Origin of the sequence: Cupriavidus sp. 2KB_3 (genome assembly GCF_052115685.1) — a bacterium.
Lineage (GTDB): Bacteria > Pseudomonadota > Gammaproteobacteria > Burkholderiales > Burkholderiaceae > Cupriavidus > Cupriavidus campinensis.
On sequence record NZ_JBFRHD010000013.1, the window covers coordinates 114,145 to 171,138 of the forward strand.

Annotated in this window: 47 protein-coding genes and 2 pseudogenes (1 of these 49 only partly in view); 21 read left to right on the top strand and 28 right to left on the bottom strand. The window is 67.8% G+C overall.

Going from position 1 to position 56,994, the window contains the following annotated elements; genetic code table 11:
* The first annotated feature begins 175 nt into the window (after positions 1-175).
* The 3 genes from AB4120_RS15690 to AB4120_RS15700 all read left to right on the top strand — a co-directional run bounded on the left by AB4120_RS15690 (position 176) and on the right by AB4120_RS15700 (position 5,464).
* Positions 176-868, top strand: a complete 693-nt coding sequence (locus tag AB4120_RS15690; RefSeq protein WP_149138446.1) for a GntR family transcriptional regulator — start codon at positions 176-178, stop codon at positions 866-868.
* A 98-nt stretch (positions 869-966) separates the two neighbouring features.
* Positions 967-4,011 carry an FAD-binding and (Fe-S)-binding domain-containing protein gene (locus AB4120_RS15695; RefSeq protein WP_149138447.1) on the top strand — a complete coding sequence of 1,015 codons (3,045 nt, stop codon included), beginning with the start codon at positions 967-969 and terminating at the stop codon, positions 4,009-4,011.
* 202 nt (positions 4,012-4,213) lie between these two features.
* The gene (locus tag AB4120_RS15700) at positions 4,214-5,464 is read left to right on the top strand and encodes a right-handed parallel beta-helix repeat-containing protein (RefSeq protein ID WP_149138448.1); all 1,251 of its coding nucleotides are present in this window, start codon (positions 4,214-4,216) and stop codon (positions 5,462-5,464) included.
* 26 nt (positions 5,465-5,490) lie between these two features.
* Here AB4120_RS15700 and rfbA read toward each other — a convergent pair whose 3' ends face one another.
* The 10 genes and pseudogenes from rfbA to AB4120_RS15750 all read right to left on the bottom strand — a co-directional run bounded on the left by rfbA (position 5,491) and on the right by AB4120_RS15750 (position 18,242).
* Positions 5,491-6,378, bottom strand: a complete 888-nt coding sequence (gene rfbA / locus AB4120_RS15705) for a glucose-1-phosphate thymidylyltransferase RfbA (protein WP_149138449.1) — start codon at positions 6,376-6,378, stop codon at positions 5,491-5,493.
* A gap of 51 nt (positions 6,379-6,429) precedes the next feature.
* A complete protein-coding gene (locus AB4120_RS15710; protein ID WP_149138450.1) occupies positions 6,430-7,725 on the bottom strand; it encodes an oligosaccharide flippase family protein in 1,296 nt (431 codons plus the stop codon).
* 13 nt (positions 7,726-7,738) lie between these two features.
* A complete protein-coding gene (locus AB4120_RS15715) occupies positions 7,739-9,013 on the bottom strand; it encodes an oligosaccharide repeat unit polymerase (protein ID WP_149138451.1) in 1,275 nt (424 codons plus the stop codon).
* A gap of 6 nt (positions 9,014-9,019) precedes the next feature.
* A complete protein-coding gene (locus AB4120_RS15720) occupies positions 9,020-10,327 on the bottom strand; it encodes a glycosyltransferase family 4 protein (RefSeq protein WP_441642557.1) in 1,308 nt (435 codons plus the stop codon).
* Positions 10,309-11,082: a glycosyltransferase family 4 protein gene (locus tag AB4120_RS15725; protein ID WP_316248537.1), complete on the bottom strand. Its 774-nt coding sequence runs from the start codon at positions 11,080-11,082 to the stop codon at positions 10,309-10,311. The genes AB4120_RS15720 and AB4120_RS15725 overlap by 19 nt, the downstream gene beginning before the upstream one ends.
* A 372-nt stretch (positions 11,083-11,454) precedes the next feature.
* A pseudogene (locus AB4120_RS15730) lies at positions 11,455-12,462 on the bottom strand (glycosyltransferase family A protein); the annotation flags it as partial.
* 34 nt (positions 12,463-12,496) lie between these two features.
* Positions 12,497-13,507 carry a glycosyltransferase gene (locus tag AB4120_RS15735; protein ID WP_149138452.1) on the bottom strand — a complete coding sequence of 337 codons (1,011 nt, stop codon included), beginning with the start codon at positions 13,505-13,507 and terminating at the stop codon, positions 12,497-12,499.
* Positions 13,504-15,777, bottom strand: a complete 2,274-nt coding sequence (locus tag AB4120_RS15740; RefSeq protein ID WP_149138453.1) for a GNVR domain-containing protein — start codon at positions 15,775-15,777, stop codon at positions 13,504-13,506. Before AB4120_RS15740 ends, AB4120_RS15735 begins: the two co-directional genes overlap by 4 nt.
* A 54-nt stretch (positions 15,778-15,831) precedes the next feature.
* Positions 15,832-16,425: pseudogene (locus AB4120_RS15745) on the bottom strand (sugar transferase); the annotation flags it as partial.
* 308 nt (positions 16,426-16,733) lie between these two features.
* Complete coding sequence (locus tag AB4120_RS15750; protein WP_149138455.1) at positions 16,734-18,242, bottom strand: mannose-1-phosphate guanylyltransferase/mannose-6-phosphate isomerase; 1,509 nt, start codon at positions 18,240-18,242, stop codon at positions 16,734-16,736.
* A gap of 533 nt (positions 18,243-18,775) precedes the next feature.
* Between AB4120_RS15750 and AB4120_RS15755 the strand changes: the two genes are divergently transcribed.
* The 8 genes from AB4120_RS15755 (at position 18,776) to AB4120_RS15790 (ending at position 24,840) form a co-directional block, all read left to right on the top strand.
* Positions 18,776-19,840: a GlxA family transcriptional regulator gene (locus AB4120_RS15755; RefSeq protein WP_187645204.1), complete on the top strand. Its 1,065-nt coding sequence runs from the start codon at positions 18,776-18,778 to the stop codon at positions 19,838-19,840.
* Between the two features lie 21 nt (positions 19,841-19,861).
* Complete coding sequence (locus AB4120_RS15760) at positions 19,862-20,662, top strand: 2OG-Fe(II) oxygenase (protein WP_149138457.1); 801 nt, start codon at positions 19,862-19,864, stop codon at positions 20,660-20,662.
* Positions 20,663-20,706: 44 nt separating this feature from the next.
* Complete coding sequence (gene rfbB / locus AB4120_RS15765; RefSeq protein ID WP_149138458.1) at positions 20,707-21,774, top strand: dTDP-glucose 4,6-dehydratase; 1,068 nt, start codon at positions 20,707-20,709, stop codon at positions 21,772-21,774.
* Positions 21,761-22,699, top strand: a complete 939-nt coding sequence (gene rfbD, locus AB4120_RS15770; protein WP_441642558.1) for a dTDP-4-dehydrorhamnose reductase — start codon at positions 21,761-21,763, stop codon at positions 22,697-22,699. Before rfbB ends, rfbD begins: the two co-directional genes overlap by 14 nt.
* A gap of 62 nt (positions 22,700-22,761) precedes the next feature.
* Positions 22,762-23,313, top strand: coding sequence for a dTDP-4-dehydrorhamnose 3,5-epimerase (gene rfbC, locus AB4120_RS15775; protein ID WP_149138460.1), 552 nt, complete (start codon positions 22,762-22,764; stop codon positions 23,311-23,313).
* 87 nt (positions 23,314-23,400) lie between these two features.
* A complete protein-coding gene (locus AB4120_RS15780; protein WP_149138461.1) occupies positions 23,401-23,889 on the top strand; it encodes a VOC family protein in 489 nt (162 codons plus the stop codon).
* A gap of 42 nt (positions 23,890-23,931) precedes the next feature.
* Complete coding sequence (locus AB4120_RS15785) at positions 23,932-24,393, top strand: helix-turn-helix transcriptional regulator (protein WP_149138462.1); 462 nt, start codon at positions 23,932-23,934, stop codon at positions 24,391-24,393.
* Positions 24,394-24,429: 36 nt separating this feature from the next.
* Positions 24,430-24,840 carry a VOC family protein gene (locus tag AB4120_RS15790; RefSeq protein WP_149138463.1) on the top strand — a complete coding sequence of 137 codons (411 nt, stop codon included), beginning with the start codon at positions 24,430-24,432 and terminating at the stop codon, positions 24,838-24,840.
* A 45-nt stretch (positions 24,841-24,885) separates the two neighbouring features.
* Here the strand turns inward: AB4120_RS15790 and AB4120_RS15795 are convergent, their stop codons facing one another.
* Together AB4120_RS15795 and AB4120_RS15800 are read right to left on the bottom strand one after the other, a co-directional pair.
* Positions 24,886-25,338: a DUF2501 domain-containing protein gene (locus AB4120_RS15795; protein ID WP_441642559.1), complete on the bottom strand. Its 453-nt coding sequence runs from the start codon at positions 25,336-25,338 to the stop codon at positions 24,886-24,888.
* A 108-nt stretch (positions 25,339-25,446) separates the two neighbouring features.
* Positions 25,447-26,364 (bottom strand): LysR family transcriptional regulator, encoded by a 918-nt coding sequence (locus tag AB4120_RS15800; protein WP_149138465.1) that lies wholly within the window; start codon positions 26,362-26,364, stop codon positions 25,447-25,449.
* Between the two features lie 151 nt (positions 26,365-26,515).
* On the opposite strand from AB4120_RS15800, the gene AB4120_RS15805 reads away from it, so the two are divergent.
* Positions 26,516-27,805 (top strand): MFS transporter, encoded by a 1,290-nt coding sequence (locus AB4120_RS15805; RefSeq protein ID WP_149138466.1) that lies wholly within the window; start codon positions 26,516-26,518, stop codon positions 27,803-27,805.
* Positions 27,806-27,826: 21 nt separating this feature from the next.
* Positions 27,827-28,576 (top strand): creatininase family protein, encoded by a 750-nt coding sequence (locus tag AB4120_RS15810; RefSeq protein ID WP_144197571.1) that lies wholly within the window; start codon positions 27,827-27,829, stop codon positions 28,574-28,576.
* 51 nt (positions 28,577-28,627) lie between these two features.
* On the opposite strand, the gene AB4120_RS15815 is transcribed toward AB4120_RS15810, so the two are convergent.
* The 6 genes from AB4120_RS15815 to AB4120_RS15840 all read right to left on the bottom strand — a co-directional run bounded on the left by AB4120_RS15815 (position 28,628) and on the right by AB4120_RS15840 (position 35,956).
* Entirely contained in the window at positions 28,628-31,108 is a 2,481-nt protein-coding gene (locus AB4120_RS15815; protein WP_441642560.1) for a penicillin acylase family protein, read from the bottom strand.
* 105 nt (positions 31,109-31,213) lie between these two features.
* Positions 31,214-32,809 (bottom strand): flavodoxin domain-containing protein, encoded by a 1,596-nt coding sequence (locus AB4120_RS15820; protein ID WP_149138467.1) that lies wholly within the window; start codon positions 32,807-32,809, stop codon positions 31,214-31,216.
* Positions 32,806-33,834 (bottom strand): FAD:protein FMN transferase, encoded by a 1,029-nt coding sequence (locus AB4120_RS15825; protein ID WP_149138468.1) that lies wholly within the window; start codon positions 33,832-33,834, stop codon positions 32,806-32,808. The genes AB4120_RS15820 and AB4120_RS15825 overlap by 4 nt, the downstream gene beginning before the upstream one ends.
* A 9-nt stretch (positions 33,835-33,843) precedes the next feature.
* Complete coding sequence (locus AB4120_RS15830) at positions 33,844-34,677, bottom strand: DUF4198 domain-containing protein (RefSeq protein ID WP_149138469.1); 834 nt, start codon at positions 34,675-34,677, stop codon at positions 33,844-33,846.
* Between the two features lie 69 nt (positions 34,678-34,746).
* A complete protein-coding gene (locus AB4120_RS15835) occupies positions 34,747-35,268 on the bottom strand; it encodes a DUF2271 domain-containing protein (protein WP_149138470.1) in 522 nt (173 codons plus the stop codon).
* 34 nt (positions 35,269-35,302) lie between these two features.
* Positions 35,303-35,956: a PepSY-associated TM helix domain-containing protein gene (locus AB4120_RS15840; protein WP_149138471.1), complete on the bottom strand. Its 654-nt coding sequence runs from the start codon at positions 35,954-35,956 to the stop codon at positions 35,303-35,305.
* Positions 35,957-36,265: 309 nt separating this feature from the next.
* Here AB4120_RS15840 and AB4120_RS15845 point away from each other — a divergent pair, with 309 nt between their 5' ends.
* Positions 36,266-37,825 carry a methyl-accepting chemotaxis protein gene (locus tag AB4120_RS15845; RefSeq protein ID WP_441642561.1) on the top strand — a complete coding sequence of 520 codons (1,560 nt, stop codon included), beginning with the start codon at positions 36,266-36,268 and terminating at the stop codon, positions 37,823-37,825.
* 61 nt (positions 37,826-37,886) lie between these two features.
* Here AB4120_RS15845 and AB4120_RS15850 read toward each other — a convergent pair whose 3' ends face one another.
* From AB4120_RS15850 to AB4120_RS15860, 3 genes are read right to left on the bottom strand one after another with little or no spacing between them, the layout of a single operon-like run.
* Positions 37,887-38,885 carry a tripartite tricarboxylate transporter substrate-binding protein gene (locus tag AB4120_RS15850; protein WP_149138472.1) on the bottom strand — a complete coding sequence of 333 codons (999 nt, stop codon included), beginning with the start codon at positions 38,883-38,885 and terminating at the stop codon, positions 37,887-37,889.
* Between the two features lie 49 nt (positions 38,886-38,934).
* On the bottom strand, positions 38,935-40,110 hold the full coding sequence (locus tag AB4120_RS15855; protein ID WP_149138473.1) for an acyl-CoA dehydrogenase family protein: 1,176 nt from the start codon (positions 40,108-40,110) through the stop codon (positions 38,935-38,937).
* Positions 40,111-40,119: 9 nt separating this feature from the next.
* Positions 40,120-41,673: an AMP-binding protein gene (locus tag AB4120_RS15860; RefSeq protein ID WP_149138474.1), complete on the bottom strand. Its 1,554-nt coding sequence runs from the start codon at positions 41,671-41,673 to the stop codon at positions 40,120-40,122.
* A gap of 106 nt (positions 41,674-41,779) precedes the next feature.
* Here AB4120_RS15860 and AB4120_RS15865 point away from each other — a divergent pair, with 106 nt between their 5' ends.
* Positions 41,780-42,670: a LysR family transcriptional regulator gene (locus AB4120_RS15865; protein ID WP_441642562.1), complete on the top strand. Its 891-nt coding sequence runs from the start codon at positions 41,780-41,782 to the stop codon at positions 42,668-42,670.
* A 41-nt stretch (positions 42,671-42,711) separates the two neighbouring features.
* Here AB4120_RS15865 and argC read toward each other — a convergent pair whose 3' ends face one another.
* On the bottom strand, positions 42,712-43,641 hold the full coding sequence (gene argC / locus AB4120_RS15870) for an N-acetyl-gamma-glutamyl-phosphate reductase (protein ID WP_441642563.1): 930 nt from the start codon (positions 43,639-43,641) through the stop codon (positions 42,712-42,714).
* Positions 43,642-43,776: 135 nt separating this feature from the next.
* On the opposite strand from argC, the gene AB4120_RS15875 reads away from it, so the two are divergent.
* On the top strand, positions 43,777-44,661 hold the full coding sequence (locus AB4120_RS15875) for a LysR family transcriptional regulator (protein WP_149138477.1): 885 nt from the start codon (positions 43,777-43,779) through the stop codon (positions 44,659-44,661).
* A gap of 96 nt (positions 44,662-44,757) precedes the next feature.
* Here AB4120_RS15875 and AB4120_RS15880 read toward each other — a convergent pair whose 3' ends face one another.
* Complete coding sequence (locus AB4120_RS15880) at positions 44,758-45,021, bottom strand: NADPH-dependent FMN reductase (RefSeq protein ID WP_262389706.1); 264 nt, start codon at positions 45,019-45,021, stop codon at positions 44,758-44,760.
* 266 nt (positions 45,022-45,287) lie between these two features.
* Here AB4120_RS15880 and AB4120_RS15885 point away from each other — a divergent pair, with 266 nt between their 5' ends.
* A complete protein-coding gene (locus tag AB4120_RS15885) occupies positions 45,288-46,067 on the top strand; it encodes a helix-turn-helix transcriptional regulator (protein WP_441642564.1) in 780 nt (259 codons plus the stop codon).
* A gap of 19 nt (positions 46,068-46,086) precedes the next feature.
* On the opposite strand, the gene AB4120_RS15890 is transcribed toward AB4120_RS15885, so the two are convergent.
* The 3 genes from AB4120_RS15890 to AB4120_RS15900 are packed head-to-tail and all read right to left on the bottom strand — an operon-like array spanning position 46,087 to position 48,411.
* On the bottom strand, positions 46,087-46,572 hold the full coding sequence (locus tag AB4120_RS15890) for a RidA family protein (RefSeq protein WP_149138480.1): 486 nt from the start codon (positions 46,570-46,572) through the stop codon (positions 46,087-46,089).
* Positions 46,569-47,435, bottom strand: coding sequence for a PhzF family phenazine biosynthesis protein (locus AB4120_RS15895; protein WP_149138481.1), 867 nt, complete (start codon positions 47,433-47,435; stop codon positions 46,569-46,571). The genes AB4120_RS15890 and AB4120_RS15895 overlap by 4 nt, the downstream gene beginning before the upstream one ends.
* Complete coding sequence (locus AB4120_RS15900; protein WP_441642565.1) at positions 47,428-48,411, bottom strand: Bug family tripartite tricarboxylate transporter substrate binding protein; 984 nt, start codon at positions 48,409-48,411, stop codon at positions 47,428-47,430. The genes AB4120_RS15895 and AB4120_RS15900 overlap by 8 nt, the downstream gene beginning before the upstream one ends.
* A gap of 284 nt (positions 48,412-48,695) precedes the next feature.
* Here AB4120_RS15900 and AB4120_RS15905 point away from each other — a divergent pair, with 284 nt between their 5' ends.
* The gene (locus AB4120_RS15905; protein ID WP_149138483.1) at positions 48,696-49,538 is read left to right on the top strand and encodes an arylamine N-acetyltransferase family protein; all 843 of its coding nucleotides are present in this window, start codon (positions 48,696-48,698) and stop codon (positions 49,536-49,538) included.
* Position 49,539: 1 nt separating this feature from the next.
* On the opposite strand, the gene AB4120_RS15910 is transcribed toward AB4120_RS15905, so the two are convergent.
* Both AB4120_RS15910 and AB4120_RS15915 read right to left on the bottom strand, forming a co-directional pair.
* On the bottom strand, positions 49,540-50,262 hold the full coding sequence (locus AB4120_RS15910) for a response regulator transcription factor (RefSeq protein ID WP_149138484.1): 723 nt from the start codon (positions 50,260-50,262) through the stop codon (positions 49,540-49,542).
* Between the two features lie 20 nt (positions 50,263-50,282).
* A complete protein-coding gene (locus tag AB4120_RS15915; RefSeq protein ID WP_441642566.1) occupies positions 50,283-53,609 on the bottom strand; it encodes a hybrid sensor histidine kinase/response regulator in 3,327 nt (1,108 codons plus the stop codon).
* Positions 53,610-53,776: 167 nt separating this feature from the next.
* Between AB4120_RS15915 and urtA the strand changes: the two genes are divergently transcribed.
* The 3 genes in view from urtA to urtC are tightly spaced (at most 37 nt apart) and all read left to right on the top strand, a layout consistent with a single transcriptional unit that may run on beyond the window.
* Positions 53,777-55,057 (top strand): urea ABC transporter substrate-binding protein, encoded by a 1,281-nt coding sequence (gene urtA / locus AB4120_RS15920; protein ID WP_149138486.1) that lies wholly within the window; start codon positions 53,777-53,779, stop codon positions 55,055-55,057.
* 37 nt (positions 55,058-55,094) lie between these two features.
* Positions 55,095-56,009, top strand: a complete 915-nt coding sequence (gene urtB, locus AB4120_RS15925; protein WP_092293926.1) for an urea ABC transporter permease subunit UrtB — start codon at positions 55,095-55,097, stop codon at positions 56,007-56,009.
* Positions 56,010-56,032: 23 nt separating this feature from the next.
* On the top strand, positions 56,033-56,994 hold the 5' portion of the coding sequence (urtC, locus tag AB4120_RS15930; protein WP_262389707.1) for an urea ABC transporter permease subunit UrtC. 175 nt of this gene lie beyond the right edge of the window; the window shows 962 of its 1,137 coding nt (coding positions 1-962); it begins with the start codon at positions 56,033-56,035; its stop codon lies beyond the right edge, outside the window.

A 56,994-nucleotide genomic window follows, 5' to 3' on the forward strand; every position in this document is an offset into this window, starting at 1 on the left:
TGTTGCCCGGCGCAAGCGCCCTGCATTCCGCAAAAAGTCCTTATAAATCAATACTTATCAGGATTTCAGACCGTCCGTCGCGCTGTTCCGGGCGTGGCCAACGACACCGGAATGCAGTTCGTGCTTGCCCCAGAGTAGGTTTTGAATACAATACTGTCAAGCCACACGATCCCTGATGACCGCCAATCCGACCACTCCCTCGCAAGCCGTAGACCGCCAGATCCTGCATGTGGCGGTGGCCCAGCGCCTGCGCACCATGATCATGGAAGGCGATCTGGCGCCCGGCACCCGGCTCAATGAGCGCGTGCTGTGCGACCTGCTCCAGGTCTCCCGCACTCCGCTGCGGGAAGCCTTCAAGGTGCTCGCGAGTGATGGCCTGGTCACACTGCTGCCAAACCGGGGCGCCGAGGTGGTAGTGCTGTCCAAGGAATCGATCGACCACCTGTTCGAGATGATGGGCGCGCTGGAAGCCACCAGCGGCGAGCTGGCCTGCCAGCGCATCACGGACGCCGAGCTGGTGGAGATCCGTGCCATGCACTACGAGATGCTGGCGTGCCACGCGCGCCGGGACCTCCCTAATTACTACGCGCTGAACCGGCGCATCCACGACGCCATCAACGCCGCGGCGCGCAATCCGATCCTCGAGGAGACTTATCGACGCATCAACCTGCGTATCCAGGCGCTGCGCTTCCGCTCCAACTTCGACCAGGACAAATGGGATCTGGCCGTGCGCGAGCACGGCGCCATGCTCGATGCCCTGGCGAAGCGCGACGGCGCCGCGCTGCGTGACATCCTGCGCGCGCACCTGCAACACAAGCACGACGCGCTGATCGCCGAACTAGAACGCGCACAGGACGCCGCCGCCTGACCCCGGGCGCGCCGCCCCGTCCCCTGGACGGCAGGCCGGCGCGCCACGGGCCATGGCGGCAGCGTCTCCAGTGCATGCACACGGAGACATCCCCGCTCATGGCCCTGCCTACCACCCCCACGCCGCCCGGCGTGCAGCCGCTGCGCTTCATGCCCGGCGCGGCTTCCTCACCGGCCACGCAGTCGCCGCTGTACCGGCGCCTGGCCGCGGAACTGCGCGGCGACGTGCTGTTCGACACCGCCAGCCGTGGCCGCTATGCCACCGATGCCTCGATCTACCAGGTCATGCCGATTGGCGTGGTCGTGCCGCGCGACGAAGCCGACGCCCGGCTGGCGCTGGACATCGCCCGCGACTTCAAGGCGCCCCTGCTGCCGCGCGGCGGCGGCACCAGCCAGTGCGGGCAGACCGTGGGCGAGGCGCTGGTCATCGACAACAGCAAGTTCCTGAACCAGGTGATCGACTTCGACCCGGTGGCGCGCACGGTGACCGTGCAGCCCGGCATCGTGCTCGACCATCTCAACGCCTGGCTCAAGCCGCACGGGCTCTGGTTCCCGGTGGATGTCTCCACGGCGGCGCAGTGCACGATCGGCGGCATGGCCGGCAACAACTCGTGCGGGTCACGTTCGATCCAGTACGGCAACATGGTGCACAACGTGCTGGGCATCCAGGCGATTCTGGCCGGCGGCGAGGACGTGCGCTTCGACGCCGGCTGGCCGGCGGACGGCGCCCCGCACCGCGCCATCGCCGATGGCGTGCGGCGCATCGCCGAGCGGGAGCGCGACGCCATCGCCGAGATGTACCCGCGCGTGCTGCGCCGCGTGGGCGGCTACAACCTCGACCTGTTCCATCCCCGGAACGAGCGGCCCTACACCGCCGACGGCAGCGTCAACCTCGCCCACCTGCTGGTTGGCTCGGAGGGCACGCTGGCCTATTTCCGGCACCTGACGCTGCAACTGGCGCCGCTGCCCACGCACAAGACCCTCGGCGTGGTGAATTTCCCGACCTTCTACCAGTCGATGGACCTCACCCGCCATATAGTCGGCCTGCAGCCGGCGGCGGTGGAGCTGGTCGACCGGACCATGATCGACCTCGCGCGCCATAACCCGGCCTTCCGCCCGGTGATCGAGCGCGCGCTGGTGGGCGAGCCCGAGGCCATCCTGCTGGTGGAGTTCGCCGGCGAAGACCGCGAGACCACGTTGCGCGGGCTGGCGCGGCTGGTGGAGCTGATGGCCGATCTCGGCCTGCCGGGCTGGGTAGTGGAGATGCCCGACGCCGGCCCGCAGAAAGCGCTGTGGGAAGTGCGCAAGGCCGGCCTGAACATCATGATGAGCATGAAGGGCGACGGCAAGCCGGTGTCCTTCATCGAAGACTGCGCAGTGCCGCTGGAGCATCTGGCCGCGTACACCTCCCGCCTGACCGAGGTCTTCCACAAGCACGGCACGCGCGGCACGTGGTACGCCCACGCCAGCGTCGGCACGCTGCATGTGCGCCCCATCCTCGACATGCGCCGCGACGGCGCCGCCAAGATGCGGGCAATTGCCGAGGAAGCCGCCGCGATGGTGCGCGAATACAAGGGCGCCTACTCGGGCGAGCATGGCGACGGTCTCTGCCGGGGCGAATGGGTGGCGTGGCAGTTCGGCCCGGCGCTGAACCAGGCCTTCGCCGAGGTCAAGGCGCTGTTCGACCCCGAGAACCGCTGCAACCCCGGCAAGATCGTGGGCACGCCGAAGATGGACGACACCGCGCTGTTCCGCTTCCCGCCCGGCTACACAGTGAAGCCGATCACCCCGGCGCTCGACTGGTCGGCGTGGAACGTCACGCGCGACCCCGTCACCGAGGCCGAGAGCGCGCCCGGCACCGGCCTGGACCCCGCGCGCGGGCTGGCGGCGGCCGTGGAGATGTGCAACAACAACGGTCACTGCCGCAAATTCGACGCCGGCACCATGTGCCCGAGCTACCGCGTCACGCGCGACGAGCAGCACCTGACCCGTGGCCGCGCCAACACGCTGCGGCTGGCGCTGTCCGGCCAGCTCGGCCCGGCAGGGCTGCTGGAGCCGGCGGTGAAAGAAGCGCTCGACCTCTGCGTCTCCTGCAAGGGCTGCAAGCGCGACTGCCCCACCGGCATCGACATGGCCAAGATGAAGATCGAGGTCCGCGCCGCCCACGCCAAGGCCGGCAAGCTGCGCGCGCGCGACCGCATGGTCGCCTTCCTGCCGCGCTACGCGGGGCTGGCCAGCCGCCTGCCGTGGCTGTTCAACCTGCGTGACCGCGTGCCGGGGCTGCCGGCGCTGAGCGAGCGGCTGTTCGGCCTGTCCGCCCGGCGCTCGCTGCCGCGCTGGCAGGCGGCCTTCCTGGGCGGCGACTACACGCCCAAGGCGGCGGGCGGCAAGGAGGTGGTGCTGTTCGTCGATACCTTCAACAACCATATGGAGCCCGAGAACGCGCGCGCGGCCCAGCGCGTGCTGGAGGGCGCCGGCTACACCGTGCACCTGTCGGCGGTGCCGGGCGAGCGGCCGCTGTGCTGCGGCCGCACCTTCCTGGCGGCGGGTCTGGTCGATGAAGCCAAGGCCGAGGCCCGCCGTGCGCTGGATGCGCTGCTGCCCTTCGTCTCGCGCGGCGTGGCCGTGGTGGGGCTGGAGCCATCCTGTTTGCTGTCGATGCGCGACGAATTCCTCCAGTACGGCTACGGCGACGCCGCGCGCCAGTTGGCGGACAACGCCTTCCTGTTCGAGGAATTCCTGGTCCGCGAGCACGCCGCCGGCCGCTTCGCCCCGTCGCTCCAGCCCATCGGCACGGCGCGCGCGCTGCTGCACGGCCACTGCCACCAGAAGGCGTTTGACGCCGTGCGCCCCGTGGAGCAGGTACTTGGCTGGATTCCGGGCCTGAAGACCGAGCTGGTGGAGTCGTCGTGCTGCGGCATGGCGGGCAGTTTCGGCTACGAGGCCGAGCATCACGAAGCCTCGATGAAGATGGCCGAGCTGTCGCTGCTGCCGGCCGTGCGCAAGGCCGATGGCGACACCCTCGTGGTGGCCGATGGTACGAGTTGCCGACATCAGATCCACGATGGTGCGGGCCGGGAGGCGCTGCACGTGGCGCGGGTGCTGGAGCGGGCCATGGCGATGGCACAAACGCCAGCCGGATAGCGCACCTACGCCGCAGATTCTCCGTCCAAATCCGCCAAGTTCCCGCTCCCGCCGGACAAAGCGGCCGGTCCGGGCCAGTGCAGCGCCTATGATGCAACGGCGAACCAGCGGTCTGGACGGAGAATGGACGGAGAACCAAAGCCATGGGCACCATCGCAAACGAGTTGAAGGTCTCGCCTGATGTCGCGGCAGGCCGGGCGACATGACGGGGCGCCAACGCAAGGGCGCTGCGGCCAGCGTACTGACGGCCCTGGCGCTGGCGGCGCTCGTGCTGTGGCTGGGCGGCCGCAAGGAGGTGGGCGGCTCGATCGACGCGGTCGGCGCCACAGCCGATGTGGCGGTCCAGCCGGCAGCCGGCGGGGCCGACCAGGCCGCTGCCCTGCAGGCGGCGCTGGATAGCCTCCAGCCGGGCCAGAGGCTGGTGCTGGCGCCCGGCAACTATCGGGTGGGCAACGTGCTGGCCATCCGGGGCGAGCAGGTGGTGGTGTCCGGCTACGGCGCCACGCTCACCGCCACCAGCCCGGACGCGCAGGCGGTGGAGATCACCGGCCGCAACGCCACGCTGGTCGGCGTCACGCTGGTCGGCACCGGCACGCAGCGGCTCGAATCGTCCACCTCGGCCAAGGTGTCTGTGGACGGCTACGGCATCCAGGTGCTCGACGTCACCATCCGTGGCGGGGCCAGCGCCGGCATCTTCGTCTCGCGCGGCAGCAGCATCGCGCTGGTCGGCAACAAGGTCAACGGCACGCTGGCCGACGGCATCCACATCACCGGCGGCTCGCGCGACGTGCTGGTGCAGGACAACTCCGTCACCGCCACCGGCGACGACATGATCGGCATCGTCAGCTACCAGCGCGACGGCACGATCAACCAGAACATCCTCGTCAGCGCCAACTACCTCGCCGGCAACGCCTGGGGGCGCGGCGCGTCCATCGTCGGCGGCACCGACCTGACCATCGCCAATAACTGGATCGAGGGGGTGCAGAAGGCGGCGGCGGTGCTCATCGCCCAGGAAGACGGCTACCGCACGGCGGGCGTGACCAATGTGCAGGTGACGGACAACATGATCGCGGACATCGAGAACGCCACCCAGCCGGGCAACAACCGGCTGGCGGCGGGGCATGCGGCCATCGACATCAATACGGGCACCGGCAGCGTAGCGCGGGTGCTGGTGGCGGGCAACCAGGTGACGCGGGCCACCTACGATGGCTTCCGGGCTGTGGGCAATGTGTGCAACGTGCGCGTCTCGCGCAACCGGTTCGTGACGATTGGCGGCGCGGCGCTGTCCCTCCAGGTGCGCAACTGCCCGGCGGACGCCTGGACCTGCGACGGCAACACGCTGGACGGCACCGGCATCGCCCTGACCGGCTGCAACGGCACCGGCACGCCGCAGGTCTCGGGCGCGGACCGGAGCCGGATGCCCCAGGTGCGCACCGCCCTGCGGCAGCAATGATCGCTCCCTGCATTTATCTCCACCCATCATCGCACGCGCGGGGTCTCCTCGATCAGCCGCTGAAGGTACTTGCCGTAGTGGCTCTTCCCCAGCGGCCCGGCCAACCGGCCCAGCTGCTCGGCATCGATCCAGCGGCGCCGGTAGGCGATTTCCTCCGGGCAGGCCACCATCAGGCCCTGCCGCTTCTGCAGTGTCGAGACCAGCAGCGCCGCCTCCACCAGCGAGTCGTGCGTGCCGGTGTCCAGCCACGCGTAGCCGCGCCCCATGATGTCCACGCTGAGCTTCCCGGCTTCCAGGTAGCGTGAGTTGACATCGGTGATCTCCAGCTCGCCGCGTGCCGAGGGCCGGATGTCCGCCGCGATGTCGCACACGGCGTTGTCGTAGAAATACAGCCCGGTCACCGCGTAGCTGGAGCGCGGGACGGCCGGCTTCTCTTCGATCGACAGCGCGCGAAAGTCCTCGTCGAACTCCACCACGCCGTAGCGCTCCGGGTCGTCCACGTGATAGGCGAACACGGTGGCGCCTTCCTCGCGCCGGTTGGTGCGGGCCAGCAGCCGGGCCAGGTCGTTGCCGTGGAAAATGTTGTCCCCGAGGATCAGCGCCGAAGGGTGCTTGCCCACGAAGTCCCGGCCGATGATGAACGCCTGCGCCAGCCCGTCTGGCGAGGGCTGCTCCGCGTACTGGATGTCCAGCCCCCACTGGCTGCCGTCGCCCAGCATGGTGGCAAAGCGCGGCAGGTCCTGCGGCGTGGAGATGACCAGGATCTCGCGGATGCCCGCCGTCATCAGCGTGGAGAGCGGGTAGTAGATCATCGGCTTGTCATAGACCGGCAGCAGCTGCTTGGAGACGCACTGCGTGATCGGGTACAGCCGGGTGCCGGACCCACCGGCCAGGATGATGCCTTTGCGGTTCATGTCTGAATCTCCCAGGTCGATGGTCGGGTCAAGTCGGTCGGTCAAGTTTGTTCAGGTCGCTCTTTCAAACGGGGCGGGGATGGGCGCCACGGGCGCCACGCCCCGGGCCGTGGCGCGGGCAGCCGCCTCGCGGCGGTAGCAGATGGCAAAGGCCAGCGCGCCGAACACCTCGGTCAGGATGATCGAGATCACCGTGCCCCGGGCGCCCATCAGCATCACCAGCGGCACCACGTAGATCAGGTGGAGCACGGTCACGGCGGCGTAGATGTTCTGCACCAGCCGGTGGCGCCCCAGCGCCAGCAGGCCGAGGTTGCCGAAGACAAAGGCCACGCTGGTCACCGGCAGCAGCACGCCTTCCAGCCGGAGCAGCAGGATGGCGTCGTGGAACGGCTCGCCCAGCCACATACGGATGCCCACGTCGGCAAACAGCTCGATGCCGATGGCCAGCGCGCCGGCGCAGGCAAACACCGCCAGCATCGCCTTGCGCATCAGCGCGCGCGCCGCGTCCGGGTCCGAGACGTTGTACTGGCTGATGCGCGGGAAGAAAGCGGTGCCCACCACGGTGAAGATGGTCTGGGCCGCCACGCGGATCTTGTCGGCCATCGAGAACTGCCCCACCGCCACCGGGCCGTGGAAGTAGTTGAGCAGGATGGCGTTGAAGGTGACGTAGAAGCTCACCAGCACCAGCGAGAGGAACACCGGGAATCCTTCGCGGAACGAGGTGACCACCTCGCGCACCGACACCGCCACCAGCGACGCCAGCCGCTGCCGGTAGATGCCCCACAGCGCCGCCACCGCCAGCAGCACCGTGCCCACGCTGATGCCCAGCGCGGCCAGCGCGGCGTCCCCGGGCGCCCGCACCCACGCCAGCACGCAGCCCAGGCTGACCGCCTTGGCGATGAAGTTCGGCACCACCAGCACCTTCATGCGCTCCAGGCCCTGGTACAGCCAGATCGGCGTGAAGGCGTTGGCCACCACGCCGACGAAGGCCGCCGCGAGGATGGTCCAGTGCTCGCGCAGGCTCGGTACCAGCCCCAGCGTGCCGGCCATCAGCAGCGCGGCGGCCAGCGTCAGGGTCAGCTTGGCGGCCATCGTGGCCGAGAACACGCGGGCGACCACGGTGGGGTCGTCCCGCCCCAGCGACACCAGCCGCGTGGCGGTGAGATTGTGGCCGTAGTCAGTCAGCAGGATCAGGTACTGCGCCAGCGCCTGGCAGTAGGACAGCACGCCGAACTCCTTCACCCCGAGCACCCGGCCGAGCAGCGGCAGCAGGAGCAGCGGGAACAGGTAGTTGCCGGCCTGGATCAGCAGGAGATAGGTCGCGGTGGCGCGGATGGAGGTCGGCATGGCGGCGGCGGCGTCAGCGCGGACCGGGACGGATCACACCACGCGCCAGCGGCGACGCCCGTCGTCGCACCGGCTGGCCAGCCATCTGGAAGATCAGCCACAGCAGCGCCAGCGGCACGAAGTTGCGCCCGCTGAACAGGTTGGGCACGCGCAGGATCTCCAGCAGGGACACCAGCAGCACCGCATGCGCGCAGCACCAGAAGCCATCCCCCGCGCGCCAGCCCGCGTAGCTGCGGGACAGCAGCCAGCCCATGCCCGCCGCCAGCAGCAGCGCGAACCATCCCCACTCGTGAAAGTGCACGTAGATGCCGGACGGATTGTTGAACTCCGGGTCGCCGAAGTCGCTCAGGAACATCGTGTAGCTGTCGCCATTGCCCACCAGCGGGCGCATGAACTCGCCCACCACGGGGAACTTGACCAGCCAGTCGAACGTGAACACCGCGTCGCCGGCACCCCAGCCCATGATGGCCAGCAGCCCGGCCCCGTTGTTCAGCGAGGTGGAGTAGTACATGCCGAGCCGCTCCAGCGCGAACTCGAAGATGTTGTCGTAGAGATTGACGTAGTGCGTCTCCCACGACCGGTTGTATTCGTTGGCGATAAAGAAGCCGATCAGCGGGCCGATGGCCGCGAACGGCCCCAGCCGCAGCAGCCAGTTGCGCCGGGGCACGTTACGGAACCGCATCACCATCAGCACCCACGGCAGCACCAGCTCCACCAGCGCCAGCCGCTCGGCGAAGATGAAGCTGCGCAGCACCGTCAGCACCAGCAGCACGGCCAGGTAGAGCTTGTAGCGGTTCAGGCCGCGCACCGGCTGGCGGAAGATGTAGAAATAGAGCGGCACATAGGCCACGCCGGCCTGGGTGAGCGTGCTGATGCCGGCGATGCGGCCCTTCAGCTCCAGGACGTCGTAGGTGCTGGCGGACCCCGTCAGGAACGAGATCAGCACGGCGGGCCGGGCGATCACGCCGCCCATCATCACCAGATAGCCGATCAGGGCGAGCCAGAACAGCGCGTCGAGGATGTGCACGGGCATCTCGGCGCGCGGCCGGGGCGCCAGCGGGGCGAGGGAATCGCCCGCGTAGGACGCCACGGTCAGCACCACCAGGAACAGCCCGCCGGCCAGCGCATAGAAGCTGGTGAAGTAGACCCGCTCGATGGCTTTCTGGTCGCCCAGCAGCGACACCGAGATCAGCACATAGAGCGGCACGATGAAGTACAGCAGCAGCCGGGTGGGGTCTTCCCACCAGTAGCCGTCATGGCGGTTGCGGGGCGGGATCGGATGGGGCATCGGCATCTATCTGGGGACGACCGCGAGGTCGTCGGTGTGGAATGGTTCTGCCGGCGCCGGGGGTTTCGGCTCGGGCGGTGCGGGGCGCGGCCTGCCGGCCTGCCCGGCCATGGCCTGCCGCACCACTGCCAGAAACTCGCGCCGGAAGCGCTCCGGCGTGAAGCGCAGCGCGTTCTCGCGGCAGACGGCCGGGTCGAACCAGCCGCTGTCCTCGAAGCGGCAGACCGCACGCACGATGTCCTCCACGGTCTGACGCGGGAAGAACACGCCGGTACGGGTGCCGGCATTACCGGCGTCGATCACCGTCTCGCTGGCGCCGCCCCGCCCCAGCGCGATCACCGGCGTGCCGCAAGCCTGCGCCTCCACGGCCACGATGCCGAAATCCTCCTCGGCCGCGAACACGAAGGCCCGGGCGCGCTGCATATGGTCGATGAGTATCTCGGTCGACTGGTAGCCCAGCATCCGCACGTTGGGGGGCAACATGGCCTGGATGCGCGCGAAGTCCGGCCCATCGCCAATCACCACCAGCCGCTTGTCCGGCATGGCCGCGAAGGCTTCCACGATCAGCGCCACCTTCTTGTACGGCACCAGCCGGGAGGCGGTCAGGTAGAAGTCCTCGCGGCACTGGCCCGGGCCGAAGCGCTCCACATCCACCGGCGGGAACACCACCGTGGCCGGGCAGCCGTAGACCTTGCGGATGCGCCGCGCCACGTAGGCCGAGTTGGCCACCAGCAGGTCCACGCCATGGGCGGTGCGCTGGTCCCAGATCCGCATGTAATGGAGGATGGCCCGGGCGATCCAGCTCTTGAGCCCGCGCGTCAGGCGCGATTCGTCGAGATACTGGTGCTGGAGGTCCCAGGCGTAGCGGATCGGCGAATGGATGTAGCTGACGTGGAGCTGCTCCGGCCCGGTGATGACGCCCTTCGCCACGGCATGGCTGGACGAGATCACGAGGTCGTAGTCGGAGAGGTCGAACTGTTCCACCGCCAGCGGCATCAGCGGCAGGTAGTTGCGGAACGACTGGCGGGCACGCGGCAGGCGCTGGATGAACGACGTCTTGGCATGCTTGCCTTGCAGCACGTGGCGCTGGGCCTCCGGGAAGAAATCGACCACGCTGAACAGGTCGGCCTCGGGCCAGATCTTGAGGATCTGCTCCAGTACGCGCTCGGAGCCGGCGTACGTCGTCAGCCAGTCGTGCACCACTGCCACCCGGCCGAATTCGCCGGGCAGGGGATTCGGGGTGAGCGTCGGGGTGAGCGTCGGGGCGAGAGTCGGGGCGAGCGTCGGGGAGGGGGTCAGCGTTGGGGCAGCCATGGGGAGATCTCGGTAAGAAGCCGGTCGGCGGTCAGGCGCCAGGAACGCCGCTGGACGTTGGCGAAGCCCTGGGTGCGCAGGCGGTCACGCAGGGCGCTGTCGTGCATCACGTGCATCATGGCTTCGCCGCACTCCGCCGCGCTGGTGGGGCGGAAGTAGATCGCCGCGTCGCCGCAGGCCTCGCGCACCGAGGGCAGGTTGGACGCGATGACCGGGCAGCCCAGCGTCATCGCCTCCACCGGCGGCAGCCCGAAGCCCTCGTACAGCGACGGAAACACGAAGCAGGCGGCCTGGCGGAACAGGGCCTTGAGGTCGCCATCCTCGACATAGCCCACCCGCTTCACGAAATCGGGCGACGCCTGCTGCACCGCCTTGAGCATCGGCATGCCCCCGCCGACGATGACCACGTCGTAGTCCGTGGCCTTGAGCAGCTCGATGGCCTCCACCACGAGCCGGAAGTTCTTGTGATGGCTGGCACTGCTGACGGCGAGGATGTATGGCCGGCCAGACAAGTGGAACTTCTCACGCACGTCTGTCTCCTCCGGCAGCCGCAGCATATGGTCGCCGCTCATCGGCAGCACGCCGATCTTGCGGCCCGGGATGTGATACGCCTGAATCAACTCCCCGCGCGAGAACTCGGACACCGTCAGCACGCGCCGGGCGATGCGGCCAATCCACGGCGCCATCATCCGATACCAGGCCCGGAAGGCGCGCGTGTACGCCTGCGGCACGCGCATCGGCGCGGCGTCGTGCATCACCGTCACCTGATTCCGGTAGAGCAGCGGCCCGGCGTTGCACAGGTTCAGCAGCAGGGTGCCGCGCGCCGCCAGCGGCAGGCAGACCTGCTCCCAGTACTGGCCGTTGCCGCCCGGCACGGTGCGAATGCGCAGATTCGGAAAGCGTTCCGGCTCGACCTCCACCGACGGCGGGATCAGCAGCTCGAACGACAGCCCCGCCACGGCGGGCGCCTGCGTGGCCACCAGTTCGTCGATGCTGCGGATCACCTCGTTCGCAAAGCGGTCCACGCCGGTCGGGCGCCGGCCCAGATAGCGGCCATTGATCGACACGATGGTCGGATCTCCGCCTGCCGCCGTGATCGGTCGGACAGGCCGCACCGGCGCCCCGCTGCGCGCGAGCGGATTGGCAATAAAGCGGATCGCGCGGTCGCTGACCGCCTTCACCGGCACCAGCGCGAGCGCCGTCAGGCCGGACACCGCCACCTTCTTGCGCAGGCTCCAGTACGGGTTCGCGGCGACGGTATGGAAGTAGCGGCCGGACTCGCGCAGGAACCAGCGCCAGCGCCGGCCGAGCGGCGCGCCGTACAGCGCGGTAGCGAACAGCGCCTTCTCCAGCGCGAAGTCCAGCGGCGCCGCCGGCAGCGTGATGCCAAGCCGCTGGCGCGCAATCTCGCGCAGCAGCGTCCAGCGCCGGGTGGACTGCCGGGCGCCCGCCAGCGCGTCTTCCGCGTTGGCCAGCGACAGCCCGCCGTTGTCCTGCCGATGCACCCGGTAGCGGCCAAGCGGCCGGTCGATGGCAAACACGTCGCCGACCAGCGCGATGCCGTAGATCGCATAGAAATCGGCGCCGTGGATGTTGTCGGCGGTCACCGGCACGGGGAAGATGCGGCGCAGCGCCGCCACGCGGTAGGCATTGCCGGAGCCCGGCGGGGACGGATAGAGCCAGCCCTGCCGCAGCAGCGCGCCGCAGTCGGCCACGGCGTTCGATTGCGGCACCTGCACGCCGGTCAGCGTGCCGTCGCCGGTCATCACTTCCAGCCGGAACTGCACCTTGGCGTAGTCGCCGGCGGCGAAGGCGGCCAGCACCGTCGCGGCGGCGTCCGGCTCCAGCAGGTCGTCGGCGTCGAGGAAGATCACGTAGGGCGTGGTCACGCGGCGCAGCGCGTGGTTGTAGGCCGATACCTGCCCGCCGTTGGCCTGGCAGATGGCCTCGAGGCGGTCGCCGTAGCCGAGCAGGATCTCGCGTGAGCCGTCCGTCGAGCCATCGTCGATCACCATGACCTTCACCGCCGGTGCGGTCTGGGCCAGCGCCGAGTCAATCGCCCCGCCCAGAAACCGCGCGTAGTTGTAGTTGCAGATGACGATGGTCAGGCTCGCGGGTTCCGGGTGCGACGGCATGGGGGTCTCGGTGGTGGGGGAACGGTGGGCGCTGCTACAGGGAGTAATCGGCATGAAAGCCGAGGCGGTTCGCCTCGCCATCGGCAATGGCACGCTCCAGCAGGCTGAGGCGCGCCGCTGCACTGCGGCGCTTGCCGTAGAAGCGCAGCAGGATCAGGAACACCAGCCGGTTCAGCCGATAGGTGAACCCGGACGTGGACCAGTAGTGCTTGTCGAACCACGCCTGGTTGCGGCTGCTGTAGTAGGCGCGGAAGTCCGAGCCGCTCAACAGCAGGCACTCGAAATGGTTCTTCCAGTTGCGCTTGACGTTCCAGGAACCCTCCAGGTCCTCCAGCTGCGCGCCGGTCACCAGCGCGATGCGGCCGCCCCGGGCGGTCAGGCGCCAGGTGTATTCGGTGTCGTCCGCGTAGAGCACCAGATTCGGGTCCGGCAGGCCGAGGTCGGCATAGACGTCCCGGTGGGCCAGAAAGCCGCCGTACGGCGCGAACGGCATCGACACCACGGCGGGCAGCGCGTGCGGGCGCGGCCGGCCCCACGGCGTGCGGCGCCAGATCTTGTAGGGGATGCGGGCGACGTGGAAGCCGAAGTAGCTCGAACGCGGCGGCGAGGCCAGCGCACCCGGCACGCCCATGGCGATGTCGCCCTGATGGTCGGGCCGGAAGCCGAGCACCGCCGCGCGCGCCCGGCCGGTCTCGCGAGTCAGCACGTCGAGCTGATGGCAGAGCACGCCCAGCGCGCCGGGGCACGGGGCGTTGTCGTCATCCATCAGCCACAGGTAGTCGGTATCGCCACGCAGCGCGGTTTCGATGCCGACCGCGTAGCCGTTGGCCGAGCCGGTGTTGGTCGGCAGGTGCACCACGGTGATGCGGCGCCCCCAGCGGGCTTCGAGCCCGCTCAGGTCGGATGCCGAGTTGTTGCTGACCACCACGGCGTGCCGCACGCCTTCGTCGTCGAACGCGCGCCGCAGCAGTTCCGCACAGTAGTGGAGCCGGTCTCCGTAGGTAACGGTGACCAGCGTGATGCGCTTGTTGTGGGAGAACGTCATGTCGGCTCGCTTGGGGAGGAGCCCGGCGTGGCCGGGCGGGGCGCTTGGGGCTCTATGGGCGCTTGGGGCTCTGCATTGACGCCGTAGGCGTAGCTGTACCGAGGCAGGGTGCCGGTGAAGTCGTTGAAGATCACGCCCTGCACGGCGACGTTGGCCTGGGCCAGCCGGCGCGTGCTCTCGTCGATCTGGTCGACCGTGGTCACGCGGTGGCGCGCCACCATCAGCACGGTGCCGGCCATGCGGCCCAGCACCAGCGCATCCGCCACGGGCAGCAGCGGCGGGCCGTCCAGCACCACCATGTCGTACTGGGCCGCCACGCGCTGGATCAGCGTGGCCAGCTCCGGCTGGAGCAGCAGCTCGCTCGGCCCCGCCATGTGCAGGCCGGTGGACAGCAGGTCCAGCCCGTACGAGACATCGCGGCGGACCACGTCCTCCAGCCGGTGCGTGCCGGCAACCACCTCGGACAAGCCTGGCCCCCGGTCGACGTGAAAGCGCCGGTGCAGCGCGCCGTTGCGCAGGTCCGCGTCGATCAGCAGCACGCGGCGCTTGGATGCCCCCGCCAGCGTCGCCAGGTTCGCGGCGACGAACGACTTGCCGATGCCGGCGGTGGGCCCGGTGATCAGCACCACCCGGTTGGGCGCCTCGCTCAAGGCGAAGTGCAGCGTGGTGCGGATGGTGCGCAGGCTTTCGATGGCGGCATCGGGCAGCACGGCGCGCTCCGCCGGACTGGCCAGCCGGAGCGGCCAGTTTGGCCGGCCGGGCTTGGCCTCGCTGGTCAGCCGGCTGCGCGGCACGGTGGCGTACACGGGCAGGCCCGTGGCAATCTCGATTTCCTCGCGGTCCTGCACGGCGCCGGCCATGCGGCGCCGGAACGTGGCCAGCACCAGCCCGGCGAACAGGCCGGCCAGCAGCGAGCCGCCCACGGCCACGCCCCGGCGCGGCATGAACGGTGTCTCGGGCGGCGTGGCGGGGTCGATCAGCCGCACGTTCGCCACCTTGCCGGCGCGCACCAGCGCCAGTTGCTGGCGGGCGTTCAGGCGATTGGTGTACAGCTCGGTGTCCACCTTCATCTTGCGCTGGCGCTGCAACAGCGTCTGCTCGATCAGCGGCAGGTTGCGCGTGCGCGCCTGGTTGAGCGCCAGCGCGGCGGCGCCCTCCTGCAGCTGGGCGTCCAGCGCGCGCACGTAGCGGTGCTCGTCCGTATAGCGCGTAATCAGCTCCCGGCGCTTCTCCTTCAGGTCGAGCTGGCGGGTCTCCATGGTCACGGCCTGCTCCAGCAGCGTGCGCGCCTCCTCGCTGGTATCGACGGCGCCTTCCTTGGCCCGATAGGCGTTATAGGCGCTCTCCGATTCCTCCACCTGCTGCTTGAGCTGCGGCAGCTGCTCGTCGAGGAAGCGGATCGACTTGTCCGCCTCCTCGGAACGCCGCCGCACGTTCTGCTCGACATACTCGGTGCCCACCACGTTCAGGATCTGGCTGGCGCGCACCGGGTCCACGCTGTCGAGCGCCACGCCGATGATGCTCGACTGCTTGCCGCGCTCCGAGATCGACAGCGACCGTTGCAGCCACTCCGTGGTGGCGATTTCCGAATAGCGCCTGATCGTGAAGGTGGCGCCGGGCTCCCCGTCGGCGGTCTTCACCAGCAGGTCCACCGGCCCACGCGCGGTGTCCGCGTGCAGCGGCACGCCCACCTTGCCGCGCAGCGTCAGCAGCGGCTCGCCCCACATCCGGGACAGCGTGAGCACGTAGGACCCGTTCCTCCCCAGCGTCATCACGAAGGTCTTGCCCTGCCAGCCGGCCGGCACGTCGAAGCGGGCCACGTCGATTCGCTCCGCACCATGCACGTAGCCGCCCGGCAGCGGCTGGGACAGCCCGTCCGTGCGCGCGGCCAGCCACCAGCCGATCACCGGCACGTAGCGCGGCGCGGCATCGATATACAGCTTGAGCGTCTCTACCGCGCGCGACACCACCATGCGCGAGTTCAGCACCTGGATTTCGGAGGTGGTATCCGGCTTCAGCTCCTGCATCGGCCGCACATCGCCGGCGGGGGACCGAGACTCGGACATACTCGGCTCCACCTGGATCAGCAGGTCCGAGCGGTACACCGGGCGGGTAAACAGCGCGTAGGCCACGCCCCCGAGCAGGCAGAGCGATGTCGTGCCGGCGATCAGCCAGCGCGAGGCCAGGATCGTCGTGCGGATGTTCATCGAGCGGGCGAAGGGCCGCCCCGGCATGTCATGGCCTGCGTGGATGATCTGAGGCGAATTCATGCCGTTCTCCCGTATCGCCCCCGCCCGCGCGGGCGAGGGTCGTTGTTGTGTGTGTCAGTACGCGCCACGGCCATGCAGGACGACGCCCACGGTCTTGAACAGGATCACGATGTCCCCCACGAACGACCAGTTGCGCACGTAGGCCACGTCGAGCGAGATGCGCGTGCCGTAGTCGGTCTCGTTGCGCCCGCTGACCTGCCACGGGCCGGTGATGCCGGGCAGCACGCGCAGGTAGTAGGCCGCCGCGTCGCCATAGCGCTCCAGCTCGTTCTCCACCACGGGGCGCGGGCCGACCAGGCTCATGTCCCCGCGCACCACGTTCCACAGCTGCGGCAGTTCGTCGATGCTGGTGCGGCGGATGAAACGGCCCAGCCGCGTGATGCGCACGTCGTCTCGCAGCTTGAAATCGCGTTCCCACTCGGCCCGCGCCACGGGGTCGGTCGCCAGCAGCTCCTGCAGCACCGCGTCGGCGTTCATCACCATCGAACGGAACTTCAGGCACTTGAACTTGCGGCCGTTGGCGCCGATGCGGGTATGGCCGAACAGGCACGGGCCGCCATCCTTCATCACCAGCAGCGCCACGGTGAGCATCAGCGGCGAGAGCAGCAGCAACAGGGTGAGCGCGGCCGCCGTGTCGAAGGCGCGCTTGGCGCCCAGCCCCAGCGCGGGCGGCAGCCGCATCGACATGTCCGCCGGGCCGCCAGCGGGGCCGTCCAGCACGGGCGGGACGAACCCCGCGATGGCGCCGGGCAGCTCGCCCGTGCCCCCGGCACTTGCCGCGCCGCCCGGCGCGGGGGGCGTCAGGCGGCGGGTGGCGCCGCCGGACTCGGTGAACAGCGATTTGAAAGCTTGGAACATGGCGACTCTCCCGTGGCCAGGGTTAACTTGCGATCGATGTCTCCAGGAGGCGCGCGTCGGCTTGTGTCGGGTGATCAGGCAGTCCGGCAGTCGGGGGGTCAGGCGCAGCGCCCGTAGGTGTCCTCGATGCGCACGATGTCGTCTTCGCCGAGATAGGCGCCGGACTGCACTTCGATGATCTCGAGCGGCAGCTTTCCGGGGTTCTCGAGCCGGTGCGTGGTGCCAATCGGGATGTAGGTGGATTCGTTCTCGCTGAGCAGGAACTGCTCTTCGCCACGGGTGACGAGCGCGGTGCCGCGCACCACGGTCCAGTGTTCGGCGCGATGGTGGTGCCGTTGCAGCGAGAGCTTGGCGCCCGGCCGCACCACGATGTGCTTGACCTGGAAGCGCTCGCCGGTGTCGAGCGAGTCGTAGCAGCCCCAGGGCCGCTGCACCTTGCGGTGGGAATCCGCCTCGGTGCCGTGCTGCCGCGCGATCCGCTCGACCAGCCCCTTCACGCCCTGCACATGGGAGCGATCCACCACGAGCACGGCGTCGGCGGTCTCCACCACGATCACGTTGGTGGTGCCCACGCAGGCCACCAGCCGGCCCTCGGAATGGGCGTAGCAGGAGGTGGCGCCCTCGAACAGCACGCGGCCCCGGGCGGCGTTGCCTTCGCCATCCTTGTCGATGGCGTCCCACACGGCGTCCCAGGAGCCGAGGTCGGACCAGCCGGCATCGAGCGGCACCACCACGCCCGGCACGCCATCGGCGCGCGCGAGCTGCTCCATCACCGCGTAGTCGATCGAGTCCGAGGGCACTGCCGCGAACGCCTCCGCGTGCGGGTGGAACACCGCGCCGTCGCTGCGGCCGGTGGCGAAGGCATCCGCGCAGGCCGCGTGCATGGCCGGCTGTAGCTGTTGCAGCGTGCGCAGCCAGGTGCTGGCGCGCACCACGAAGATGCCGCTGTTCCACCAGTACTCGCCCGAGGCCACGTACTTGGCCGCCAGTTCGGCGGCAGGCTTTTCCACGAAGGCGTCGATCCGGCGCGCGGCATCGTCGAGCGAGGCGCCCAGCCGGATGTAGCCAAACCCGGTATCGGCGCGCGTCGGCGGCACGCCAAGCGTGACCATCGCGCCCTGCTCGGCAAACCCCGCCGCGCGCAGCACGGCCTGCTGGAAGGCGCCGTTGTCGGCAATCACATGGTCGGCCGGCATGGCCACGAGGATGCAGTCGTCGCCCTCGGCGCAGGCAAGCAGCGCGGCCATGGTCAGGGCCGGGGCGGTATTGCGCCCGGCCGGCTCCACCACGATGCGCGCCGCCACGCCGGCTTCGGCCAGCTGCTGGGCGGTCATGAAGCGGTGCGCCTCGCCACAGACGATGATCGGCGCCACCTCACCCATCGCACCGCTTCCTTCCACCAGCCCGGCCAGCCGGCGCGCAGTGGTCTGGAGCAGCGTGTCACCGCCAATCACGTCGATCAGTTGCTTGGGGAAGTGCTTGCGCGAGAGGGGCCAGAGCCGCGTGCCCGAGCCGCCGGCGAGCACCACTGCGGCCAGCCGCAAGCGCACCGCGGGCGCTGCTATCGCCAGATCCGTCGTGGATTCCATCGTGTCCGTGGTACGCATGTCTGCTCCTGTCCGGGTAGCTGCAACTGGCGAAACGCCTTTTGTTGCAGCGAAGCATAGATGCCCGAAAAAGCAGATCTGACCGCGCGGCGGAAAATGCAGAATCTTTGTCCGAATAATCAAGGTGTAACGCTTTTGAAAGTAATTAAGCCTCCACTTTGATCAGGCGAAACGCCGCCTGAATATCGAAACAACGAATCAGCACGGCATATTTACAAAATCCCGCACCAATATACGGCGGCGCATGTATTTAGTTCATCGCAATGCCCAAAGCCTGTGCGCACAATGGATTGCGGCGAATCGGCGAAAAGTCTCTGTGCGTTTCCGCGCATTTGAATGAAAATAATGATTCACTTCGGAAACATCGGATGGCGGTGGCGTCGCTTATTCTCCTTTATGCGACGGCGTACAAGTCATGTTCCGCCAATATCGCGTCTTTATCGGCCAGCCGGATTTTGTGGGCAGGTGATATTCGTTATGATGCAACGCAGCAGATGCGATTTTCTTATTCGACATCAGGGGAGCAGCGGCCAATGGATTACCTAGTCGATACGCCAGCGCCGATGCGCACCATCGGCCCGATCCCGATGACCGGCCAGCGCGAGATCCGGCGCATCGGCCTGATGCTGTTCGATGGCTGCTCCCTGCTGACCGCCGGCATCATTGCCGAGGCGTTCCGCGTGGCGAATGAAATCGCCCTGCAGCGCACCGGCCGGCCCGCCTACCAGTTGTCCCTGCTGTCCCACCGGGGCGGCATCGTTGCCTGCTCCTCCTCCGTGCGGATCTGGACGCAGGGGCTGGACGTGCTGGGCCAACGTGGCTTCAACGCCATCTTCATCGGCTGCAGCGAGCGCGAGCCGTCCGGCGAGCGCGATGCCCGCCTGATGAACGCCATGATCGAGGTCAGCGCCTCGGTCCTGGAGCGCAGCCCCGGAAGCCACCCTCGTGGCCAGCGCACCCCGCCCGCCCAGCCCCGCGTGTCGCGCGCCATTCCCCAGAAAATTGTCGAAGTGGACGAGATGACGGGCATCAGCCACGTCACCTCGTCCGTGTTCTGGTGCCGCGATGGCGCCGTCTCCGCGCCGGACGTGATGCCCTCGGCCGCCGACATGGCGCTGGCGCAGATCGAGTTCGACCTCGGTTGCGCGATGGCAACCGAAGTCGCCCGCCGCCTGGCCCCGCAGCGCGACGCCCCGCTGGCCCGCCAGGACCCGCCCGAACCCGACGACGGCCCCGACATCGCCGCCTCCTCCGAAGCCCTGGAGAAAGTGCGCGCCTCGGCCCGCTGGATCACCGCGCACTACGCGGAAGAGATCTCCGTGGCCGACGCCGCCCGCATCGCCGCCATGAGCGAGCGCAACTACCTGCGCCGCTTCAAGTGCGCGCTGGGCATGACCCCGTCCGAATACCTGATCCGTGCCCGGCTGGAGATGATCTGCCGGCTGCTCAAGGAAACCGACCTCCCGGTGGACAAGATCGCCCGCCGCTGCGGCATGGGCAACGGCGACCGCCTCGCCAAAATCTTCCGCAAACGCTTCGAGCTGTCCCCCACCGCCTACCGCAATCTCGACAGGACCGCGCTGCCAGACGCAGCCTAGCTACAGGAGGAGGCAAGAGTCATGCACCAAGATCTGCTGGATGTTGCCAAGCTGGACTGGATTTCGCGCGAGCTTTCGGAGTCATACAGTGGCGCCGCGCCGTTTCCGCATGTCTGTATCGACAATTTCCTGGACGACGGCATCTACCGCGAGGCCAGCGCCGCATTCCCCCGCGCCGAGGAGAAGGTCTGGTTCACCTTCCGCTCCGCCGCCGAGAACCTGAAGCTCCAGATCCAGGACTTCTACGCCATTCCGCCCGCGCTGCGCGCCCTGATTGTCGAGTTCAACAGTCCCGGCTTCATCCGCTTCCTGGAGCAGCTGTCGGGCATCCAGGGGCTGGTGCCGGACCCCCACCTGCACGGCGGCGGACTGCACCAGACGCTGCCGGGCGGCCGCCTGGGGCTCCATATCGACTACAACTACCACCTCGAATGGAAGCTGGACCGGCGCCTTAACGTGCTGCTGTACCTGAATGACGAATGGGACGACAACTGGGCCGGCCATCTCCAGCTCTGGGACGAGGAAGTCCAGCACTGCGTGCAGAACATCTCGCCCATCGGCAACCGGCTGGTGGTCTTCAGCACCAACGAGTGCTCCTGGCACGGCCATCCGGTGCCGCTGGCCTGCCCGCCCGGCGTCACGCGGCGCTCGATCGCGCTCTATTACTACACCAACGGGCGCCCGGACCAGGCCTCCGAGGAACACACCACGCGCTTCCGCGCCCGGCCCGGCGAGCGCTTCACCATCACCGCGCGAGACATCCTGCATGGCATGACGCCCCCGTACGCCAAGGCGCTGGCCAAGCGGATCGTCGGGCGATAGCGATAGTCCACAGGCAACAGGCAACAGGCAACAGGCAAACTACGATGGCAACCCTTCTCGTCACCGGCGGCGCCGGCTTCATCGGCAGCAACTTCGTGCTCGACTGGCTGCGGCGGCACCACGGCGACCGCATCGTCAACGTCGACAAGCTGACCTACGCCGGCAACCGCCGCAGCCTGGCCGCCGTGGAAGGACAACCCCGCCACGTCTTCTCCCAGACCGATATCTGCGACCGGGCCGCGCTGGACGCGCTGCTGGCCACCCACCGGCCCCAGGCCGTGGTGCACTTCGCGGCGGAGAGCCACGTGGACCGCTCCATCGCCGATCCGGGCGCCTTTATCCAGACCAATGTGGTCGGCACCTTCACGCTGCTGGAGGCCGCCCGGGCCTATTGGGGGCACCTGAATGCGGCCGATGCGGACCACTTCCGCTTCCTGCACGTCTCCACCGACGAGGTGTTCGGCTCGCTGGGCGCCGACGACCCGCCGTTCTCGGAGTCCACGCCTTACCAGCCCAACAGCCCCTACTCGGCCTCCAAGGCGGCGTCGGACCACCTCGTCCGGTCTTACCACCACACCTACGGGCTGCCGGTGCTGACCACCCACTGCTCGAACAACTACGGCCCCTACCACTTCCCCGAGAAGCTGATCCCGCTGATGATCACCAACGCCCTGTCCGGCAAGGCATTGCCGGTCTATGGCGACGGCCTCAACGTGCGCGACTGGCTCTACGTGGGCGACCACTGCGCGGCCATCCGCACGGTGCTGGCGCGCGGCAGGGTCGGCGAGACCTACAACATCGGCGGCTGGAACGAGAAGTCGAATCTGGACGTGGTGCACACGCTGTGCGACCTGCTCGACGCCCTGCGCCCGAAGGCGAGCGGCTCCTACCGCCAGCAGATCACCTTCGTCACCGACCGCCCCGGCCACGACCGCCGCTATGCCATCGACGCCCGCAAGCTGGAGCGTGAACTGGGCTGGCGGCCAGCCGAAACCTTCGAGACCGGCCTGCGCAAGACCGTGCAGTGGTATCTGGACAACCCGGGCTGGGTCAAGGACGTGACCTCGGGCGAGTACCGTAACTGGATGGCGAGGCAGTATGCCGCCGCATGACCCCCCCAGGGACCGCGAGATCCCCACCCTGCAGGTCACCGGCAGCAACGGCCAGGTCGGATTCGAGTTGCGCCGCAGCCTGGCGCCGCTGGGCCGCGTGGTGGCGCTGGACCGCGCCGGCTGCAACCTGTCGGACCTCGACCAGCTGCGGCGCGTGGTGCGCGCGGTCCGGCCCGACGTGATCGTCAATGCCGCCGCCTACACCGCCGTGGACCGTGCGGAGGCGGAGGCCGAGCGCGACACCGTCTTCCGGATCAACGGCGAGGCCGTGGGCGTGCTGGCGGAGGAGGCCCGGGCGCACGGCAGCCTGCTGGTGCACTACTCGACCGACTATGTGTTCGATGGGACAAAAGTCGATGCTTACTATCTGGAGAGCGACCCGACCGGCCCGCTCTCGGTCTATGGCCGGAGCAAGCTCGCCGGCGAGCAGGCCATCGCCGCCGTGGGCGCGCCCGCGCTGATCCTGCGCACGTGCTGGGTGGCCGGCGCGCATGGCGCCAATTTCGCCCGCACCATGCTGCGGCTGGGCGCCGAGCGCGACAGCCTGCGCGTGGTGGCGGACCAGTTCGGCGCGCCAACCACCGCCGCGCTCATCGCCGATGTCACCGCGCAGGTCGTGGCCCGCTACTGGCTGGCCGGCAACCGCGCGGCGTTCCCGGCCGGCATCTACCATCTGGCCGCCGCCGGGGAAACCACCTGGCACGGCTATGCCACCGAGGTGATCCGCTACGCCGCCGCGCATGGCTTCCCGCTGAAGACGGACCCGGCGCGCATCGCCCCCATTCCCGCCACCGACTATCCGCTGCCGGCGCCGCGCCCGGCAAATTCGCGCCTCGACACCAGCAGGCTGCGCCGCACGTTCGGCATCCACCTGCCGGACTGGCAGCAGGGGCTGCACCTGCTGCTGGACCAGCTGCGCCCCTAAGCCTTTCAGCCGGTCAGCCTGTACGCCCGTAAGCCCGTAAGCCCGTAAGCCTGGAGCCTCCCATGACCATGAACGTGACCCGAACCGCCATTCCCGATGTGCTTGTCATCGAACCCAAGGTGTTCGGCGACGATCGGGGCTTCTTCTACGAGAGCTTCAACGGCCCCGAGTTCGAGGCCCTGACCGGGGTGAAGACCAGCTTCGTCCAGGACAACCATTCGCGCTCGGCGCGCAACGTCCTGCGCGGCCTCCACTATCAGGTGCGCCATCCGCAGGGCAAGCTGGTGCGCGTGGTGATGGGGGAGGTATTCGACGTGGCGGTGGACCTGCGCAGCAGCTCGCCCACCTTCGGCAAGTGGGTCGGCGTCACGCTCTCGGCCGCCAACAAGCGCCAGCTCTGGGTGCCCGAAGGCTTCGCCCACGGATTCGTAGTCACCTCGGACTATGCCGAGTTCCTCTACAAGACCACGGACAGCTGGTACCCCGAGCACGAGCGCTCCCTGCTCTGGCGCGACAGCACCCTCCACATCGACTGGCCGATCCAGGGCGAACCGCTGCTCGCGGCCAAGGACGCCGGGGCCAAGACGCTGCGGGAGGCGGAGGTGTTTGCCTAGGCGGCTGCGGTCATACAATGGAGCGAGGCCAACTTCGCCCGTCCTGCGGCGCGACCCGAAGTGTTGGTCCAACTTCAGGAGACACGCATGAGCAGCAAGAACACCATTTGCCTGTGGTACAACCGCGACGCGCTCGATGCCGCCAATTTCTATGCCAAGACCTTCCCCGACAGCGCGGTTGGGGCCGTCCACCGCTCCCCGGGCGATTATCCGGACGGCAAGGAGGGCGATGTCCTCACCGTCGAGTTCACCGTCGCCGGCATTCCCTGCGTGGGCCTGAACGGCGGCCCGCACTTCCAGCACAACGAGTCCTTCTCGTTCCAGATTTCCACGGAAGACCAGGCCGAAACCGACCGCCTGTGGAATGCCATCGTCGGCAACGGCGGCAAGGAAAGCGAATGCGGCTGGTGCAAGGACAAATGGGGGCTGTCGTGGCAGATTTCGCCGCGCGTGCTGGTCGAGGCCGTCACCAGCCCGGACAAGGCGCTGGCCAAACGCGCGTTTAACGCGATGCTGACGATGAAGAAGATCGACATCGCCAGGATCGAGGCGGCCATCCGCGGGGACGGCCAGTGATGGTGGGTTGAACCCGCCCGGCGGGCATGGCAGCATGGCCGGATGCCCGCCGCCCCTCATATCGCCCCTCATATCGCCCCCGACACCACCCTCCGCGACCTCGCCCGCCTGCGCCGCGTGCGCGACCGCATCGACCGCGACTATGCCCAGCCGCTGGACGTCGAGGCGCTGGCCCGGGGTGTCCACATGTCCGCGGGCCACCTCAGCCGGCAGTTCCGGCTGGCCTATGGCGAATCCGTCTATGCCTACCTGATGACCCGGCGCATCGAGCGCGCGATGGCGCTGCTGCGCCGGGGGGACCTGAGCGTCACCGAGGTCTGCTTCGAGGTGGGATGTTCGTCGCTGGGCACCTTCAGCACCCGTTTCACCGAGCTGGTCGGGGTCTCGCCGAGCCGCTACCGGCGCGAGGCCGCCGGCGAGGCCGAGGGCATGCCGCCCTGCGTCGCCCGGCAGGTCACGCGACCGATCAGGAATCGAGAAGCGCCGGGAAAGGGGACGGCCTAGACTGCCAGGACCTCAACACGGAAACGGAAACCTCTCATGGACCTCAGCATTCACTCGGCCTTCCTGCCCCACACCGACCCGGAAACCTCGTTGGCCTTCTACCGGGACGCGCTCGACTTCGAAATCCGCAAGGACGTCGCCTTCGGCGGCAACCGCTGGGTCACGGTCGGCCCCAAGGGCAAACCCGAGACGTCGATCGTCCTGTTCCCGCCCAACGCCACGCCCGGCGTGACCGACGACGAACGCCGCACCATCGCCGAAATGATGGCCAAGGGCACCTACGCCATGCTGCTGCTGGGCGCGACCGACCTCGACGCCACCTTCCAGCGCCTGCAGGACTGGGACGCCGAGATCGTCCAGGAGCCGACCGACCAGCCCTACGGCGTGCGCGACCTGGGCGTGCGCGACCCGGCCGGCAACATGCTCCGCATCCAGCAGCTCAAGTAGGTCAGGTGAGTCAGGTGAGACCGGGCGGGCCGGCCCCCGCCCGCCTCACAGCATCGACTTGCCCTGCGCGAGGATCTTGTCGCAGACCTGCTTCTTGACTTCGGCCTTGATGCTGGCGGTGTTGCTGAGATCGAGTTGGCGGCCGTTGCTGGTGGAGAGCACGCCGCGCGAGCCGTCGCTGTAGCCGGCGTCCTTGGTGCCGCCCGGCACCGAGCCTAGCAACTTGTCTTTCACCGCCGAGGTTGCCGAGTCGGCGTTGAGGTAGTTGTTCTTCATGCAGTATTCGATCACCCCGGCGGCATTGCCGGCGCTGCCGGCACTGAGCGACGACATCGACAGCCCGCTGATGCCGCCGAGCCCCCCGGTGGGGGCCGACTTCATCAAGTCGCCGAGCTGCGCCTGGGCCACGCCCGGGAGGGCGGAGAGGGCGATGCAGCACGCGGGAATGGTCAGCCACGCGGCGCGGCGCGGCGTGGCTGGGACGGAAAATTTGGCCATGCGAGACTCCTTGTCCGGTCATGCCGGGAGCGGCCTCACCACTATATGCCGGCGTCCGCCTGATCCGATCTGAACGTTTTTGAGATCGCGTGTGCCTTATGCGTCATGCTACGCATGGCCGCGGAACATCGACATCCCCTCCGTGATCTGCGCCAGCAGCGCCAGCGCCGCGCCCGGCAGGGGCCGCCCCGCCTTGACCAGCACCCGGGCCTGCGTGCCCCGGAACAGCGGATGGTCGATCGGCACCACGGCCAGTTGCCCGGCCGCGATCTCGCGGTAGGCCGCGAACTCGCCGATCAGCGTCATGAAGTTCTCGTAGGCCACGATCTGCTTGAGCGCCGGCAGCGAGTTGGTGGTCAGCGTGGCGTGGATGGTGATGTTCTCGGCGAACTCCAGCATCTTGGCCGCATGGCCGATGCCGAACGACGGCGGCATCAGCGCCAGCGGGTAGGCCTGCATGTCCGCGATGCTGGCCGGGCCGCCGCGCAGCGCCAGCGGGTGGTCGCGCCGCACCAGCAGCACCACCGGCTGGGCCGCGCTGGCGCGGTATTCCACGCGCGGGTGCGGCGGCGGGTTGTAGGCCAGGCCGATATGGGCCCGGCTTTCGGCCACCTCGTTCAGCACGTCGTCCACGGGCAGGCTGACCATGTGGATCTCGAGTTTCGGATAGCGCGCGCAGAACGGCGCCAGTACCTCGTTGACCAGCGCATCGGCAAACCCCTCGCTGATGACCAGCCGCACCTCGCCCTGCTGGAGCCCCTGCAAGGCGTGGAGCTGATCCTCCAGCTTTTCCTGGTGGGAACGATAGCCGCGCCAGAACTCGAGCAGATGCGCCGCCGCCGCCGTGGGCCGTAGCCCGCGCGGCTGGCGCTCGAACAGCGTGGAGCCCAGTTCGTCCTCCAGCAGCCGGATCTGCCGGGTGATGACCGACGGTGACGTGTTGAGGTGCTCCGCCGCGCCCCGGATCGTGCCGTGCGCCATCACCTCCCGAAAGTACCGCAACCGCTGCTGATTGATCTCGCGCATCTCGCTGCCTTCCCTACGTGGTCTTCCCTACGTTGCCTGAGGAGCAACGATACGTGAACTTTGTTGCTGTTGGTAGGTGGGCGCACCGCTGCCAATATCCAGAAACCCCCCAGCAGGCACGCCTGCAGAGAGAACAGACTGGAGACCGGCAATGCTAGCAATCCCTCAAGAAAGTGCCGTTGACGACACGTCAGCGCTGTACAACAAGATCAACTGGCGATTGCTGCCCTTTCTGCTGATCTGCTACCTGTTCGCCTACCTGGACCGCGTCAACATCGGCTTTGCCAAGCTCCAGATGCAGAGCGACCTGGGCTTCTCGGACGCCGCCTACGGCGTGGGCGCTGGCATCTTCTTCATCGGCTACGTGCTGTTCGAGATCCCGAGCAACCTGATGCTGCCGCGGGTGGGCGCGCGCAAGACCTTCAGCCGCATCCTGGTGCTGTGGGGCATCACCTCGGCCTGCATGCTGTTCGTGCGCGATGTGCCGACGTTCTACGCCATGCGCTTCCTGCTCGGCATCTTCGAGGCGGGCTTCGCGCCGGGCATGATCTATTACCTGTCGTGCTGGTACGGGCCGCAGCGCATGGCGCGCGCCATCGCCATCGTCTTCCTGGCCGGGCCGATTGGCGGCATTCTGGGCGCGCCGGCGTCGGCCTGGCTGATGACCTCGCTCGCCGGCGCCGGCAACCTCGCCGGCTGGCAGTGGATGTTCCTGGTGGAAGGGCTGCCCTGCGTGCTGCTGGGCCTGCTGGCGCTGAAGCTGGTGCCGAACAAGCCGTCCGAGGCCACCTGGCTGAACGATCAGGAGCGCCGCATCCTGGAGGCCGATCTCGGCCATGCCGGCGGCGCCCACAGCCACTCGTTCCGGGCCGTGGCGCGCGACAAGCGCATCTACGTGCTGGCCTTCGCCTACTTCTGCATCATCGCGGCGATCTACGCCATCAGCTTCTGGCTGCCCACCCTGATCAAGGCGCAGGGCGTGACGGACACCGTGCAGCTCGGCTGGTACGCGGCAGTGCCCTATATCGGCGCGGCCTTCGGCATGGTCTACATGGGCCGGCGCTCGGACCGCAGGAACGAGCGGCGCTTCCACTGCGCGGTGCCCGCGCTGGCCGGCGCCGTGCTGCTGGCGGCCTCGACGCTGGCGGACGGCCACCTGTTCCTGACGCTGGCGCTGCTGACGCTGGGCACCACGGCGCTGTGGATGACCTATACGGTCTTCTGGGCGATTCCGCCCGCCTATATCAAGGGGCCGGCGGCAGCGGGCGGCATCGCCCTGATCAACACCATCGGGCTGTCGGGCGGCTTCTGGGGCCCGGCCATCATCGGCTGGACCAAGACTGCCACCGGCAGCCTGCACCTGGGCGTGCTGGTCATGGCTTCCCTGCCTGTCTTTGCCGCCCTGATCGTCATCACCAACAAGCTGCCGACCCATCGGTAGCCCACCCATAAGAGGATTCCCATGCAACTGCACATGTCCACCTGGGCCGAAATCGAATCGTTCCTCCAGCGCAGCCGCACCATCGTCGTACCGATTGGCTCCAACGAGCAGCACGGCCCGACCGGGCTGCTGGGCACCGACTGGCTGTGCCCCGAGATCATCGCGCGGGAGGCGGAGAAATCAGCCGACATCCTGATCGCCCCGACCTTCAATATCGGCATGGCCCAGCACCACCTTGCCTTTGCCGGCACGATCTCGCTGCGGCCGTCGACGTTCATCGCCGCGATTGGCGACTGGGTACGCTCGCTGGCCCTGCACGGCTTCGAGAAGATCCTGTTCCTGAATGGGCACGGCGGGAATGTGGCCTCGATCGAGGCGGCGTTCTCGGAGCTGTACGCGGAAGCCAGCTTCGCGCGGCGCCCGGCCGGCTTCGCGCTGAAACTGGCCAACTGGTGGGACCTGGAAGGCGTGGGCGAACTGGCGCGCGACCAGTTCCCGACCGGGCACGGCGCGCACGCCACGCCCTCCGAGATCGCCATCACGCAATGGGCCTTCCCGGAATCGGTGAAGACCGCCGACTACGCGCCGCCCATCGCGCCGTCCGGCCCGATCCGCGATGCGCTGGACTTCCGCGCCCGCTTCCCGGACGGCCGGCTGGGCTCCAACCCGGGCCTGGCCACGCGCGAGCGGGGCCGCGCGCTGGTGGAACTCGCGGCCCAGAGCCTGGCGCGCGAGCTGGCGGCGTTCAGCCAGGAACAGCCGCCGGCCTGATTCTGGCCGCCGGCCGCCCGGTGCCGCCCGGTGCCGCCCGGTGCCGCCCCTCTAGCGCGGCACCAGTTCCACGCGCTCGGTGGTCGCCCTTTCCACCGCCTTGCGCGTGTAGACCAGCGGGAAATACTCCCCCTTGGCCCACAGCGGCGCCAGATCGCGGTAGTGCGGGCTGGCCGGATTGCCCGACTGCCCCGGCGTGTTCACCGCGCGCGAGGCGTCCCAGTTGCCCACGTCCAGCACCATCCGGAACGAGGCCCCGGCGGTGAGCTGGAAGTCATTGTTGCGATAGCTGGTGTTCATCGGCGTGAACGACGATCCGCCGATCGGCCCCGCGTTCACGTCGTACTGCTGGCGCAGGGCGGGGTCGAGGATGGCGTTGAGCGGATGGTTGAACACGGCGGTGTGCAGCTTGCCCCACTGCCACGCCGCCGGGTCCGGCCCGAGCGCCTTCTCCACCTCGGCCATGGCCGACTTCAGCGTGCCGAGCATGATCTCGTTGCGGCGCTCCACGGTCATCCAGCTGTCGGGCTGCTCCATCACGGCGATCACCCGGCTGGCATCGCCCGCGCCCACCAGCTTGGCCGCCTCCGGCGACAGCGCCCCGCGCACGATGGCCGTGCGCAGGTGCTTGCTGAACCAGACCTCGAACAGCGCCGCCGCCGCGCTGTTGGCGCGCTCGTTGCCGTCCCAGTTGCGCAGCAGGTCCAGCCCGCGCTGGACTTGCGCGTCAGGGCTGTTGAGCGGCTTGAGCAGCGCCACCACGCGCTGGGCCGGCAGGGACACCGTGTCGTTCTGCCACGCCATCGAATCCGCCACCGAACTGCGCGACTTGGCCCCCACCACGGCCTTGAGCCGCCGGGCGCGCGAACTGTCGCTCCATTCATAGCCCACGCCAATCTTCGCGGCCGGATGGTTGGCCGGGATGTTGTTCTCGTTGGCGGTGACCACATAGCCCGGCGTCGGGTTGTAGGCCCACGGCAGTTCGTCCATGTTGCGATAGCCGGCCCACTCGTAGCGGCCATCGCCGGGCACCGGCGTCAGGCCGTCCCAGTTGGGCCGGTTCACGGTCAGGCCGCCCGGAATCCAGCCGATATTGCCCGAGGTGTCCGCGTAGACCTGATTCTCGCCCGGCGCGCCCCAGCGGTTCATCGCCGCGCGGAATTGGTCCCAGCTGCGCGCGCGCATGTAGTCCATCGACCCGAAATACGGCGCCATGCCGTAGTCCAGCCAGGCGGCGCGCAGGACCCAGGCGCGCTGGGTCCTGGCGTCGGCGTAGAGCACCGGGCCGTGGCGCGTGTAGTCGATGGTCACCGTGCGCGGCGTGGCCTCGCCGCGCACCGCGATCTGCTCGGTGACGGTTTCCATCGGCTCCCAGCGGCCCTTGTAGCGGTACTCGCGCGCCTGGCCGGGGTTGGTCTCGTAGACGTAGAGGTCTTCCTGGTCCATGTAGAACCGGGTCAGGCCGAAGGCGATGGTGCCGTTATGGCCAATCGAGATGCCCGGCAGGAACGGCTCGCCGGCGCCGATCACGGACAGGCCCGGCGCATTCAGGTGGCTGATGTAGCGCAGGCTCGGCGCGCCGTGCGCGCGGTGCGGGTCATTGGCGAGGATCGGCCGGCCCGTGGTGGTGCGGCTGCCCGCGATGACCCAGTTGTTCGAGCCCAGGCTGCGGCCGGTGTCGCTGGACGCATCGACCATCGCATAGAGCTGGTCCACCGGCACGTTCCCAGCCCCCGCGGCCGCAGCCTTGCTGGCGCCCGGTGTCCACCACTCCTTCGGAAAGCGCGGCGCAGCCGTGGCCAGCGCGTAGGCCTGCTTCAGCTCGGCCACCGGCAGCGCGCAGGGGTCCAGCCCCTCGGCCAGCTTCGGCTCGACCGGCGGATCGAGTTCGCGGCGCACCCAGTCGGCGCGCACCGCGTTGGCCTTGGCCTCGCAGAACACCGCCGCGCGGTCGATCTCGCCCGTGAAATTGAGCGTCAACCCGTGGTGGCGAATCCGCACGATGTCTTCGGCGCGCCAGAGCGCGGGCTTGTAGTTCAGCACGCGGAACTCGGGCGGCAGCAGCGCCGGGTTGGCCTCGGTCTGCGCCACGTAGGCGTTCACGCCGGCCACGAAGGCTTCGGCCACGCGCTTGGCGTCTGAGCCGTAAGCCAGCCACTCCCGGTACATATCGCCCCGGAACAGCACCGCGCGGGCCATGCGGTCGCCCTCGACATAGGCCGGCCCGAAGTCCTTGGCCATCTCGCCGAGCCCGCGCTTGCGCCAGAGGTCGATCTGCCAGAGGCGGTCGCGCGCGGCCATGAAGCCCTGCGCGTAGAAAGCGTCGTAGAGCGTGCCGGCGTAGATATGGGGCACGCCCCATTTGTCGATCAGGATGCTGGCCGGCTTCTCCAGCCCCGGCACCGTGAAGCGGTCGGGGCCGGCGGCGAGGGCGGCGGTGCTGAGGGTGGTGAGGGTGGTGAGGCTGGTGAGCGTGGCAAGACAAGCGAGCGCCACGGCAGCGCGCCGCAGCGGACGGGGATGGTGAAGCATTGTGTCTCCTCTTCGGGGCCTGTTGAATCAGGAGCCTTGAGGATAGACGAATGTGAAGCCGATCTGGCGCATACGACGATCGTGCGCCGCCGCAAGACAGGCGTTTCAGTAGACGTCCCGACGGTAGCGCCCGTCCTCGGTCATCGCCTGCAGCGCGTCTGCACCGATGATCGCGGCGAGGGCCGCGTGCACGCCGCCGGCCATGCCCTGCAGGCTGCCGCAGACGTGGATTGCCGCGCCTTCGGCCAGCCACGCGCGGATCGCGTCGGCCTGCGCCGCCACGGCGTCCTGCACGTAGTGCGGCGCGCCGCCATCGCGCGACCAGGCGCGGTCGATGCGCTGCAACACACCTTGTTCCTGCCACGCGCGCAGTTCTGCACCGTGGAAGTCGTCATGGGCGGCGGAGCGCTCGCCAAACAGCAGCCAGTTGCGGCGATGGCCGGCGGCCGCGCGGGCCTTCAGCAGCGCGCGCAGGCCGGCGAGGCCGGTGCCGTTGCCGATCAGGATCAGCGGGCGGTCATCGGCGGGCGGATGAAACGCACGATTGGCGCGCACGCGCAGCGCGATATGCGCGCCCTCGGGCGCATGGACGGTCAGCCAGCCGGAGGCCAGCCCCAGCCGGCCATCGTCGTGGCGGGTCTCGCGCACGAGCAGTTCGAGCCGGCCATCGGTGGGCAGCGAGGCAATCGAATACTCGCGGTGCGGCAGGGCCGGCAGGGCGTCGATCAGCGCCTGCGGGGCCAGGCCGGCCATGGTGTCGAGATGGGCATCGGGCAGCGGCAGGCGCGTGGCGAGGGCCTCGGCCAGCGTCATCGGGCGGCTGTCGCAACGGACCGGCGTGGCGCCATCGAGCGCGAGGCGGGTCAGCAGCGTCGCCACGACGTCTGGCGGCTGGCAGGGGCCGACCTCGGCGATATCGCCGGCCGTCCACGCCAGATCGCTGGGATCTTCGGGCACCAGCGCGAGGTGCCAGGCCGGCGCCCCCTGGCTGCCGGCGTTGAGCAGCCGGCGCTCCACCAGCTGCCAGCGGCCATAGCGCGGGCGCTCCCAGTCGGCAATCTCCGCGCCGCCGCTGAGCGCCGAGAGATGGTTCTGCCAGTGGCGCAGCGCGCCGGGGTCACCGTTGTCCACCTCAACCATGACGAACAGCGGCTGGGCGTGATGACGCTGCAACCAGCCGGCCAGCGTATGCCCGAAGGCGCAGAAGCGTGCGTAGCTGCTGTCTCCCAGCGCGAGAATGCCGTAGCGCAGTTCGCGCAGCGATGCCGGCGCCGCGCCGGACACCAGCTTGCGCGTGAAGCCGGAGGCGGTATCGGGCGCGTCGCCCTCGCCCGTGGTGCTGACCAGGAACAGCGCCTGTGCGCAAGCGGCCAGCCGCGCGCCGTCCAGTTCGGCGAAGGACAAGACTTGCACCGGCAGCCCGGCACCCTGCAGCGCGCGGGCGGTTTGCATCGCCAGTTGCTCGGCGAAGCCGGTCTGGCTGGCGTAGGCGACCAGCGTCGGGCGCGCGTCGCCAGTGTCCTCATGGATGAGCCCGGCCCGCGCCGCGCGGCGGCGGCGATGCTGGGCGAGGATGGCGGCGCAGAAGCCCGCATAGGCCACCACCACGCCGGCGGCCGTCGGCATCCGCTCCGGGGACAGCACGGCCAGCGCGACGCCGGCAAGGCACACGGCCCAGGGCCACAGGCGACGGACGGTCATGACAGCATGGCGGCGAGCGCCGGCGAGGTAAGTTCATCGAAGCCGCGCGGCGTGCGGACCAGGAAACGCGCCGCCAGCGCATGGCGCCGCGCGAAGTCCATGCCCGCCTGCGGGCCAAGCACGGTCAGCGCCGTGGAGAAGGCATCGGCCAGCATGCAGTCCCGATGGATCACCGTGACCGAAGCCAGCGCGTGCGCCGCCGGGTAGCCGGTGCGCGGGTCGATGGTATGGGCGAAACGCCGCCCGTCCTGCTCGAAGTAGCGACGATAGTCGCCGGACGTGGCGATGGACAGCCCGAGCAGCGCCACCAGCGTGCGGGCGGCGCCGGGGGCGTTCCCACCCCCGTTCCCGTTCCCCTCGGGGGATTCCAGTTCCACCCACCACGGCATGCCGTCCGGCTTCAAGCCCTGTCCGCGCAACTCGCCGCCGATCTCGACCAGATGATGGGTGATGCCGCGCGCGTCCAGATGGCAGGACACCGCATCGACGGCAAACCCCTTGGCGATGGCGCAGAAGTCCAGCGCGAGCCCGCCCGGCTGGCGCGCCCGGCGGTTGGTCACATCGACCTCGAGTCGCTGCCAGCCGCAGGGCTGGCGCACGCGCGCCACGTCGTCCGGCGTGGGCGCGGTCTGGCGCGCATGCGCCAGCCCTGCGGGGCCGAAACCCCACAGGTCCACCAACGGCCCGGCGCTCGGGTCGTAGGCGCCGCCACTGTCGCGCGCCACCTGCAACGCGGCCTGGAGCACCGTGAAGCAATCCTCGGGCAGCGTGAGCCAGGTATCGGCGGCAGCGCGGTTGAAGCGGCTCAGGTCCGAGGTCTCGGACCAGTTGCTCATCTGGGCGATGACGTTGGCGAGTACCGTCTCGATCCCGGCCTCGATCCCTGCATCCTCATCGCCTGCCAGCACCGCCGACACCGACCACGTGGTGCCCATGGTCCGCCCGGCCCACTGCCGCACGTGGCCGTCCGCCACCGGTGTGGGCGGCGGGGCGGTCAGCGAGGTGGGGATCAGGACGCGCTGCATCGGCCGGGCTTACTGGGGCAGCACTTCCACGGTCACGGCGTAGCCCGCGCGGCGGGCCTTGGCCTGCTTGACCGAGGTTTTGTCGTCACGCACATCGGCTTCCATCCAGTACATACCCGGGGCCGGCCACTTGACGCTGAACTTGCCGTCCGCGTCCGTGGTGACGCTCATGTCGTTGAGCTTGTCGCGATAGCGGATGCCGCCCGGCACGATCTCCACCTTCAGGTTGCTGGCCGGCTTGCCATCCAGCAGCAGGCGGAAGCTGGCCGTGTCGCCCGCCACGAGGTCGTTCGGGTGGGTGATCGGCGCCAGCTCCAGGCCGCGGCCCGTGGTGGACAACGCCTGCTTCGACGGCTTGCCGGCGGTGACGAAGGCTTCCACGCGGCCGGCGTTCTCGGTCACTTGCAGGTCCTGCGCGTTGGCCGGCACGTTGCCGGCCAGCGCCTCGGCGGTGCCGCGCCAGCGCTTGGTCTGGCCGCCTTCCTTCCACGAGGCGAACACGCCCTGGTTGACCACGGCCACGCGGTAGGTGCCCGGCTGCGTCAGGTGCAGGTCGAAGGTGCTGCGGTACTTGCCGGTGGCGGCGTTCTCGGCTTTCACGGCGGCGCCATCGGGGCCGGTGACGACGAGGTTATCGAGCCGCATCGGCACGTGTTCGAAGTAGAACAGGTCGTTGGAGACGGCAGCATCCACGGTCACCCAGGCGTCGTTGCCGGACAGCACGGTGGCCGACGGCAGCAGCCACTGGCGGTGGGCGTGGGCGGCCAGCGGGGCCAGGGCGGCCAGCGCCAGCACGGCGGCGCGCATGGCAAGGCGTTGCGGGAAACGGGCAGGCTTGTTCATCGTCAGGCTCCAGTCAATCCAGTCAATCCAGTCAATCCAGTCAAAAACGGGGTGAGAACGGCGGATGGGTCAGGGCTTCAGGTCGACGGTGACGCCGCCGAGTTCATGTTCGCCCTTGGCGAGGGCCGTCTGCGCGGACTGCGGCGGCCACGTGAAGGGCACGCGCACCAGCTCGCGGCCGCCCACTTCGCGCGCGGCCTCCACCACCAGCTGGTAGTCGCCGGCGGGCAGCTTGCCGAGCGGCGACTTGCCGTCCTTGAACGACACCGCGTGCTCGCCCGGCGCGCGGGTGGCGCCGGAGATGCCATCGGCCGGCATCTGCATGTCGCGGCCGGCCTTGCGCCACCACTGGCGCATGTCCTTGAGCCACTTGGTGCCCTCGCCGTCCTTGAGCTTGCCGTCGTACCAGACCGCCAGCGTAGAGACGGGGCTCTGGTCGGCACGCTCCACCCACATCGCCACGTAGGGGCGGTGGTACTCGGCCACGGTGAGGCGGGGAATTTCCACCTTGACGTTCAGATCGGCGGCCATGGCGGGCGCCAGCGGCGCGGCGGCAAGGCCAGTCATGGTCACGGTAAGGAGTCGGCGCATCGGAACTACCTTTTCTGGTTGGAAGGAATGCAAATCAGTGAATGAACACGATGGCGAGCAGCAGCGGCACCACCAGCCCTGCGCCCACCAGCGGCCACGTGGCCGCGCGGCCCCCGGCGTGCAGCTTCAGCAGGAACAGCCCGGTGAGGCTGAAGACGAGGCACGCGAAGGCGAACACATCGAGGAACAGGCTCCACGCGTGGCCCGTGTTGCGGCCCTTGTGCAGATCGTTGAAATACGAGATCCAGCCGCGCGAGGTGGCTTCGTATTGCACCTCGCCGCTGTCCAGCGCCACGCTGACCCAGGCGTCGCCGCCGGGGCGTGGCAGGGCCACGTAGAGTTCATCGGCAGACCATTCGGCCTCGCGCCCCTCGGCATCCACATGGAGGGACGCCGACAGCCACTGGGCCAGCGCGGGCGGCACCGGCGTCTTTTCGGTCTTCCGGGCGGCACCGGCCGGGGCCGCGTGCCGCAGGGCGGCCAGCACCTCGCGCGGTGCGGTGTCGCTGCGCGTGACCACGCTGGGCCGGGCCTCGATCTGGCCGGCGTGGTTCAGCGTGAAACCGGTGATGGCGAACAGCATCATCCCGATCAGGCAGATCGCGGAACTGATCCAGTGCCACTGGTGAAGGTGCTTGAGCCAGAAGGCGCGGCGCTGCTGGCCGGAGGCCGGCTGGTTGTCTGTCATGCGGGAGAAAAATGGGAGGTGCGCCGGGTGCGCGGCGGCCTGTCAATCAGCCGCAACCGGCGGATGATAATCGTTCTCATTTGTTGGAGCAATCCGACATGACGTAATCGGCACGCCGCTCTTGGTTACGTTGCGTTACAGCCCCAGCGGTTGGGCGGCCCGAGAACCCATGCGCCTCTCTCATCACCCAACCCTATCAGTGTTTCCCCCCGATCAAGATCCTTGATGACCGCGCCGTTATGGCACCCATAGAGGGCGACAAAGAGATCGCCCCGAACGGGTTTCAGACAAGGAAATGGAGGAAATCGAATGCTGCAAAATCTCAGCCTGAGAAAGAAGCTCATGCTGCCCCTGGTGTTGAGCTGGATCTGCCTGCTGGCCATCACCCTCTGGAATGCCTGGGAAATGCGCGCGCTGCGCTTGCACGATCGCAAGCTGTCGCTCGAGCAGGTGACCGATGTCGCCAACTCCATCGTTACCGAGTACGAGGCAATGGCACGGGCCGGCAAGCTGCCGGTGGATGAGGCCCAGAAGCAGGCGCTGGACCGCGTGCGCGCGCTGCGCTTCGGCGCGGACGGCTATTTCACCGTGATGCGTTCTGATCACGTGGTGCTCATGCACGCCATCAAGAAGGAACTGGATGGCAAGAACATGGGAGACATGAAGGACCCCAACGGGGTCTACCTGTTCCGGGAAATTGCCGCGCTGGGCAAGAACCCGGGCCACGGCTTCGTCGAATACCTGTGGCCCAAGCCGGGCGCCGAGGCCCCCCAGCCCAAGCTGAGCTACGTGCTGAACTTCAAGCCGTGGGACTGGGACTTCATCGCCGGGCTCTACCTCGATGACATCCACGCTGAATTCCGCCAGTCGCTGTGGGAAGCGCTGGCCTGGCTGCTGGGCGTGGGCGCGCTGATGAGCGTGGTGATGGTGCGGGTGTCCGTCAGCCTGCAGAAGCAGTTGGGGGGGGAGCCCGCGCTGACCTCGCAGATCGCGGCGCGCATCGCCGAGGGCGACCTCGCCTCGCATGTGCAGACCGCGCCCAACGACCAGGAAAGCGTGCTCTACAACATGCAGCAGATGCAGGCGCGCCTGACCGGTGCCATCGGGCAAATCCGAAGCTCGGCCGATTCGATCGCCGGCGCGGCGCGCCAGATCGCGGCGGGGAACGTGGACCTGTCGCGCCGCAGCGAGGAGCAGGCCGCTTCGCTCGAGGAAACCGCCGCGAGCATGGAGGAGCTGACCAGCACGGTGCGCCAGAGCGCGGACAACGCCCGGCAGGCGTCGCGGCTGGCCGAGGGCGCCTCGGACATCGCCGTGCGCGGCGGCGAGATCGTGCACCAGGTGGTGGGTACCATGGGCGAGATCAAGGCGGCCTCCGGCAAGGTGGTGGACATCATCGGCGTGATCGAGGGCATCGCCTTCCAGACCAACATCCTGGCGCTGAACGCGGCGGTGGAAGCCGCCCGGGCCGGCGAGCAGGGCCGCGGCTTCGCCGTGGTGGCCGGCGAGGTGCGCAGCCTGGCCCAGCGCTCGGCCACGGCGGCGAAGGAGATCAAGGCCCTGATCGACAACTCGGCCCAGCGCGTGGAAGACGGCGCGGTGCTGGTGGAAGGCGCCGGCCGCGCCATGGAGGAGATCGTGGAAGCGGTGAAGCGCGTGACGGACCTGATGGGCGAGATGCGCGCCGCCACCGAGGAACAGACCGGCGGCATCGAGCAGGTGAACCAGGCGGTGTCGCAAATGGACCAGATGGCGCAGCAGAACGCGGCGCTGGTGGAGGAAGCCACGGCCGCAGCGGCGTCGCTGGAAGACCAGGCAGACGCCCTGCACCGGGCCGTGGGGCAGTTCAGGTTGGCAGGCGCAATCTGAAGCAGGTGTTTCGATAAGGGTGTTGAAGCCCGCAGGCCGGTTTGGCTGCGGGCTTTTTTCGCTACCCTGCCTCGCCCTTCATCCCGATCTTCGCCACCAGCGCCCCGTAGCGCGTGGTCTCTGCCGCAACCATTTCCGCGAACTGCGCGGGCGATGCGCTCTTGCGTATCTCCCCGGCATTGGCCTTCATGGTGGCGTCCAGCTTGCCGCTGGCTTGCAAGGCGGCCACCGCTTCGAACAGCCGCCGGGCGATCGGGGCAGGCAGGCCCGCCGGCGCGAACAGCCCGCTCCAGTTGTCGAGCACGAAGCCGGGCGGAAGCGATTCGGCCAACGTCGGCACTTCCGGAAAATGCGTCGAACGCGCCGCCGCGGACACCGCCAGCGCGCGCACCTGTCCCTGCCGGATCATCGGCGCTGCGGTGCTGAGCACAGGCATGCCGAACTGCGTCTGCCCGCTGATCATGGCGGTGAGGATCTCGTTGGCGCCCTTGTAGGGGATGTGCACCGCTTCCGTGTGCGTGTTGTGCAGCAGCGTTTCCACCGCCAGGTGCGACACGCTACCCTTGCCGCCCGACCCATAGTTCAGCACGCCGGGCCGCTTGCGTAGCGCGTCGAGCAGCTCGTGTGCGGTCTTGTATGGCGAGGAGGCCGGCACGGCCAGCACCACGGGCCCGCCCGATAGCGCCGAGATCGCCGTGAAATCACGCGACGGATCGAACGGTGGTTCGCGATACAGGTGCACATTGATCACATGCTGGTTGGCCAGCACGCCCAGCGTGTAGCCATCGGGCGCCGCCCGCTTCAGCGCACGCGCGCCGATGATGCCGCCGGCCCCGCCGACGTTCTCCACCACCAGCGGTTGCCCGAGCACCGGCCCGAGTTCCGCCGAGATCGTACGGGCGATGGCATCCGGCGCGGTGCCCGCGACAAACGGCACGACGAGCCGGATCGGCCGGCTTGGATAGGGTGCGGCGGCCAGCGCCACGCGGCCAAACGTGCCGCCCAGCGCCGCGGCGCCGGCTGCGGCGCCTGCGCTGGCAAGCCATTGACGACGATTCATGGTTGTCTCCTGATGGGCGCGCGGTCTGGGCCGCGTCGCCGGTATGCGTTCAGGCAGCAGCGGGATCGAGGATCGCCTTGGCAATCGTGTTGCGCTGGATCTCGCTGGTGCCGGTGAAGATGCGGAACATGCGCAGCTTGCGCCAGGTCTGTTCCACGGGATGCCCGCGCGTCACGCCCACGTTGCCGTGGATCTGCACGGCCTTGTCGGCCACCTCGAAACAGCGCTCCGACACGAACAGCTTGCAGGCGGCGGCCTTCATGCGCAGGTCGGCGCCGGCATCGGCCAGCATCGCCGTCTGCGCAATCATGCTCTCGCAGGCCCACAGCGCCACCGCCATATCGGCCAGCATATGCTGGATGGCCTGGAAGCGCGCGATCGGGCCGCCAAACTGCCGCCGTTGTCCCGCGTATTCCACCGATGCCTGGTACGCGCGCGTGGCCAGCCCGAGCATCGAGGGGCAATGCAGGAGCCGGTTCACGTTGATACGCGACATGCCGAGCTTGAAGCCCCGCCCTTCCCCCCCAAAGATGTTGGCGCGCGGCACGCGCACGTTCTCGAAACGGATGTCGGCATCGATATGCTGGCCGGACATCGGCACATAGGTCTGCTCGACGGTCACGCCAGGCAGGTCCAGGTCCACCAGCACTGCGGTGATCGCTGGCGGCGTGGCGCTAGCATCGGTCACGCACATCACGATGGCGAAGTCCGCGAACGGTGCCCCGCTGATGTAGTGCTTCTGGCCGTTGATGACCAGATCGTCGCCGTCTGCGACGGCGGTGGTCCGAATGCTCTGCGCGTCAGATCCGGAATGGGGTTCCGTCAGCGCGAAGCAGGTGGACTTCTCTCCCCGGATCACGGGCCGGAAGTAACGGGCCACCTGGTCTGGCGTGGCGTACTTGAGCATATTGCCTACGCGCGGCGGGCCACCGAGGTCTCCCAGCACGTGCGGCGCCAGTACCGCCCCGCTGGCGGCAAGGTCAGCCTTGAGCGCGCACTGCTCCTGGATGTTGAGCCCTTTTCCGCCAAGCTCCGCAGGCAGGCAGGCGGCGTAGAGGCCCAGTTCGCTGGAACGGCGCCAGACGTTGCGCAGTACCTCGCGCGGCCATGGGTCTTCGGTACCCAGACCGAGCTCGCGCTCGAGCGGGCGCAGTTCATCCTCGATGAAGCGCGCCACGGCGGCGCGCGTCTCGATCAGCACCGGATTGGTCAGATGGTCGAACATCAGCACTCCTCAGTTGACGCGGCGGCCGGCACCGGCCCAGTACTGCTCGCGCACGAGCTTGCGAGCCAGCTTGCCGCTGGCGTTCTTGGGCAGTTCCGCCACGAAGTCCACCGAGCGCGGCGACTTGTAGTCCGCAATGCGCGCGCGGCAATGGCCGATCAATTCATTCGCGCTGGCCTGCCGGCCCGGCCACAACGCCACCACGGCCTTGACGCTTTCGCCCCAGGTATCGTCCGGCACGCTGATCACGCACGCCTCCATCACGTCGGGGTGCTGGTACAGCGTGGCCTCCACCTCGTTGGGATAGACGTTGAAGCCGCCCGAGATGATCATGTCCTTCTTGCGGTCGACCAGATAGATATAGCCTTGCGCATCCACGCGCGCGAGATCGCCGGTATGGAGCCAGCCATCGATCAGCACCTCGCTGGTCAACGCCGGCTCGCCCCAGTAGCCCTGGAACACGTCTGCGCCGCGAATCACCAGTTCGCCGATCTCGTCGCCACTGACCTCCACGCCGCGCTCGTTGACCACGCGGACTTCGGTCTCGCCCAACGCGCGCCCACATGACGCCAGCCGCTCGGGGTACTGGTCGATGGCGAGTGCATGGTCGGCCGTGGAAAGCCGCGTGACACCCGACGTGGATTCGCTCGCACCGTAGCCCTGCGTCAGCACCGGGCCGATGCGCTGCCACGCCTCGCGGATGCGCGCCGGCGCCATCGGTGCGGCGCCATAGGCCAGCGTCTTGAGGCTGCTCAGGTCGGCAGTGGCCAGCGTCGGTTCGGCCAGCAGCATGTTGATCATCGCCGGCACCATGAAGACGTGGGTCAGCTGCAGACGTGCCACCTCGGCCAGGAAATGCGCCGGCTCGAACTTCTCGAACAGCACCAGTGTGGCGCCCAGAAACAGGTAAGGCTGCATCAGCATGCCGGACGCATGCGTGACCGGGCCGATCAGGGCAAGGCGGTCGCCGGGGCGCGCGGGCCGGTCCATGGTCAGGATCATCTTGCGCAGCGCCGCCAGCCGGTTGCCATAGCTCTGCATGGCCGCCTTGATCTTGCCCGTGGAGCCCGAGGAGAAATGCAGCACTGCCAGATCGTCGGGGTGTGGCGTGTAGTCGATGGCTGCCAGGCCGCCGCCGGCCACCAGGGTTTCATAGTCACGATGGCCCGGTGCCCCGGCCTCGATGGAGAAGAAGTGCTCCACGCTGCCAAAGCCGCGCGTATCGCGCGAGTAGTTGGTGTACCCGGGCCCCACGATCATCACGCGCGGCGTGCAGTTTTCCACCACGTCGGACGCCTCGGCGGCGGTGAAACGCGGGTTCAGCGCGGCCTTGACGAGCCCGGCCTTGTACAGCGCGCATTCAATCTCGACGATCTCGGGGCAATTGCGTGACTGAATCGCCACGCGGTCGCCCTTGCGCAGGCCCAGCGCCAGCAGCGCGTTGGCCAGCCGGGTCGAACGGTCTTCGAGCTGGCGATAGGTCAGCATGCGGTCCCGGTACAGTACGGCGGGGTTATCGCCCCAGTAACGCGCGGCGCGCCTGAGGAAATAGGCAAAGGACATGGGTGTCTCCTGGATGGCCTTGGTTTTTGTGCCTTCAGTCTGTAAGCTGCGGCCCATCACTACAATCTGGTGAGTGGCATAAAGTCATAACCATCAGGAATGCCATATGGAGACGCGGGACCTGGATTACGTGCTGGCAGTGGGCACGCACGGTGGCATCGGGCGGGCTGCGGAGGCACTGGGGATGACGCAGCCTGCGGTGACCAAGGCGATCCAGCGCGTGGAAGCCCAACTTGGCGTGTCGCTGTTCGAGCGCACGGCGCTGGGCATGCGCGTGACGCCAGCCGGGGCGGTGTTCCTGGAACGGGCGCGCCGCATCCGGCTGGAATACGAGGATGCGGTAAAGGAGATGCGCGGCATCCAGACCGGGGAACTGGGCCTGCTACGGCTGGGCTATTCGCCGTCGATGCCAACCGGCCTGGTGCTCGGCGCGTGCCGGCAGTTGATCCGGGAGCGCCCGGTGGCACGGCTGCGGCTGACCATGCGCGTGGCGCGCGAACTGATGGATCTGGTCGAGACCGGCGAACTGGACCTGGCGCTCGCGCCGCTGCCGCGCCAGCCCCATCCGGCGCTACAGATGCGGGAGCTGTTCACTGACCGCCTCGCCGTGGTCGCCGATGAGGCCCACCCGCTGCAGCGGCGGCGCAACCTCACGCTGGCCGATCTGGTCGGCCAGCAATGGATGCTGCCCAGTGCCCACGTCCTGATTCGCCAGCAACTCGAAGCCGCGTTCGCCGAGCTCGGCCTGCCGCCGCCCATCCTGCGCGTGGAGACGGACTTCGGCAGCGCCACCCTGTTCGACCTCGTGCGCGGCACCGAGATGCTGTGCATGGCCGCCGCCAACGGCAACAACCGGATTGCCGGGCTGCATCCGATTGCACTGCGCGCCGATGCACTCGACCTCGGCCGCCGCGTCGGCGTGTTGTCGCGGGCGGGCGCCTACCTGTCACCGCTGGCGAACCGGATGATCGATCTGCTCGCAGCGAAGTCGGAGTGAGCCCACCACCGTCCGCTACGACAGGATCGCAGCGCAGCGTACTACCGCTTCGCGAGCATCAGGTCCAGGTTCTGAATCGCGGCACCGGATGCACCCTTTCCAAGATTGTCGAACACCGCAGACAGGAGCACGTGCCCGTGCGTCGTGCTGGGAAATACGCTCAGGCGCATATCGTTCGTACCGTTTAGCGTTTGCGGATCCAGGTGCTTCAAGGCGCACGATTCTTGCAGCGGCAAGACATCTACGTGGTCCGCCTGGGCATAGTGGCGTGCAAGGCCGGCGTGTAACGTAGCGCCATTCACGCCAGGTGCCAGCAGCCGCAACATCAGTGGCACCGTCAGCACAATGCCCTGGCGGAACGCTCCGTAGGCAGGAACGAAGATGGGCGGCTGCGCGAGCCCGGCGTGCAGCTGGATCTCCGGCGTGTGCTTGTGCGCGAGTTCCAGGCCATAGACCTGATAGGAAGGCGCATCAGAGGCTCCCGGCCCCTCATATTCCTCGACGCCGGCGCGTCCGCGTCCGGAGTAACCGGATACCGCATGAATGCTGATGGGGTAATCGCCCGGTATGAGCCCAGCCTGCACCAACGGACGCAGCAGGCCGATCGCACCGGTCGGATAGCAGCCGGGGTTGGTGACCCGACGAGCGTTTGCAATGCGCTCAGCCTGCCCCGGCATCATCTCCGGAAATCCGTAAATCCAGTCCGGCTGGGTACGGTGGGCGGAACTTGCGTCGATGACGCGAACCGCAGGATTGACAATGGTGGCCACTGCCTCGCGCGCGGCGGCATCCGGCAAACAGAGGATGGCGATGTCGCAGGCGTTGATGGCTTCTGCGCGACGCCGCAAATCCTTGCGCTCCGCAGCAGCAAGTGTCATCAGGCTGATGTCGGTCCGGTTACGCAGCCGCTCGTGGATTAGCAACCCCGTGGTGCCTTGGTCGCCATCGATGAAAACAACGGGAGAGCTCATACGTGAAATACTCCGCTGACGTTGGGTGCAAAAAGTGGAACGAAGAACGAGGCCTTATGTTGCGTGGACCGCTACAATAGAGAAAGTTGAATTTCATAACGTGAACATTCAGTTTTCCTGAATCTGGACGCCGACATGCGAGAGATCAGCCTGGACCGCTTGCGCACTCTGGTCGCCATTGCAGACCGCGGCTCATTTGCCGATGCGGCGCGTGCATTGCACCTGGCGCCGCCAACGGTTAGCCTCCATATCGCCGAACTTGAAGACCGCATTGGGGCGCCACTGCTGTCGCGCAAGCGCGGACATGTCAGGCCGTCGGCGATAGGAGAGGTGCTGGTGGAGCGCGCGCGTCGACTGCTGGCCGATACGGAGCGGGCGTTAGACGATATTCAACGCCAGGTGCAGGGGCTTGAAGGGCGCGTGCGGCTCGGTGCGTCGACTGGCGCAATCGCGCACCTGTTGCCGCAGGCACTTGAGGTATTGCGCCAGCACCATCCCGCTATCGACATTCAAGTTGCAGTGCTGACTTCACATGAAACGTTGTCCCGACTGGCGGATGGGACGCTGGATGTCGGGCTAGTCGCACTGCCTCAGCCCCCGGTGGCTGGACTCGTGATCAAGCCTTGGAGGCGCGACCCCGTGATGGCCTTTGTGCCGGCGCATTGGCAGTGCCCAGCCCGCGTCACGCCTGATTGGCTCGCTGCCCAGCCTCTCATTCTCAATGACGCGACCACGCGTCTTTCACGTCTGACTATGGAGTGGTTTGCGACCGGGGGGTATCATCCCGCGCCGCGCATTCAGCTCAACTACAACGACGCGATCAAGAGTCTGGTAGCGGCAGGTTACGGGGCCGCGCTGTTGCCCCATGAGGCGACTGCGCCATTACCCGACAAGCGCATTGTCATGCGTCCGCTGCGCCCGGCGTTGTGGCGTCGGCTCGGCATCGCGCATCGTGCGGGGTACGTTGAGCGTTCCACGCAACACGTCCTTGATATGTTGCGGGATCTGCGATTGGCGTAGGACTTGTCATGTGAATGTCTCTTCGGTCGAAAGACTTCATCCAGATGCCGGAACGGCTCTGGATGGTCACGCGGCGTACCCGCGCTCAGCTCGATCTCAGTTGGCCGCCCGCTGCAGGCGCGCTGCCGTGCGGCCTAGCGCGACGCCTACCTGGATCACGGCTTTCTCGGCGCCCTTGTCCTTGAGCCGCCCTTCTCCATCGAAGGCCTGGTGGGCGAGCCCCAGCGCGAAAGACTCCGACAGCACCAGCAAGCCGAGCTTGTCGAGGACCGTGCGCAACCCCATCTGCGAACGCAGCCCGCCCAATTGACCCGGCGAGGCCGATACCATCGCGGCCACCTTACCCGCAAACAGCGCCACCCCCGATACCGTTGCCCTGTATGGTGCCGCAAGCGGTCGATGCCTGTAGCGATACCGGCCATGCGCAGCGCACGTGCCGGTTCGAACGCTATAGCGGCGTGCGAATCGTCAAGGCTAACGGCACAAGCCGGCGCCGTCACCGCTGCCCAAGCGCCGGCGAGGCCGTGGTGGTTGGGCGGGGGGCCCAGTGCCCGAATGGCGAGGTCCGCGCTTCGCCGCATCTACCGAACAGCGTATGATCGACGGCATTCTTCAATGGTTGCCAAATGCCGGCGATGACCCACGATCCTCACCTGTCTCCCAAGCTGCATTTGACCGCTCAGCATGGATTTGCGCTGCATGACAGCCGCCAGCCCGCTTTTCACAGGGGATGGCATACCCACGACTGCGGCATGCTGCTCTGGCCGCGTATGGGCAGGCTCAAGACAGTCTGGAACGATGTGTCCGGCGCGCCGGACTCGCCGCATGCCGCTTCGCTGGTGCGCGGTACCGCATTACTGCTGCCGGCATCGACCTCGCATCTGACGGCATCCGAGCCCGGGCGCCAACAGCATGGGGAGCTCTACCTGCCGCCCGACCGCCTGCCCGCCGGTCGACCGTTTGGCGCCATGCATCTGGACGCCGCGACCATCCCGATGCTCGAGGCGCTACTGGCGCCGGGCATCTCGGTGACGAGTGCTGCATGGCTGGTGCGCGCCATCGTGGAGCAACTCATGGCCGGCCGGCCGCTGGCGATGCCCGAAGAACCATCATCCGTGGCACTGCGCATGGTCCGGCGCTTTCATCAGGCGCTTGAACGCGACCTGCCCTTGCCGTCGATCGACGCCGTGGCCAACGAGCTGGGCGTCTCGATCCGGCATTTGCAGCGCGCTTGCCAGATCGAGTTCGGCGTGACGCCGGTGGCGGTCCGGCGTCGCATCCTGGCCACGCATGCGCGCACCCTGATTGCGCAAGGCAGATCCGTCGCCAGCGTCAGCCTGGAGCTCGGCTTTTCGTCCAGCGGACATCTGCACCGCCTGCTGCGCGAAGCTGCCGATCCGGCCTAGGCGCAGCGCGCTGGCGGCGTCAATCCGTCATCACAACGGCGTCGATCTCGATCTCCGTCCACGCACCATCTGGCAGGCTCGTCACGCCAAGCGCGCTGCGGGCTGGCAGAGCCTGATCGGGGAATGCCGTACGCAGCACGGCCGAGGCCGCATCGAGCACGGCCGGATGATGGGTGAAGTCCGGCGCCGCGCGGATGAAGCCACGCAGGCGGACGATCTGGATCACGCGTGACAACTCGCCGTCGGCAGCCACCCGCAGCGCCGCCAGCGCGTTCAGCATCGATACTTCGGCGGCGCGGCGGGCGGGTTCCACATCGGCTTCGCTCTGGCATTGGCCTGCCATGGCGACGCCTTGCTGCCGGCATACCTGCCCGGCGATCGACACCCAACGCGACGGGCCCACCTCCACCGCGCGATACGGCGCATAGCTGCCGCGTGGACTGGACACCTCGGGCACCGTGAATCCCGCGGCAGCAAGCCGGGCTTCGGGAGAATGGACCGTCATGCGTCGCTCCAAGCCACGCCGCCGCTGAGCCAGCATCCGTCAGGCTCGCCGGAATCCGCATGGCGCGGTGCCACGAGGATTTCCGAGGGGCTGCCCATGGCATCGCCCTGCCAGACCGCGATGGACGACACCGTTCGGCCGTCATCCCCCAGCTTGCCGGCCTGGTCCAGATAGCCCCACAGCGCAGCCGCAGCGATGCCGGTGGCGGCATCCTCGGGATAGCCCGACGACTTCGGAAACTGCCGCGCATGGACCACGGGCTGGCCGTCCGCCTTAGGCACCCCAAACGCATAGGGATAGAGGCCGGTCGAGTCGATCGACGCGCATAGCGCCTCCATGGTCGGGAAATCGGGCTGCAAGCCATCGAGCATGGCCACAGAGGGCAAGCCGATGAGCGTCTTCATGCGGCTCGTCGCGGCATTGATGGCCGCATAGCTGCCAGCAGGCAGGCCAAGCTGCATGGCCACGCGGCCCGATGCCCCGGCGTCCAGCACCTCGGTACGCACTGCCGGCTGCGAAATCCAGACGCGCTGCGAGGCGTCGTCCCAGTATGCCAGCACGATGCCGCTCAGCGTCTCGATGCGCGCCGTCGGCGTGGTCCAGCGCCCCCACTGGCGCAGCGCCCACAGGGTACCCACCGTGGCATGGCCACACATCTCCATTTCGTGCTGTGGCACGAAGAAGCGAAAGCGCCAGTCGCAACCGATCTCACTCGGCAATACGAATGCCGACTCGTGCCCATAGGTTGCGGCAACGCCTTGCATTGCCGGCGCGCTCATGCCGCGCGCGTCGGCCACCAGCGGTACCGGATTGCCGCCTCGCCCATCGCGCACGAAAACCCGGATCAGCTTGACTTCACTCACCTGTGGCTCCCACGGATTTGGCAATCTTGCCCCAGTAGGGGATGTCTCGCTGGACTGCGGTCTGCAGCGCGGACGGTGCACCGGGGCGCGCCGTCACGCCTTTGCCGGCGAGATCATCGGCGACCGCCTTGTCAGCGAGCACCTTGTTCAGGGCCGCATTGAAGCGATCGATGATCGCGGCGGGCGTTCCCTTTGGAAAGGCGATGCCGTACCACAGTTGCTGTTCGAAGCCTGGCACGCCCTGGCTGGCGAACGTCGGCACATCTGGCAACAGCGGCGTGGCGGCAGTCACGGCGACGGCGGCAATCTTCCCGGCCTTGATGTATGGCGCCAACCCCACTGGGTTGTCGAACGTGATCTGCACCTGCCCGCCAATCAGATCCGTGTAGGCCGGCGCCGCGCCGCGATACGGAACATGAATCATCGGCACCCCGATGAACTTCTGGAACTGTTCGCCCATCAGGTGCGACACGGTGCCAACGCCTACCGAAGCGAAGCTGTGCTGCGACTTGTCCGCTTTCAACCGGGTAACCAGCGCGCGGGTATCGGCCACGCGCAGGGTGTTGTTGACGGCCAGCACGTAGGGCGACGTGCCGATGAAGCCGGCATAGGCGAAGTCCTTCGCCGGGTTGTAGGTCAGCTTCGGATACAGCGCCACGCTTACCGCGTGCGTGCTCGTCGTGACCACGCCAGCCGTATAGCCATCGGCAGCGGCCCGCGCCACGTAGCCCGACCCGAGCGTGCCACCAGCCCCGCTGCGATTGTCGATCACCACCGGCTGCCCGAGTTCGCGCTGCAACAGCGGCTGGATCGAACGAACCACGAGGTCGGTACCGCCGCCGGCCGGAAATGGCACAACCATGGTGATGGGCTTGGCCGGCCAGGTATCCGCATGGGCGGCGACGGAGCACGCGGCGACAGCGACCCCCAGCATGGCGCAGCGGGCCCCGCGCGTTGAAATGGTCAGGATGGACACGTGCATTCCCCTTATTGAGATGCACAGAGTCTAGGAACGCGTCGACCCGGCCTCAAACCGGAATGCGACGTCCGGCGATCCGAAATGCGCATCCGCCACATCCGGCACATCCGCCCAATCCGGCGGCCCAGGTCGAGCGCCCCCGTTGACGAACTGTCTGGTTCCGCACTGACGCCCCCGGATCGTTGGCAAGAATAGCCGGGGACCGCTTTTGGACGTTATGCACGTTCATGCACTTTTTGGGATGGATGAGCAACAACTTTCCATCAAAAGGAGACCGAAGGATGCCAACCGTGCCTGCCAACGAAAACGATATGACCCTGACGGCCAGCCAGCTGGATGCGTATCTCGCAAGGATCAAGATCGACCGCCCGGAAGCGCCCGACCTTCCCAGCCTGTCGAGACTCCATCGCGCTCACCTCATGACATTCACCTTCGAGGCCTTGGATGCCTTCATGGGATGGCCGTCCTCGATCACCCCCGCGTCGGCCTTCGCCAAGATGGTGGGAGGCAGACGTGGCGGCTGGTGCTACGAGATGAACGGTCTCTTCGGCGCCGCGCTTGATGCGCTCGGCTTCCGCGTCACCCGTCTGTGCGGCGGCGTGAATCGCGAAATACTGGGCGACATTGCCATCGGCAATCACCTGACCCTGCGTGTCGATCTCGACGCCCCCTATCTCGCCGAGGTCGGCGTGGCCGATGCCATCGTCGAACCCGTGCCGCTGGAAATCGGTCCGATCAGCCAGCGCGGCTTCGACTTTTCGATTGCGCCGACGCAAGACGGCTGGCTGCGCTTCAACAATCATGTGCATGGCATCGCGCACAGCTTCGACTTCCGTGTCGACTACAGCGACGAGGCTGCCATGGCCGCCACGCATGCCTGGTTGATGCAGGATCCCGGGTCACCGTTCACAAACGCGCTGGCGGTCCTGCGCCATACCGCGAACGGCTATATCGCCCTGCACAATGACCGCTTGCGCACCGTGACGTCCAACGGCGTCAGCGAACAACACATCACCAGCGCGGACCATCTCGCCGACACGTTTGAAACCGTGTTCGACCTCCACATTCCCCAGGCCGGGCAGGTCTGGGACAAGATCCGGGCGGTTAGCAGCCCGCACGCCTAGCTCAGTCGGCCGATGCCGGGACATCCCACCTGGCGCGTGCGGCGCTGGCCGCCACGGCGGCCGTGCGCGTCTCTACGCCAAGCTTCTCGAAGATATGCTCCAGGTGCTTGTTGACGGTGCGCGGGCTCATGCCGAGGATGTCGGCGATATCGCGATTGGTCTTGCCACGGGCCACCCACGACATGACCTCGGCCTCGCGCCGCGTGAGCGCCGCCGTGAGCGCCGCCGTGAGCGCCGCCGTGGACGCCGCCGTGGACGCCAGCACGTCGGCGCTGCTGCCTTCCGCTTCGCCATGGCCGCGCAGGATGGCCTCGCGCAGCGCGCGCGCCTGCCGCGCCTTGCCGACGTGCGAACGCACGCGGGCCACCACCTCGGCAATCGCCACGGGCTTGGTCACGTAGTCGCACGCACCCACCTCGAAGCCCCGTACGATGTGCACCGTATCGCCCAGGCCAGTCATGAAGATGACCGGGAGGTCGGCATGGCGGTCCATCAACGCCGCACAGGTGGAAAAGCCGTCCATCCCGGGCATGTCCACGTCCAGCAGCACCGCATCCGGGGAAAATTGTGCCAGCGCACCGAGCGCAGCCTTGCCGCTTGCGGCGGTGTGCACCAGCATGGCTTCGCCGCCCAGCGCGCGGGTCAGGAAGCTGCGCGCGTCGGCGTTGTCGTCCACCACGAGCACACGTGTTTCGGATGCCGCGAATTCAGGTTCGGGATGCATGGAGCGCCTCGCCAAGTCGATCATTCAATGCGGCGCCATCGGTGCGCCAGCGTCAGCATCTGCCGCGCCCACGCACCGATGGCGCCGCCGCTGGCGGAAAGTTCCGCCAGTTGCGCCTCCAGGGCGCGCAGCCGGCCGGTGGCACCGAGTTGCAGCATCTCCCGCAACAGCTCGGCATGGGGTGGCGCCTCGGGCTCGGCGGATTCCGCCGATTCTGTGGGCTCGGCGGGCAGCGTCAGCGCATGCCGCACCATGTCGATCAGTTCCGACTCGCGCACCGGTTTGCTGACGAAGCCGAGGTAGCCGTGCAGCAACCGGGCCTCCTCGGTGTTCTCGTGGGCATTGGCGGAGACGATGACCACCTGCGGCGCGTCCGCCAGCGCGCGGATCTCGCGGCACAGGTCCCAGCCCGATGCATCCGGCAGATTCAGGTCCAGCAGCACCAGGTGCGGATGCCACGCCCGCACTTGCGGGAGCACAGCGGCACCCTCCCCGACTTCCTGCACCGCCAGCCCCAGCGGCGACAGGAAGCCGCGCAGCACCGCCCGGTGCGATTGCCGGTCATCGACGATCAACACCCGCGCATGCGCCGGCAGCGGCGCCTCACGGACCCTCCGGGGCCGCGCCACCGGCACCGACAGCGCGGGAAGATAGAGCCGCACCGAGAACTCGCTGCCCATGCCCGGCGCACTGTGCACCCTGACCTCGCCCCCCATCAGGTCCACGAGCAGCCGCACGATGGCAAGGCCCAGTCCAATGCCCTCGCGGTCGTCATGCGCCGTGGCGCGCTCGAACGGATCGAAGATGCGTACCTGGTCTTCCGGTGCGATGCCGGGCCCCGTGTCGCTGACCGTGATGGTCGCCAGTTCGCGCTGATGGCGTACCGCCAGCGTGACCGCGCCATGCTCCGTGAACTTGATGGCATTGCTGACCAGGTTGATGACAATTTGCCGCAACCGCTTGGAATCGCCATGCACATGGGGCGGCAAGGCACCGGAGACGCGATAGTGGAACGTCAGCCCACGCGCCGCCGCCAGCGGGCGGAACATGCGTACCAGGTCGTCGAATACGCCCTCCAGTGCCACGGCGTCGTGCTCGAGCCGCAGTTTGCCGGCCTCGATCCGTGACAGCTCCAGCAGGCCATCCACCAGGCTGGACAGGTGTTCGCCGGCACGGCCAATGGTCTGCACATCCTCCCGGCATGCAGCCGGCAACGCGGGCGCCCGCAGCAGCAGCTGCGAGTATCCGAGGATGGAGTTGAGCCCCGCGCGCATCTCATGGCTCATGCCGGTGATGAACCGGCTCTTGGCGGCATTGGCCTGCTCGGCCACCTCCTTGGCATGCTGAAGCGCCGCATCGGTACGACGGTGCGCGTCGATCTCCTTCTGCAGCAGCCCGTTCTGGCGTTCCGATTCCTCCTGGGCGACGGTCCGGCTCTCGTTGGCCAGCACCAGCCACCAGGAAGCCACTGCGGCAAACAGCACCAGCCCCGCCCCGATCTTGAGGAACAGATCGGTGCGCGGCGCGGCGCCCTGCACCAGAGCGCCCGCCAGCTGCTCCTGCGTATAGAGCAGCCACAGCAACGTGCCGAACGCGAATACCATGCCGGCCAGCACCAGGCTGAACTGGCCAATACGGCGTGCCATGACCAGCGGCGTGCCGGCGGGCAGTACGCGCGTGAGCGCGAAGGCGATCTGCTCTTGCGCACTCGCCCCCGGCTTGCACCGGTCGCCGCAGCGCGCATCGAGCGTGCAGCACAATGAGCAGATCGGGCCGCGATAGGCCGGGCACGCGGCCACGTCCTCCTGCTCGAACGCGTTTCGGCAAATCGCGCAGCGGATGACCGCGTGCCGCGCGCCGAAGTCGACTGGTGCCCGCGCGATGAAATAGCGGCTCTGCGTCAAGTACGCGATGACCGGCGGCAGCAGGATAGCCAGCGCGAGACCCACTCCCACCGAGGCGGGGCGCAGCATCTCGCCGAACACCCCGAGATGCACCAGCATCGACAGCGCCGAGGCCAGCACCATGCCGCCGAAGCCGGCCGGATTGATGTCGAACAGGTAGGCGCGGCGGAATTCGATATCGCGCGGCGAGAGCCGAAGTGGCTTGCTGATGACGAGGTCGCCAAAGATGGCACCGACCCACGCCACGGCCAGATGGGCATACAGCGCGAGCACTTGCTCCAATGCCTCGAACACGCCCATCGCCATCAGCATCACCGCGATCAGCACGTTGAAGGCGAGCCATACCACGCGGCCCGGATGGCTGTGCGTGAGCCTGGCGAACACGTTCGACCACGCCAGCGAGCCCGCGTAGGCATTGGTGATGTTGATCTTGGTCTGGGACACCAGCACCAGCAGCCCCGTCAGGAGCACGGCGACCCAGCCGGGCCACCCATTGCCGAGCCCGAGCGCGAAACCTGCCAGGTACATCTGCGTGGGCTCCAGCGCGTGGGCGATCGGCAATTCCGCCTGCAGCACGACGAACGCGAGAAACGCCCCGCCAGCCATCTTGGCGGCACCAAGGATGATCCAGCCCGGCCCGGCCGCAATCAGCGCACTCCACCATCGCACGCGGTTGTCACGCGTGAGCGGCGGCATGAAGCGCAGGAAGTCCACCTGTTCGCCGATCTGGGCAATCAGCGCGGCGGCCACCGTGGCGGCGGCGCCGAATGCCTGCCATGAGAAGCCATCGCCATCGGCCAGGCGGCCGTTGAGCGAGAGGAACTCGGTATAGCGCTGCGGCTCGCGCCACAGGATCAGCGCATAGGGCAGTATCAGCAGCACCAGCCACAGCGGCTGGGTCCAGAGCTGAATGCGCGACAGCAGCGTCACGCCGTGGGTGACCAGCGGAATGACCACGATGGCGGACAGCAGGTAGCCGATGGATCGTGGCAGACCGAACAGCAGCTCGAGTGCCTGCGCCATGATGGCCGCCTCGAGCGCGAAGAAGATAAAGGTGAAACTGGCGTAGATCAGCGAGGTGATGGTGGAGCCGAGGTAGCCGAACCCGGCGCCCCGTGCCAGCAGGTCCATGTCCACCCCATGGCGGGCGGCGTAGTAGGAGATCGGCAAGCCGGTCAGGAAGATGACAAGGCTGACCATCCCGATGGCCCACATCGCGTTGGTGAAGCCATAGCTGAGCGTGATGGCAGCCCCGATGGCTTCCAGCGCAAGGAACGCGACTGCACCAAAAGCGGTATTTCCGACCCGAAACGCGCTCCATTTCCGGAACGACCTTGGTGCAAACCGCAGCGCGTAGTCCTCCAGGGTTTCGTCGGCGACCCAGCGGTTGTAGTCGCGCCGGATCTTGCTGATGCGCTGGACGGGCTGGGGAACGCTCGACATGGAGGGGGGTGCATGGTCGCACTGGCAAAGGGTCGTGCGCTGCGGATGCAAGAGATGTGCCGTGCGCCGCGTACTGCCCGACTACGTTGAATGACGTATGGCCGGGCACCCCACGCCCGCAGCATGATCGCTCCGCAACATTCCTCTTCCCCAACGGAGCGTCGATCATGCGTGACAACGATAGTGATAACGAACAAAACGGGTCCCCGCCGTCCCTGCCCCGCCGCCGGCTCATGCAGGGCCTTGCCGCCCTGCCGGCGCTGCCACTTGCCGGCATGGCCACGCAGGCGCGCGGCGCCAATCTGCCCACCGGCACGGTGAACACCACCCGGCTCGCCGTCACCGATGCCGAGGTCACCGTCGGCCAGTTGCATTCCGCCACCGGCACCATGGCGATCTCGGAAACCGGGTCGATCCAGGCCGAACAGCTCGCCATCGACCAGATCAACGCCGCCGGCGGCATCCTTGGCCGCAAGATCAAGGTCATCAAGGAAGACGGCGCCTCGGACTGGCCCACCTTCGCCGAAAAATCCCGCAAGTTGCTGGTCAACGACCGGGTGGCAGCGGTGTTCGGCTGCTGGACCTCCGCCTCGCGCAAGGCGGTACTGCCCGTCTTCGAGAAAGAGAATGGCCTGCTCTACTACCCGACGTTCTACGAGGGCCTCGAGCAGTCCAAGAACGTGATCTATACCGGACAGGAAGCGACCCAGCAGATCATCTGGGGCCTGGACTGGGCCGCCAAGCAGAAGAACGCCAAGAGCTTCTTCCTGATTGGGTCCGACTACATCTGGCCGCGGACTTCCAACAAGATCGCGCGCAAGCACATTGAAAACTTCCTCAAGCTCAAGGTCGTGGGCGAGGAGTACTACCCGCTGGGCCACACCAATTTCAACTCGCTGATCAACAAGATCAAGGTGGCCAAGCCCGACTGCATCTACGCGATCGTGGTGGGCGGCTCGAACGTTGCCTTCTACAAGCAACTCAAGGCGGCCGGGATTACTGCAGACAAGCAGTTCCTGCTGACCATCTCGGTCACCGAGGACGAAGTGCTCGGCATCGGCGGCGAGAACATCGCCGGCTTCTACGCGGCCATGAAGTACTTCCAGTCCCTCGACAACCCCAACAACAAGCAGTTCGTCGATGCCTTCAAGAGCAAGTTCGGCAGCAAGGCCGTGATTGGCGATGTCACGCAGGCCGCCTACCTCGGCCCCTGGCTGTGGAAGGCCGCGGTGGAAAAGGCCGGCAGCTTCGATATCGACAAGGTCGTTGCGGCATCGCCGGGCATCGAGTTGAAGTCAGCCCCGGAGGGCTACGTCAAGGTGGATACGAACCATCACCTGTGGAGCAAGACGCGCGTCGGGCTGGCGCAGCTCGATGGCCAGTTCAAGGTGGTGGCCGAGTCGCCGCAGCTGATTCCGCCCAATCCGTTCCCGAAGGGCTATCAGTAAGCCCGCTGCCATCCCATCGATCCACGGAGCCAGAGTCATGAACGTGTCGGACATGCTGAACATCGGCCTGATGCAGGGCTTTGCAGGGCTGAGCCTGTTCTCGGTGCTGCTCCTGATGGCGCTCGGGCTGGCCATCATCTTCGGCCAGATGGGCGTCATCAACATGGCGCACGGCGAGTTCATGACCATTGGCGCCTATGTCATCTTCCTGGCCTCCACCACGGTGGAGCGCCTGGCGCCGACGTGGATGCCCTACTACTTCCCCATCGCCATCTGCGCCGCGTTCGCCATCGCGTTCGGCGCGGGATGGCTGGCCGAATGGGCGCTGATCCGGCATCTCTACAAGCGTCCGCTCGATACGCTGCTGGCCACCTGGGGGCTGTCGCTCGGCATGCAGCAGGCTTTCCGCTCCACCTTCGGCCCCAAGGAAGTCAGCCCCACCCTGCCCGACTGGCTGATGGGTTCATGGTCACCCGCGCCCGGGCTCGACATCCCCATCAACGGCCTGTTCGTGATGGCGCTCACGCTGTGTGTGGCAGGTCTGGTCTGGCTCGCACTGTACCGGTCACGCTGGGGGCTGCGCGTACGCGCCACGACGCTGAACCGGCCGATGGCCAACGCGGCCGGCATCAATACGCGCCGCACCGACCGCCTGACCTTCGCCATCGGCTGTGGCATTGCGGGCGTGGCGGGTGCGGCATTCACGACGATCGGCTCCACAGGCCCCACCAGCGGCGCGCTGTACATCGTCGACTCTTTCCTCGTGGTCACCTTCGGCGGGGCAGCGAGCCTCGCCGGCACGGTGGCGTCGGCCTTCGGCATCGCGCAGATGCAGTCCATCACCGAGTTCTTCATGACCGGTTCGATGGCGCGGGTGCTGACGCTGCTGCTGATCGTGACTATCCTGATGATTCGTCCGCAGGGCCTGTTCGCCCCGGCGGTACGGCGCTGACCGCCATGCCAGGAGCAAAGACCATGTCCAATTCTTCCCGACTGCAACGGCTGCGCGGCATAGGCGGCGCATGGGCCGGCTACGCGCTGCTGGCGCTCGTGCTGGTGGTAATCATGCCGCTTGCACTCGACGTGTTTCGCCTGAACCTGATCGGCAAGTACCTGAGCTACGCCTTCGTAGCCGTGGGGCTGGTGATGCTGTGGGGCTACGGCGGCGTCCTGAGCCTGGGCCAGGGCGTGTTCTTCGGCCTCGGTGGCTACGCCATGGCGATGTTCCTCAAGCTGGAGGCATCGGATGTGAAAAGTACCGCCATCCAGTCCACGCCTGGCATTCCGGACTTCATGGACTGGAACCAGCTTACGGCACTGCCATGGTGGTGGGAGCCGTTCCGCCATCTGCCGGTCGCACTGATCGGGGTGGTGGTGGTGCCGGCCCTGCTGGCATTCGTCATCAGCGTGGCGATGTTCCGGCGCCGCGTGGGCGGCGTCTACTTCGCCATCATCACGCAGGCGGTGGCGCTCATCCTGTCGGTGCTGATCATCGGGCAGCAGGGCTATACCGGCGGTGTGAACGGCATCACCGACCTCAAGACCGTGCTCGGCTGGGATATCCGCACGGACAGTGCGCGGCTGATTCTTTACTTCGTAACCGTGGCGCTGCTGTTCGGGGCCATCGCGCTGTGCCGCTGGATCCAGAAGAGCAAGCTCGGCGTGCTGCTGCTGGCGATGCGTGACAAGGAAGACCGCGTGCGGTTCTCGGGCTACGACGTGTCGATGTTCAAGGTGTTCGTGTTTTGCCTCGCGGCCGCGCTGGCAGCCATCGGCGGGGCCATGTTCACGTTGCAGGTCGGGTTCATGTCGCCGTCGTTCGTCGGCATCGTGCCGTCCATCGAGATGGTGATCTTCGCTGCGGTGGGCGGGCGCATGAGCCTGGTGGGCGCCGTATGGGGGACGTTGCTGGTCAATGCCGGCAAGACCTACTTTTC

Bases quoted from the DNA above. Each gene is read 5' to 3' on its own strand.
- AB4120_RS15690 (WP_149138446.1), top strand. From the start codon at position 176: ATGACCGCCAATCCGACCACTCCCTCGCAAGCCGTAGACCGCCAGATC.
- AB4120_RS15695 (WP_149138447.1), top strand. From the start codon at position 967: ATGGCCCTGCCTACCACCCCCACGCCGCCCGGCGTGCAGCCGCTGCGC.
- AB4120_RS15700 (WP_149138448.1), top strand. From the start codon at position 4,214: ATGACGGGGCGCCAACGCAAGGGCGCTGCGGCCAGCGTACTGACGGCC.
- rfbA (WP_149138449.1), bottom strand. From the start codon at position 6,378: ATGAACCGCAAAGGCATCATCCTGGCCGGTGGGTCCGGCACCCGGCTG.
- AB4120_RS15710 (WP_149138450.1), bottom strand. From the start codon at position 7,725: ATGCCGACCTCCATCCGCGCCACCGCGACCTATCTCCTGCTGATCCAG.
- AB4120_RS15715 (WP_149138451.1), bottom strand. From the start codon at position 9,013: ATGCCCCATCCGATCCCGCCCCGCAACCGCCATGACGGCTACTGGTGG.
- AB4120_RS15720 (WP_441642557.1), bottom strand. From the start codon at position 10,327: ATGGCTGCCCCAACGCTGACCCCCTCCCCGACGCTCGCCCCGACTCTC.
- AB4120_RS15725 (WP_316248537.1), bottom strand. From the start codon at position 11,082: ATGCACGACGCCGCGCCGATGCGCGTGCCGCAGGCGTACACGCGCGCC.
- AB4120_RS15735 (WP_149138452.1), bottom strand. From the start codon at position 13,507: ATGACGTTCTCCCACAACAAGCGCATCACGCTGGTCACCGTTACCTAC.
- AB4120_RS15740 (WP_149138453.1), bottom strand. From the start codon at position 15,777: ATGAATTCGCCTCAGATCATCCACGCAGGCCATGACATGCCGGGGCGG.
- AB4120_RS15750 (WP_149138455.1), bottom strand. From the start codon at position 18,242: ATGCGTACCACGGACACGATGGAATCCACGACGGATCTGGCGATAGCA.
- AB4120_RS15755 (WP_187645204.1), top strand. From the start codon at position 18,776: ATGGATTACCTAGTCGATACGCCAGCGCCGATGCGCACCATCGGCCCG.
- AB4120_RS15760 (WP_149138457.1), top strand. From the start codon at position 19,862: ATGCACCAAGATCTGCTGGATGTTGCCAAGCTGGACTGGATTTCGCGC.
- rfbB (WP_149138458.1), top strand. From the start codon at position 20,707: ATGGCAACCCTTCTCGTCACCGGCGGCGCCGGCTTCATCGGCAGCAAC.
- rfbD (WP_441642558.1), top strand. From the start codon at position 21,761: ATGCCGCCGCATGACCCCCCCAGGGACCGCGAGATCCCCACCCTGCAG.
- rfbC (WP_149138460.1), top strand. From the start codon at position 22,762: ATGACCATGAACGTGACCCGAACCGCCATTCCCGATGTGCTTGTCATC.
- AB4120_RS15780 (WP_149138461.1), top strand. From the start codon at position 23,401: ATGAGCAGCAAGAACACCATTTGCCTGTGGTACAACCGCGACGCGCTC.
- AB4120_RS15785 (WP_149138462.1), top strand. From the start codon at position 23,932: ATGCCCGCCGCCCCTCATATCGCCCCTCATATCGCCCCCGACACCACC.
- AB4120_RS15790 (WP_149138463.1), top strand. From the start codon at position 24,430: ATGGACCTCAGCATTCACTCGGCCTTCCTGCCCCACACCGACCCGGAA.
- AB4120_RS15795 (WP_441642559.1), bottom strand. From the start codon at position 25,338: ATGGCCAAATTTTCCGTCCCAGCCACGCCGCGCCGCGCCGCGTGGCTG.
- AB4120_RS15800 (WP_149138465.1), bottom strand. From the start codon at position 26,364: ATGCGCGAGATCAATCAGCAGCGGTTGCGGTACTTTCGGGAGGTGATG.
- AB4120_RS15805 (WP_149138466.1), top strand. From the start codon at position 26,516: ATGCTAGCAATCCCTCAAGAAAGTGCCGTTGACGACACGTCAGCGCTG.
- AB4120_RS15810 (WP_144197571.1), top strand. From the start codon at position 27,827: ATGCAACTGCACATGTCCACCTGGGCCGAAATCGAATCGTTCCTCCAG.
- AB4120_RS15815 (WP_441642560.1), bottom strand. From the start codon at position 31,108: ATGCTTCACCATCCCCGTCCGCTGCGGCGCGCTGCCGTGGCGCTCGCT.
- AB4120_RS15820 (WP_149138467.1), bottom strand. From the start codon at position 32,809: ATGACCGTCCGTCGCCTGTGGCCCTGGGCCGTGTGCCTTGCCGGCGTC.
- AB4120_RS15825 (WP_149138468.1), bottom strand. From the start codon at position 33,834: ATGCAGCGCGTCCTGATCCCCACCTCGCTGACCGCCCCGCCGCCCACA.
- AB4120_RS15830 (WP_149138469.1), bottom strand. From the start codon at position 34,677: ATGAACAAGCCTGCCCGTTTCCCGCAACGCCTTGCCATGCGCGCCGCC.
- AB4120_RS15835 (WP_149138470.1), bottom strand. From the start codon at position 35,268: ATGCGCCGACTCCTTACCGTGACCATGACTGGCCTTGCCGCCGCGCCG.
- AB4120_RS15840 (WP_149138471.1), bottom strand. From the start codon at position 35,956: ATGACAGACAACCAGCCGGCCTCCGGCCAGCAGCGCCGCGCCTTCTGG.
- AB4120_RS15845 (WP_441642561.1), top strand. From the start codon at position 36,266: ATGCTGCAAAATCTCAGCCTGAGAAAGAAGCTCATGCTGCCCCTGGTG.
- AB4120_RS15850 (WP_149138472.1), bottom strand. From the start codon at position 38,885: ATGAATCGTCGTCAATGGCTTGCCAGCGCAGGCGCCGCAGCCGGCGCC.
- AB4120_RS15855 (WP_149138473.1), bottom strand. From the start codon at position 40,110: ATGTTCGACCATCTGACCAATCCGGTGCTGATCGAGACGCGCGCCGCC.
- AB4120_RS15860 (WP_149138474.1), bottom strand. From the start codon at position 41,673: ATGTCCTTTGCCTATTTCCTCAGGCGCGCCGCGCGTTACTGGGGCGAT.
- AB4120_RS15865 (WP_441642562.1), top strand. From the start codon at position 41,780: ATGGAGACGCGGGACCTGGATTACGTGCTGGCAGTGGGCACGCACGGT.
- argC (WP_441642563.1), bottom strand. From the start codon at position 43,641: ATGAGCTCTCCCGTTGTTTTCATCGATGGCGACCAAGGCACCACGGGG.
- AB4120_RS15875 (WP_149138477.1), top strand. From the start codon at position 43,777: ATGCGAGAGATCAGCCTGGACCGCTTGCGCACTCTGGTCGCCATTGCA.
- AB4120_RS15885 (WP_441642564.1), top strand. From the start codon at position 45,288: ATGCCGGCGATGACCCACGATCCTCACCTGTCTCCCAAGCTGCATTTG.
- AB4120_RS15890 (WP_149138480.1), bottom strand. From the start codon at position 46,572: ATGACGGTCCATTCTCCCGAAGCCCGGCTTGCTGCCGCGGGATTCACG.
- AB4120_RS15905 (WP_149138483.1), top strand. From the start codon at position 48,696: ATGCCAACCGTGCCTGCCAACGAAAACGATATGACCCTGACGGCCAGC.
- AB4120_RS15910 (WP_149138484.1), bottom strand. From the start codon at position 50,262: ATGCATCCCGAACCTGAATTCGCGGCATCCGAAACACGTGTGCTCGTG.
- AB4120_RS15915 (WP_441642566.1), bottom strand. From the start codon at position 53,609: ATGTCGAGCGTTCCCCAGCCCGTCCAGCGCATCAGCAAGATCCGGCGC.
- urtA (WP_149138486.1), top strand. From the start codon at position 53,777: ATGCGTGACAACGATAGTGATAACGAACAAAACGGGTCCCCGCCGTCC.
- urtB (WP_092293926.1), top strand. From the start codon at position 55,095: ATGAACGTGTCGGACATGCTGAACATCGGCCTGATGCAGGGCTTTGCA.